The sequence below is a fragment of the Marinobacter salsuginis genome, assembly GCF_009617755.1.
Taxonomy (GTDB): Bacteria; Pseudomonadota; Gammaproteobacteria; order Pseudomonadales; family Oleiphilaceae; genus Marinobacter; species Marinobacter salsuginis.
This window is the reverse complement of the sequence record NZ_BGZH01000006.1, coordinates 57,672-112,360: the sequence shown is the minus strand read 5'-3', so window position 1 is coordinate 112,360 and position 54,689 is coordinate 57,672. Positions and strand designations below refer to the sequence as shown.

The 54,689-nt window shown below is 52.0% G+C and carries 52 protein-coding genes and 1 pseudogene (1 of these 53 only partly in view); 22 read left to right on the top strand and 31 right to left on the bottom strand.

Annotated features, from left to right (window positions below):
* The first annotated feature begins 150 nt into the window (after window positions 1-150).
* On the top strand, window positions 151-1,017 hold the full coding sequence (locus GJU83_RS18845; protein ID WP_099619974.1) for an ArdC family protein: 867 nt from the start codon (window positions 151-153) through the stop codon (window positions 1,015-1,017).
* Between the two features lie 87 nt (window positions 1,018-1,104).
* On the opposite strand, the gene GJU83_RS18840 is transcribed toward GJU83_RS18845, so the two are convergent.
* Window positions 1,105-1,386: a hypothetical protein gene (locus GJU83_RS18840; protein WP_099619975.1), complete on the bottom strand. Its 282-nt coding sequence runs from the start codon at window positions 1,384-1,386 to the stop codon at window positions 1,105-1,107.
* A 303-nt stretch (window positions 1,387-1,689) separates the two neighbouring features.
* Here GJU83_RS18840 and GJU83_RS18835 point away from each other — a divergent pair, with 303 nt between their 5' ends.
* Genes GJU83_RS18835 through GJU83_RS18815 form a run of 5 tightly spaced genes read left to right on the top strand, consistent with a single transcriptional unit; the run spans window position 1,690 to window position 7,431 of the window.
* On the top strand, window positions 1,690-1,971 hold the full coding sequence (locus GJU83_RS18835; protein ID WP_091643682.1) for a hypothetical protein: 282 nt from the start codon (window positions 1,690-1,692) through the stop codon (window positions 1,969-1,971).
* Window positions 1,972-3,807, top strand: coding sequence for a type IV conjugative transfer system coupling protein TraD (traD, locus tag GJU83_RS18830; protein WP_153634987.1), 1,836 nt, complete (start codon window positions 1,972-1,974; stop codon window positions 3,805-3,807).
* Window positions 3,807-6,596, top strand: coding sequence for a MobF family relaxase (mobF, locus tag GJU83_RS18825; RefSeq protein ID WP_153634986.1), 2,790 nt, complete (start codon window positions 3,807-3,809; stop codon window positions 6,594-6,596). Before traD ends, mobF begins: the two co-directional genes overlap by 1 nt.
* A gap of 14 nt (window positions 6,597-6,610) precedes the next feature.
* Window positions 6,611-7,072 carry a hypothetical protein gene (locus GJU83_RS18820; RefSeq protein ID WP_099619978.1) on the top strand — a complete coding sequence of 154 codons (462 nt, stop codon included), beginning with the start codon at window positions 6,611-6,613 and terminating at the stop codon, window positions 7,070-7,072.
* Window positions 7,069-7,431: a hypothetical protein gene (locus tag GJU83_RS18815; protein WP_099619979.1), complete on the top strand. Its 363-nt coding sequence runs from the start codon at window positions 7,069-7,071 to the stop codon at window positions 7,429-7,431. The genes GJU83_RS18820 and GJU83_RS18815 overlap by 4 nt, the downstream gene beginning before the upstream one ends.
* Here the strand turns inward: GJU83_RS18815 and GJU83_RS18810 are convergent, their stop codons facing one another.
* From GJU83_RS18810 to GJU83_RS18715, 20 genes are all read right to left on the bottom strand, one after another.
* Entirely contained in the window at window positions 7,432-8,415 is a 984-nt protein-coding gene (locus GJU83_RS18810) for a S49 family peptidase (RefSeq protein WP_099619980.1), read from the bottom strand.
* Between the two features lie 4 nt (window positions 8,416-8,419).
* On the bottom strand, window positions 8,420-8,848 hold the full coding sequence (locus GJU83_RS18805) for a lytic transglycosylase domain-containing protein (protein ID WP_167516418.1): 429 nt from the start codon (window positions 8,846-8,848) through the stop codon (window positions 8,420-8,422).
* On the bottom strand, window positions 8,835-12,125 hold the full coding sequence (locus tag GJU83_RS18800; RefSeq protein WP_153634984.1) for a conjugal transfer protein TraG N-terminal domain-containing protein: 3,291 nt from the start codon (window positions 12,123-12,125) through the stop codon (window positions 8,835-8,837). The genes GJU83_RS18805 and GJU83_RS18800 overlap by 14 nt, the downstream gene beginning before the upstream one ends.
* Window positions 12,122-13,501, bottom strand: coding sequence for a conjugal transfer protein TraH (locus tag GJU83_RS18795; protein ID WP_091643661.1), 1,380 nt, complete (start codon window positions 13,499-13,501; stop codon window positions 12,122-12,124). Before GJU83_RS18795 ends, GJU83_RS18800 begins: the two co-directional genes overlap by 4 nt.
* Complete coding sequence (locus tag GJU83_RS18790; RefSeq protein ID WP_091643658.1) at window positions 13,501-14,331, bottom strand: conjugal transfer protein TraF; 831 nt, start codon at window positions 14,329-14,331, stop codon at window positions 13,501-13,503. Before GJU83_RS18790 ends, GJU83_RS18795 begins: the two co-directional genes overlap by 1 nt.
* Window positions 14,332-14,342: 11 nt before the next feature.
* Entirely contained in the window at window positions 14,343-14,810 is a 468-nt protein-coding gene (locus tag GJU83_RS18785) for a S26 family signal peptidase (protein WP_091643655.1), read from the bottom strand.
* The gene (locus GJU83_RS18780) at window positions 14,800-15,567 is read right to left on the bottom strand and encodes a type-F conjugative transfer system pilin assembly protein TrbC (RefSeq protein ID WP_153634983.1); all 768 of its coding nucleotides are present in this window, start codon (window positions 15,565-15,567) and stop codon (window positions 14,800-14,802) included. The genes GJU83_RS18785 and GJU83_RS18780 overlap by 11 nt, the downstream gene beginning before the upstream one ends.
* Window positions 15,554-16,540, bottom strand: coding sequence for a TraU family protein (locus GJU83_RS18775; protein ID WP_198412809.1), 987 nt, complete (start codon window positions 16,538-16,540; stop codon window positions 15,554-15,556). The genes GJU83_RS18780 and GJU83_RS18775 overlap by 14 nt, the downstream gene beginning before the upstream one ends.
* Before the next feature lie 72 nt (window positions 16,541-16,612).
* Window positions 16,613-17,191, bottom strand: a complete 579-nt coding sequence (locus GJU83_RS18770) for a conjugal transfer protein TraW (protein ID WP_104272305.1) — start codon at window positions 17,189-17,191, stop codon at window positions 16,613-16,615.
* Complete coding sequence (traN, locus tag GJU83_RS18765) at window positions 17,157-18,629, bottom strand: conjugal transfer protein TraN (RefSeq protein WP_104272307.1); 1,473 nt, start codon at window positions 18,627-18,629, stop codon at window positions 17,157-17,159. The genes GJU83_RS18770 and traN overlap by 35 nt, the downstream gene beginning before the upstream one ends.
* Complete coding sequence (locus tag GJU83_RS18760; RefSeq protein ID WP_153634982.1) at window positions 18,599-20,533, bottom strand: conjugal transfer protein TraN; 1,935 nt, start codon at window positions 20,531-20,533, stop codon at window positions 18,599-18,601. Before GJU83_RS18760 ends, traN begins: the two co-directional genes overlap by 31 nt.
* Window positions 20,533-23,034 (bottom strand): TraC family protein, encoded by a 2,502-nt coding sequence (locus tag GJU83_RS18755; protein WP_153634981.1) that lies wholly within the window; start codon window positions 23,032-23,034, stop codon window positions 20,533-20,535. The genes GJU83_RS18760 and GJU83_RS18755 overlap by 1 nt, the downstream gene beginning before the upstream one ends.
* Window positions 23,031-23,621 (bottom strand): TraV family lipoprotein, encoded by a 591-nt coding sequence (locus tag GJU83_RS18750; RefSeq protein WP_091643639.1) that lies wholly within the window; start codon window positions 23,619-23,621, stop codon window positions 23,031-23,033. The genes GJU83_RS18755 and GJU83_RS18750 overlap by 4 nt, the downstream gene beginning before the upstream one ends.
* Complete coding sequence (locus GJU83_RS18745; RefSeq protein ID WP_153634980.1) at window positions 23,621-24,796, bottom strand: TraB/VirB10 family protein; 1,176 nt, start codon at window positions 24,794-24,796, stop codon at window positions 23,621-23,623. Before GJU83_RS18745 ends, GJU83_RS18750 begins: the two co-directional genes overlap by 1 nt.
* On the bottom strand, window positions 24,796-25,548 hold the full coding sequence (locus tag GJU83_RS18740; RefSeq protein WP_153634979.1) for a TraK domain-containing protein: 753 nt from the start codon (window positions 25,546-25,548) through the stop codon (window positions 24,796-24,798). The genes GJU83_RS18745 and GJU83_RS18740 overlap by 1 nt, the downstream gene beginning before the upstream one ends.
* Window positions 25,541-26,122: a TraE/TraK family type IV conjugative transfer system protein gene (locus GJU83_RS18735; protein WP_153634978.1), complete on the bottom strand. Its 582-nt coding sequence runs from the start codon at window positions 26,120-26,122 to the stop codon at window positions 25,541-25,543. The genes GJU83_RS18740 and GJU83_RS18735 overlap by 8 nt, the downstream gene beginning before the upstream one ends.
* 3 nt (window positions 26,123-26,125) lie before the next feature.
* Complete coding sequence (locus GJU83_RS18730) at window positions 26,126-26,395, bottom strand: type IV conjugative transfer system protein TraL (protein ID WP_091643629.1); 270 nt, start codon at window positions 26,393-26,395, stop codon at window positions 26,126-26,128.
* Between the two features lie 24 nt (window positions 26,396-26,419).
* A complete protein-coding gene (locus GJU83_RS18725) occupies window positions 26,420-26,785 on the bottom strand; it encodes a hypothetical protein (RefSeq protein WP_211285864.1) in 366 nt (121 codons plus the stop codon).
* A gap of 2 nt (window positions 26,786-26,787) precedes the next feature.
* Window positions 26,788-27,504, bottom strand: a complete 717-nt coding sequence (locus GJU83_RS18720; RefSeq protein ID WP_153634977.1) for a DsbC family protein — start codon at window positions 27,502-27,504, stop codon at window positions 26,788-26,790.
* 304 nt (window positions 27,505-27,808) lie between these two features.
* Window positions 27,809-28,120, bottom strand: coding sequence for a hypothetical protein (locus tag GJU83_RS18715; RefSeq protein ID WP_153634976.1), 312 nt, complete (start codon window positions 28,118-28,120; stop codon window positions 27,809-27,811).
* 420 nt (window positions 28,121-28,540) lie between these two features.
* Between GJU83_RS18715 and GJU83_RS18710 the strand changes: the two genes are divergently transcribed.
* Window positions 28,541-32,398, top strand: a complete 3,858-nt coding sequence (locus tag GJU83_RS18710) for a CHAT domain-containing protein (protein ID WP_153634975.1) — start codon at window positions 28,541-28,543, stop codon at window positions 32,396-32,398.
* Between the two features lie 371 nt (window positions 32,399-32,769).
* Here the strand turns inward: GJU83_RS18710 and GJU83_RS18705 are convergent, their stop codons facing one another.
* Window positions 32,770-33,312 (bottom strand): cysteine hydrolase family protein, encoded by a 543-nt coding sequence (locus GJU83_RS18705; RefSeq protein ID WP_153634974.1) that lies wholly within the window; start codon window positions 33,310-33,312, stop codon window positions 32,770-32,772.
* A 43-nt stretch (window positions 33,313-33,355) separates the two neighbouring features.
* Window positions 33,356-34,234 (bottom strand): MBL fold metallo-hydrolase, encoded by an 879-nt coding sequence (locus GJU83_RS18700; RefSeq protein ID WP_153634973.1) that lies wholly within the window; start codon window positions 34,232-34,234, stop codon window positions 33,356-33,358.
* Between the two features lie 145 nt (window positions 34,235-34,379).
* Here GJU83_RS18700 and GJU83_RS18695 point away from each other — a divergent pair, with 145 nt between their 5' ends.
* Window positions 34,380-35,333: a GlxA family transcriptional regulator gene (locus GJU83_RS18695; protein ID WP_153634972.1), complete on the top strand. Its 954-nt coding sequence runs from the start codon at window positions 34,380-34,382 to the stop codon at window positions 35,331-35,333.
* 81 nt (window positions 35,334-35,414) lie between these two features.
* Here the strand turns inward: GJU83_RS18695 and GJU83_RS18690 are convergent, their stop codons facing one another.
* Entirely contained in the window at window positions 35,415-36,290 is an 876-nt protein-coding gene (locus GJU83_RS18690) for a DMT family transporter (RefSeq protein WP_153634971.1), read from the bottom strand.
* 179 nt (window positions 36,291-36,469) lie between these two features.
* Between GJU83_RS18690 and GJU83_RS18685 the strand changes: the two genes are divergently transcribed.
* Window positions 36,470-37,602, top strand: a protein-coding gene (locus GJU83_RS18685; protein ID WP_228715213.1) for an IS3 family transposase whose coding sequence is annotated in 2 segments (ribosomal slippage) — window positions 36,470-36,752 and window positions 36,752-37,602 — 1,134 coding nt in all. Because the reading frame shifts where the segments join, the coding sequence is not laid out codon by codon here.
* Between the two features lie 136 nt (window positions 37,603-37,738).
* Here the strand turns inward: GJU83_RS18685 and GJU83_RS18680 are convergent.
* Window positions 37,739-38,365, bottom strand: coding sequence for a LysE family translocator (locus GJU83_RS18680; RefSeq protein WP_153634969.1), 627 nt, complete (start codon window positions 38,363-38,365; stop codon window positions 37,739-37,741).
* A gap of 131 nt (window positions 38,366-38,496) precedes the next feature.
* On the opposite strand from GJU83_RS18680, the gene GJU83_RS18675 reads away from it, so the two are divergent.
* Window positions 38,497-38,979: an Lrp/AsnC family transcriptional regulator gene (locus tag GJU83_RS18675; RefSeq protein ID WP_153634968.1), complete on the top strand. Its 483-nt coding sequence runs from the start codon at window positions 38,497-38,499 to the stop codon at window positions 38,977-38,979.
* Window positions 38,980-39,112: 133 nt separating this feature from the next.
* Here the strand turns inward: GJU83_RS18675 and GJU83_RS18670 are convergent, their stop codons facing one another.
* The 5 genes and pseudogenes from GJU83_RS18670 to GJU83_RS18650 form a co-directional block, all read right to left on the bottom strand.
* Complete coding sequence (locus tag GJU83_RS18670) at window positions 39,113-39,793, bottom strand: LysE family translocator (protein ID WP_174805067.1); 681 nt, start codon at window positions 39,791-39,793, stop codon at window positions 39,113-39,115.
* A 34-nt stretch (window positions 39,794-39,827) separates the two neighbouring features.
* A pseudogene (locus tag GJU83_RS19120) lies at window positions 39,828-40,186 on the bottom strand (DUF4442 domain-containing protein).
* A 115-nt stretch (window positions 40,187-40,301) separates the two neighbouring features.
* Window positions 40,302-40,613, bottom strand: a complete 312-nt coding sequence (locus GJU83_RS18660) for a hypothetical protein (protein WP_153634967.1) — start codon at window positions 40,611-40,613, stop codon at window positions 40,302-40,304.
* Between the two features lie 178 nt (window positions 40,614-40,791).
* Window positions 40,792-43,812 carry an ATP-binding protein gene (locus GJU83_RS18655; RefSeq protein ID WP_167516417.1) on the bottom strand — a complete coding sequence of 1,007 codons (3,021 nt, stop codon included), beginning with the start codon at window positions 43,810-43,812 and terminating at the stop codon, window positions 40,792-40,794.
* The gene (locus GJU83_RS18650) at window positions 43,790-44,692 is read right to left on the bottom strand and encodes an alpha/beta fold hydrolase (RefSeq protein ID WP_153634965.1); all 903 of its coding nucleotides are present in this window, start codon (window positions 44,690-44,692) and stop codon (window positions 43,790-43,792) included. The genes GJU83_RS18655 and GJU83_RS18650 overlap by 23 nt, the downstream gene beginning before the upstream one ends.
* A 179-nt stretch (window positions 44,693-44,871) precedes the next feature.
* On the opposite strand from GJU83_RS18650, the gene GJU83_RS18645 reads away from it, so the two are divergent.
* From GJU83_RS18645 to GJU83_RS18610, 8 genes are all read left to right on the top strand, one after another.
* Window positions 44,872-45,222, top strand: a complete 351-nt coding sequence (locus GJU83_RS18645) for a hypothetical protein (RefSeq protein WP_104272532.1) — start codon at window positions 44,872-44,874, stop codon at window positions 45,220-45,222.
* Window positions 45,219-46,199 (top strand): response regulator, encoded by a 981-nt coding sequence (locus tag GJU83_RS18640; protein WP_153634964.1) that lies wholly within the window; start codon window positions 45,219-45,221, stop codon window positions 46,197-46,199. The genes GJU83_RS18645 and GJU83_RS18640 overlap by 4 nt, the downstream gene beginning before the upstream one ends.
* Window positions 46,187-46,789, top strand: coding sequence for a helix-turn-helix transcriptional regulator (locus GJU83_RS18635; RefSeq protein WP_153634963.1), 603 nt, complete (start codon window positions 46,187-46,189; stop codon window positions 46,787-46,789). The genes GJU83_RS18640 and GJU83_RS18635 overlap by 13 nt, the downstream gene beginning before the upstream one ends.
* Before the next feature lie 103 nt (window positions 46,790-46,892).
* Window positions 46,893-47,276 carry a hypothetical protein gene (locus GJU83_RS18630; RefSeq protein ID WP_153634962.1) on the top strand — a complete coding sequence of 128 codons (384 nt, stop codon included), beginning with the start codon at window positions 46,893-46,895 and terminating at the stop codon, window positions 47,274-47,276.
* Window positions 47,277-47,453: 177 nt separating this feature from the next.
* Entirely contained in the window at window positions 47,454-47,777 is a 324-nt protein-coding gene (locus GJU83_RS18625; RefSeq protein WP_167516416.1) for a HigA family addiction module antitoxin, read from the top strand.
* Window positions 47,778-48,001: 224 nt separating this feature from the next.
* Window positions 48,002-49,252 carry a replication initiation protein gene (locus GJU83_RS18620; protein WP_153634960.1) on the top strand — a complete coding sequence of 417 codons (1,251 nt, stop codon included), beginning with the start codon at window positions 48,002-48,004 and terminating at the stop codon, window positions 49,250-49,252.
* A 118-nt stretch (window positions 49,253-49,370) separates the two neighbouring features.
* Window positions 49,371-49,877, top strand: a complete 507-nt coding sequence (gene parS / locus GJU83_RS18615; RefSeq protein ID WP_167516415.1) for an Xre family toxin-antitoxin system antitoxin — start codon at window positions 49,371-49,373, stop codon at window positions 49,875-49,877.
* Window positions 49,874-50,341, top strand: a complete 468-nt coding sequence (locus GJU83_RS18610; protein ID WP_153634958.1) for an RES family NAD+ phosphorylase — start codon at window positions 49,874-49,876, stop codon at window positions 50,339-50,341. The genes parS and GJU83_RS18610 overlap by 4 nt, the downstream gene beginning before the upstream one ends.
* 615 nt (window positions 50,342-50,956) lie before the next feature.
* On the opposite strand, the gene GJU83_RS18605 is transcribed toward GJU83_RS18610, so the two are convergent.
* The gene (locus GJU83_RS18605) at window positions 50,957-51,361 is read right to left on the bottom strand and encodes an EAL domain-containing protein (RefSeq protein WP_153634957.1); all 405 of its coding nucleotides are present in this window, start codon (window positions 51,359-51,361) and stop codon (window positions 50,957-50,959) included.
* Between the two features lie 61 nt (window positions 51,362-51,422).
* Between GJU83_RS18605 and tnpA the strand changes: the two genes are divergently transcribed.
* The 4 genes from tnpA to GJU83_RS18585 form a co-directional block, all read left to right on the top strand.
* On the top strand, window positions 51,423-51,788 hold the full coding sequence (tnpA, locus tag GJU83_RS18600) for an IS66-like element accessory protein TnpA (protein ID WP_008173615.1): 366 nt from the start codon (window positions 51,423-51,425) through the stop codon (window positions 51,786-51,788).
* Window positions 51,785-52,120 (top strand): IS66 family insertion sequence element accessory protein TnpB, encoded by a 336-nt coding sequence (gene tnpB, locus GJU83_RS18595; RefSeq protein WP_008173617.1) that lies wholly within the window; start codon window positions 51,785-51,787, stop codon window positions 52,118-52,120. The genes tnpA and tnpB overlap by 4 nt, the downstream gene beginning before the upstream one ends.
* Window positions 52,121-52,195: 75 nt before the next feature.
* Window positions 52,196-53,752, top strand: a complete 1,557-nt coding sequence (gene tnpC, locus GJU83_RS18590; protein ID WP_008173619.1) for an IS66 family transposase — start codon at window positions 52,196-52,198, stop codon at window positions 53,750-53,752.
* Between the two features lie 411 nt (window positions 53,753-54,163).
* Window positions 54,164-54,689, top strand: partial view of an HDOD domain-containing protein gene (locus GJU83_RS18585; protein ID WP_092033962.1) — the 5' portion only. 515 nt of this gene lie beyond the right edge of the window; the window shows 526 of its 1,041 coding nt (coding positions 1-526); it begins with the start codon at window positions 54,164-54,166; its stop codon lies off the right edge, out of view.

Here is a 54,689-nt window from a genome sequence, read left to right as displayed (position 1 = left end):
AAGGCTGATTTATATGGGTTTTTATTCTTTGAAGGGTATACAAAGAGATTGACAGACAGGGAAGGAAAACCGATAATAATCACATGGTCAGCGGGGTGCTGGCCTCCGGGTTCGCCGCCGGTTATCGAGGCGAGTTAGGAGATTCCCACCATGGCAAAGCGCGACCTCTATCAAGAAATCACTTCAGAATTTTTGGCAGCCCTGAAAGAAGGTGTTAAGCCCTGGGTTTGTCCATGGACATCAAACGGATCTTTTGCCATGCCGGTAAACGGTACGACTGGCAAGCCGTACAACGGTATGAACGTTCTTCTGTTAGCCATGCGCGCACGCGCTGAAGGCTACCGATCAAACCAGTGGATGACCTTCCAGCAGGGCAAGCAGCAAGGCGCTTTTGTCCGTAAAGGTGAGAAGGGCACAACCTGTATTTTCTTTAAGCCGATGGAGAAAGAGAACAGCGACACCGGCGAGAAAGAATCCTATGCCGTGATGAAGGCTTTCACGGTATTCAATCGCGAACAGTTTGAAGGCTTTGAAACACCTGAGGTTGAGCCGACCTGGGCTCCCATCGAAGATGCAGAAGCGATCTGTGAGGCGTTTCCGATCGAGACTCGCCATGGTGGCGATCAGGCCTGCTATATCCCAAGCCTCGACATCATCAGAATGCCAACCCGTGAACAGTTCGCTAAGGGCGAGGATTACTATTGCACACGCCTGCATGAAATGGTTCACGCGACTGGTCACAAAAGCCGCCTGAATCGGGAATTGGTCGGTAAGTTTGGCTCTGACGCGTACGCCTTTGAGGAGCTGGTCGCCGAGTTGGGTAGCTGGATGATGTGCAGCCGGATTGGTCTACAGGGTGATTTGCAGCACAAGAGCTATCTGGCGCACTGGATCCGAATCCTGGACTTTGACAAGAAAGCCCTTTTCAAAGCGGCCACGTTGGCACAGAAGGCACACGATTTGTGTTTTGAGTACCTGGCAGCCCATGAAAGCGAAAGGGAGGACCAAGCCGCCTGAGAGGGCAAACAATGAAGGGCCGCGAGGCCCTTTTTTTGTGTCTGGATTTTGAGCTGGGCGTGGCCACCTGGATGGCGGCCACGCCGATCAAAGCGTTTCCGTCGATTGCTCAGTGTTAGAGGATCCGAACGCGTTGTTCGACTCTTTCTCCACCGTCTTCTTTAACCTGGTTAATTCCTTCTCACCTTTGTCGACAGCTTCCTCAATGGCGTCTCTGATCAAAACAGAAAGATCAAACGATAGTTCGTCGTCAATTTCCTGGATCTGATCGCGTAGCTTATCGGCTCGGAGTTTGAGCGAGCGTGGAACCTTGGCTGAGACGGTTACCGTATCCTCGCGTGACTTAATAAATACTGACTGTTTTGCCATTTCGAACTCTCCTGGTCTACCTGTGGTTTACCGTTGGTTTACTGATAAAGATCCCGGTGCCTAAAACACCAGGATGGAGCAGGGGATTGGACCTCAGCGACGCGGTCGCCTTGGTTTCGTCACACCCTACGCAGCTGACGCTGCTTTACTCTATCCCTTGTGGCACAAGGGATAGAGCGCATACGCCCTGTGGGCGATGCGGTATGCGCCTCCGAGTACGGGCCCTGATTTCAGTAGTGCTGGCGCGCATACGCTCTTTATACTAGTATATGAATAAATATAAAGCTATAAGGAGCCATAGCCGTGAGAGCTGTTTCAATTCGGGTGTCGGAAGAAACGATCGCATTCGTTAAACAGGAAACGAAAAAACGAGGGATCGCCACTGAGGCGGAAATGTGGCGCATCTTGATTGAGCGGGGTGTCGCTGCCAGCGAGGGTACCCAGGCGCAGATCGACGCGCTTATAAAGATTGGGGTCCAATCCCTATGTCTTACACAGAGGTTCGCGGGTGCTCAAAACGAAAGCTTGATTGCTGAGGCGCGAGAGGATGCTCGCTCAATGCTTGATCGGATGGGGATGATCTAGATGAGTATTTTCAGGGGCTCCAACATCGGTAACTTTACGCGCGGTGGTCAGACAACCATCCATTACTTGCGCATGATCTGGCAGGTTGTCGTCCAATTCTCCAGGCTCTGTTTGATCTTATTTGTACTGGCGATTGCGACGACCTATTGGGTTAAAACGACGCCCCTTGAGCGCTCATTGGCAGTCGGTTACATCGAAGCCTATGTGAAATATGAAGGGCTGAAGATTGACGATGCGACCGTATCTGTTACCTACCCCGACGGTCGTAGCCGGACTATTCCGGCGGTGGGTTTCCTGCGGAACCAGGAAATTCATCGAGTGCTAGATCGAAGCACACATGCTCTGGCCTTTGGCGTGGTGTTTGGGTTTCTGGCATTGGCGGTTTTTGGTTTTGTGGCCTGGCGATTCCTCAATAGCACTGGTGAGGACTTTGCCAACGAGGAATTTGTTCGTGGCGGGAAGCTAGTCGATTCAAAGGAGCTGACAAAAGCGATAAAGCGCACGACGAAAACAGGCGGAATGACCGTCGCGAATATACCGATCCCCAAGGATTCAGAGCCGGCTCACTTTTTGATTGTGGGTGCGCCAGGGACAGGCAAATCTGTCACCTATAAAGAAATGGCGGAGGTTATTCGGAAACGGGGTGAGCGTGCGATTTTCTACGACCCATCCGGCGAAATGGTCGAGAACTTCTATCGCGAAGGGCATGACGTGATCTTGAGTCCGTTTGACGCCAGGGGGCGTGCTTGGGACATCTGGACCGAGTGTAAAGAGGATTATGAGTTTGATCAGCTGGCGACCTCGTTCATTCCTGATCAGAAGTCTAACGATCCTTTCTGGGCTACCGCCGCGCGGATTGTTTTTGCAGCTATGGCTCGAAAGCTGGCAACCCATCCCCAGCGATCAAATAAGTTGCTAGTGGACAAAATTCTGAATGCCGATATGGAGGAAATTATCGGCTTTTTGAAAGGCACAGAAGGCGCGTCAATTCTGTCTGAAGGTGCTGAGAAAATGGCGTCATCCGTTCGAGCGGTTATGGCCACTTACATCAGACCGCTGAAGTACCTCCAGGATAATGGGCCGACGTTTTCTATCAAGGAATGGGTGCGCAACGACGATGGTGATCAGTGGGTCTTTATCACTCGAAAAGACGACCAAAAGGACGTTGTTAAGCCGCTAATAACCGCGTGGTTGGATACTGCATCATCTGCGATTTTGAGTATGGAACCATGCAGGGACCGGAGGATCTGGTTGCTGATCGATGAGCTGCCAAGCTTGAACAGGCTTCCCACGATTACGGACACACTGGCGCAGTCCAGGAAGTTCGGTGGATGCGGGGTATTGGGAGTCCAGAGCTACCCCCAATTGGTGTCGATCTATGGTCGCGACGAAGCCGACACACTGGCCGGCATGTGTTCGACCTGGGCTGTATTTCGGTTCAACGAAGAGCGATCGGCCAAGTGGGCCAGTCTTGGTTTAGGAAGCATCGAACAATTGGAGACTAATGAAGGCATTTCTTACGGCGTAAATGACATTCGTGATGGTGTTTCGTTGAATCGTCAGCGTCATGTTCGTCCCATTGTTCTGCCCACGGAGATCCAGTTTTTGCCAGATCTGGTGGGCTATTTAAAGCTTGGGCGTTCGTTCCCGGTGGCACAGTTCAAACTTAAGCGAAAGCCGCTGAAGAAAATTGCCGAGGGCTTCATCCACCGCGATTTGAAGGGTGATCTGCTTGAAGCGGTCGAAGCCGCTCCGGAGGCGAAGGATGGGAATTTAGAGGCGACTGCACCTGTTGAGTCGAAGAAAAATGATTACGTCGACGGAGCGCTGTTCTGATGTTGTCGATTAAGGCGCTCGGGAGCGCGAAACAGGCTGGTTCCTATTACAAGGATGCGGATTACTACGGCAAAAATGAAAACGGCGAGAAAGAGGTAATTCCCAGCGAATGGGTAGGTAAGGGTGCCGCCTTAATGGGCCTGGAAGGGCCGGTGGACATTAAGGTATTTCAGCAAGCATTGGAGGGCCGGTTGCCAACTGGAGACACGCTGGGGCGGTCGGACGGGAAAGGTGGCTTGGAACATAAACCAGGTTGGGATTTTACGTTTTCAGCTCCTAAATCCGTTTCGATTATGGCGCTGATGGGAGGTGATGAGCGCCTGATGGCCGCTCATAAAGAAGCGGTCAAATCGGCTGTCGGTTACATAGAAGATAGGCTGGTTGGAGCCCGGAATACCTCAGAAGGGGTTTCGCAGTTTGTACGCACTGAAAACCTCGCTGCGGCGACATTTACGCACACGACCAGTAGGGCGCTGGATCCTCAATTGCATACGCATAGCGTGATACTGAACGCTACGCTGAGGAATGATGGTCAGTGGCGATCCATCGAAAGCAGGAAAATGTACGATCCGAATGTGGCTGCAGGACAGGTGTACCGATCTGAACTTGCCATGAAAGCCCAGGAGCTCGGTTACACAATTGAGCGCGGCAAGAACGGCACATTTGAGCTTCAAGAGGTGTCTCAGGAGCTTCGAGATCTTTATTCCAAGCGGCGAAAGGATATTGAGGCTGCCGCAAAGGAAAGGGGTCTGGAGGGTGCCAAAGCCATGGATAGGGCATCATTAATGACGCGCGATTCGAAGCAGTCGACGACAGAAGATGTATTGCAGGAACGGTGGCGGAGCGAGCTTCAAGAAGCTCGTTTGACGGTTCCTACCATCCCCGAGGCGCGGCCAAGTGCTGAAAGGGACAGTCCTGACCGCGCTAAAGACGACGCGATTTTTGCTTATAAGAAATTGGCGGAACGTGAGGCCGTTTTCTCAGAAGGTGAACTGGTCAAGATGACCCTTGCGTGGGGCGTAGGCAACCACAGTATTAAGGACGTAGAACAGGCAATACGCAGCCTCAAGCAGGAAAAAGTCCTGCTTCACGCCACTGGGGTTTCGCGAGATGAGGCGTATCTCACCACCCCCCAAGCTCTAAAGAAAGAGCGGTATATCGTAGATCTGGTGAAGACTGGCCAAAATGAATTAAAGCCGATATCCGGCAAAGGAGCGGTCAAGGAATACGGACAATCTTTGGGTTTCACCAGGGGTCAGATGGAGGGTGCAACAACCATCTTGAATGGGAAAGATAGGGTCGTTGGCGTTCAAGGTTATGCCGGTACTGGTAAGACCTACATGCTATCTGCGGTGCGCGAGGTCGCAGAGGGGAAGGGATACTCGGTTCGTGGTTTTGCCCCAACAGGATCTGCAAGCGATTCGCTAATGGAAGGCTCTGGGATTCGGAGTCAAACGCTTGCCAGCCACCTCTACGCATTGGCGCGGGAAGAGGAAGGGAAGGGCGGAAAGGGACTGGATCAGAAGAAGCTCTGGATTGTCGATGAAGGCTCTCTAGTAAACGCTAATCAAATGGCTGATCTGCTCACCTACGCTCGAAAGGAAGGTGCCCGAGTTGCGTTGGTTGGTGACCACGCGCAGATCGGTTCAGTTGAGTGGGGTAAACCGTTCGCGCAGCTCGTAAGAGGCGGCATGAAGACGGCTCAGATGACTGAAATCCAGCGGCAGAAGAACAATCCGATTCTTCTGCAAGCAGTGAAAGATGCGATGGTTGGTCAAGTTGCTAAAGCAATGAAGAACGTCGCGGGGCGGATTCACGAAGACCCGAATCGTGAAACTTTGGTGACACGAGTGATTGATGACTATGCCGGTATGACCGCCAGGGACCGCTCAGACACACTTTTGATGGTTCCGGATAATGAAACGCGGGCTGTTGTGAATCAGGGCATCCGAGAGAAGCTGCAACAATCTGGCGACCTGGGGAAAGATAAAGCCGAATTAAAGGCGTTGGTGAGTCTGGGGCTTACAAGGGTAGAAAAAGGAAGTTCACGGGGCTACCAGAAAGGTGATTTGGTTCAGTTTGCGAGGGATTTTAAAACCATTGGGGTTGAACGAAATGAATTGGTCAAAGTCCTTCGTGTTGACGGCGAAAAGGTAATATTTGCTAACAAGGACGGTCAGGAAGTTGAGTGGCGACCTGATAAAGTTGCTGGTCGTGCCAAGCATGGGGTCGAGGTTTATCGTGAAGAAGATAAGCGCCTGGCAGAGGGTGATCGCATAAGGTGGACCAAGACTGACAAGGACCGGGATCTTAAGAACGGTGCAAAGGGGGAAATTGAGCGGATCGATGGGTCAACGGCCATAATAAAATTTCAGGATGGGCGTCGAATCTCGCTGGACCTGAAAGAGGATAAACATTGGGACCATGCTTATGCCTCAACAATTGTTTCTGCCCAGGGACAGACCTACAGATCCGCAATGGCATTGGCAGAAAGTTGGCGGCGCAACCTCGTTAATCAGAAATCATTCTATGTTGGATTGTCCAGGGCTAAAGAAGATGCTCGGATTTATACCGACGATAGAGCCAAGCTTACAAAAGGTATTGAAGAGCGTACCGGCGAGAAAACGAGTGCCTTGGAAGGTCGCAACGTGAGCGTCGAGAAAATGTTTGCTGCTGATGGCCTGGTGAAAGAAACCAGGATGGAGAAGGTTACTCAAAAGGTTAAGGAAATCGTGGACAAGGCGTTGGGGCGCGAAAAAGGTGGACCGGCGAAAGACTTGTCCTTATAAAAAAGGAGCTTGTCATGCTTTACACATTAGGTTTTATGAAATGCGTTATCGCGCCGACCTTTGGTATGGCGCTGTGGGCTTGGTTCGTTTACGACGGAACTATTATGCCGGAGCTTTACATGGAAGATGCTGCCATATTGGGAGTTTTTCTTGCTGTTCCGGCGGCACTCGCATTTGCCGTCTTTTGTCATTATACGAGGGGTGTAATTAGGGCCGCAGGCGTAATAGCCGTAGCGATTTTGACCTTTTGGCTAACGCCAAGTGGTCTCGAAGCTCAAACCCCCGAGTGGGAAGTTATGGGGCGCCAGATTATTCTGCCCTTACCTTTTATGGTGGTTGGTACTCTTTTTATCGGGGTTTGCCTCTGGCCTGTGATTTATGCCCGAGAAATCTATGAGATTAAAGGCGATGTTCTAAGGGGAGTTGTTCAGGTTGCGCTCGAAGATTCTAACAAGAAGGACCTCAGAAATAGGTGATTGAAATGTTGAAAGGAATTGTAGGTTTCGGCTGCGGGCTTGCTTTGATTTTGAGCTCCCCCATCGTTTGGAGTGAGCAAAACGTTTACGACATACAGACAATAAAAGAGGTGACTAGCGTTTCTAAGATAAACGCAGTCTGTCTGGAAGATCTAACGAAGGGCAATCTGGATTCGGTTAGCATTGAACAACAAGGCCTGTGTTCCTGTGTAAGCTTCCAGCTTGTTCAAACGTTATCGTTCAAAGAATACCGTCAGATTGAGAGAAATATTTTTAGTGGTAATAAACACTGGACCGACACCGAAGCGATCAGCCGCGTCAGGCCTCGCCTACGCGAAGCCTGTAACTGGACAGGTTAGCTAGAGGCGCGGACCATTGATATTGCTCAGTTCGCTACTGATCCGAGAGACGATTGAGTCGGCGATAGATTCGGAAACACTCGGAAGCCTACCGAATAGCCCTGGTTTCAAGCTGTAATCGAGGGCATGTTCTGAGCCAAACTCTTCTTTCAACACTCGATGGTAAGTGGATATTCCGTCAACTAAACCAAGAGATAATGCTTCGGTTCCTGTCCAGTAGTCTCCGCTGAAAAGATCATCAGCCTCTGACAGCTTATCTTTTCTGGATGATCGCACAACGGCAATGAACTGCTGGTGTATTTCATCGAGCACCGATTGAACTTTAAGAAGGTCCTCAGGTTTTGCATCCGTGAAAGGGTCAAGCCTCCTTTTGTTGTCGCCAGCTACGATAGTTCTAGCTGTTACACCAGCCTTCTCCGCAAGATTTTTAAGGCCAAAGGATTGCTGGAAGACGCCGATCGAACCAGTGAGCGTAGCCGGATTCACTAGTATCTTATCGGCAGCAACTGCGACCATATAAGCCCCGCTCGTGAGCATGTCGTCACCTAACACCACCAAGCGCTTGCCAGTTTCCTCTTTAAGTTGCATTAGGTACTGGTGAAGCTTGTGTGACTGAACGGGCGTGCCACCCGGCGAGTTGATCACTAGAAGAACACCCTTAGAATCTTCGTCGTGGAAGGCTTGGTAAAGGTTGTTTTCTAATTCACTAAGTGCTGTAGGTTTTCCTGCCTCTATAGGGCCATTAATTCTTACTAGGGAAACATAGGATTCGCCTTTTGGGATCGTTATGCCTCCGAGAATTCCTCGCGAGTAAAGAATGTTAATTGTGAAAATAGTGACAATGACCAGAATGAATCCAATCGTCCTGAAATTCGCATTGCGTCGAGCTTTCCGGGTCTCTGACATTATGGCGTCGGCAAAGGCCGTCTGCTGACGAGTAAATGCTTCGATAAGCGTTTGTTCGGTGTTTTTTTCCTGGTCCATAGCATCACTCTCCTACATGGTTTAGGGCATCACGGACCTTCGACACATAGTGCCGGCGGGCGCGCTGTACTTTTGGTTTGGTTGAGAATCCTGCGTTATAGGCTCCCACAGCGGCCCAAAGGTCGCCTTTTGTGGTAACGAGGTTTTCGGCAAGGATCCAGGCGCCTACATGGATATTGGTGCAAGGATCGCGAACCAGAACAGGAGCTGTTATTCGGTAGGGCTGCAACCGCTCTAAATGCTGGGAGTTGATCTGCATTAACCCATAATCTCTGGAACCATCGCTGTTGTTGCCGTTTATCGCATCGGTTTTGTTATTACTTTCAACAAGGGCAATTGCTTTCAATAACTTTGCCGGGATCTGGTAGCGACCTGCGGCCTCAGAAAAACATTGATTTATGTCCGCCAATACCGAAGAACTAACGACCAGCATTGCTGCGAGACCTACGATTCGGGGTCTTCTCTTCCTCGCCATCGTTAAGTAGCTCCTTGCCTTCATGTTCAGAAAGTGTTGTGTAGCGGGCATCCGCATCCTCTCCAGCCGCCGAGTAAAGTTTTTGGAAGCCGTCTTGGAAGTGCAGCGCAGCGGCTGTCGCGGCGTCCCTTTCTGGTGTGAGAGAGCCGGGTTGTGTTTCGTAGCTCTCCATGACGTTCCACGTAGATTCCGCAAGCTTCTCCAAGGCCTGGCGATTCATATTTGCGTCTTCGTGATCAGCGTATGTAATGCCAGCGTTCACCATCGCTGAGGCATGGACAGGAGAAAGATCTTGCAACGGTGTTTGAAGCCCGGCCTGGAAAGCGCCGCCCACACTCACGTTTTCTGAGAGGTTTGAGCTGTTCACTGCATCGATCACGCTAGTAAGCTGATGCAGGAACATTGCTTTGTTGCCTTGTTCGCCATCGCCGGCAAACTTCTGGAATTGGTCGGCAAGGCGGGCTGTATCAGCAGGATCCTTGCTAAGAGCCCAATGCGCCGCGTTGGGGAGCTCGACCCTCCCACCGGTTTCAATTCTGGTGGTGTCAGTTTCGGTGTAACTCCTATCTTTGCGAATGTGGTTGTCAGAGGCGGCGTTGTTACCGGACAGAGCGCTGCTGTGAACGATGTTCCCCTCATTGTCGAGAGCAAGTGTTACCCGAGCCCCATCATCAACCGCGTCGATTTGACGCTGTGTGAACCAGCCGTTTTCGTCATGTGCGCTCTGCATTTCTTCTTTGGACATAGAAAACGAGCCAGCCGAAGCCAGGCGATCGCGAAGAACAAGTTCTTGCATCGACATTCCGGTTCCATCGGACATTAATTCCATTGTGGTGAGGTTTGAAGCGACGGCAGACTGATGGAGTCTTCCAGTGTCCAAGAGGTATTCATACATACCTCCTGGTCTCATCATTCCCTGTTCATAAGTTGCTTGGCCATCTGCTGATCGCTTCATAGTTTCGATTGCTTGAGAAACAGCAAGCTGCTGTGGCGTAACTTCATCCAATGCCAGCGCAGTTCCGTGATCAGAAGCAGCGCGCACGGAACCTACTGCCTCATAAATCTGGGATGGAGACTGGCCCGTTTCTGCCATGTAACTCATCATTCCGCGAAGCTCTGACTGATTCATGTTTGCTGAAAATTCTGAGAACTTGACCATCTCGCCGGGATGCCAGTTAGTAGCGCTCAACTTGCCCCACAGGTCAGCATTAGTGGCTGTCGCATAAGCCTCAAAAATTTGTCCTCTCGATAGATCAGGGTGCTGCTCTGCGATACGGTCAAGCATGGTGCCTACACGCTGAGTGTTGCCTGTGTTGATTGAAACTGACTGTGCAGTATTAATGGCTTCCTGCTCATTCACAGACATACCAAAGGTCGCGGCAGACTGATTGCGGCCGGAGGCAGCCCCGTGCCTCACCTGGCTTTCTACATTCGAGGTGTTTAGCCCCTGCTTGAATAGAGCTTCAGGGGAGCTATCTCCACCGTTGGATTGGACGGCGCCAGCAACGCCACCCACAACTCCACCGGCTCCATATGCGCCCAATGCTTTACCTGAGGTGATCGGACTGGTGTGGCCAAGATCTGCCATGCCAGACATCGTTTCGAGGCCTCGGTAGTGGCTTTCTGCTTGATTGTGCTCAGAAACAGAGGCGATATTGTTCCACCCGGTCTCGGCCATGAGGTTTGCGGATCCGCGAGCACTCGCAAGCGAATTCAAATGGTTCATGCTTTCTACAGGGGACTGAGCTTTGTTCGCTGCGTCAGAGCCTGCGCCGTCAGCATGCCCCGACCAATTTCCAGCCAGAGACGTCAGGCCATAGGGCGACATCTTGAAGAGCATGGCGGCGATGAAAGCCGAAATGGTGATACCCATGCCGCGGGCTTTTCCAAAAAGAGAAAGCGCCTGGGTTGCACTTTCGGGGGCAAGGAACATTGCGGATAGCCCCATGTTGTGACGCTGAATTTCGTCAACGGCATCGTAGGCCTGGTCGACCGCAATTTGTGCCAAGATCACATCCATGACCCCCCACAGCATTATCCAGCCGAGAAGAGCCACGATAAGCTTCAGGGCCATGGGGAATAGTGGCGTCACAATGAAAAGTGCCAGAATCGGGATCAGTCCCAACACTATGGCGGTAACTGAAGCCCTAATCTTTGGCATCCACTCGTTCGCGCTAACAGCAATTCCAAGTCCGTTGTTGACCATGGACCGGTTGGTTAAGGCGCGGATCCCCGCATCTGGGTTTTCATCAAGCATAACGCTGGCGATTGCATTACTAATGACCACGTTTCTAAGCAATTGCGCAGGTGGGGCGGCTGCGGCTCCAAACACGTTAAGATTCATGTTTTGAATCTTTGTTTCGCACGCTGTTTTTTGTGCGGGTACGGCTATATCAAAGCCGGTTTTGGTACAAACGGAATTCAGGTGCTCATCGTATGTTGGCGCGGCGTTTAGAGCCGGCGCCAGGACATTGTCATAAGCGTCTGAGCAACTCATCACTGTGCCGGCCTTGCCCGCGCCAGAGGAATACATGGTCGTAAACATCGCAGGCGATTTCATATCGGCTAACTGGTTCAGCAAGTCGTCCGTGCCGCTTTTAATCTCGGCAAGATCCACTGCGTAGCTGGGAAGGACAAGAGCAAGTTTTGAGCAGTCTTTGAAATACTGTCGGATAGACTTCTGGAGGTAATAATCGGAGGAAAAGGTTTTATCCGACGTTGCGTTGAGCAGGAGCTCGAAGCCAACACCCATTCCCTCTGTCCCGTAGGGATGAGCGGCCGAGGCATCCACAATCTCTTGAACTGCCCGCTCCGCTTTGTTGGTCATACCAGCGACCAAAACAATCAAATCAGGAACGTCTGGCACAGCTTCATAGGCATTTCGGACCGGGTCATATACATGCACAGTGCCGGTTGGAGTGATCAATGCTTTAAAGACAGCCACGCCAATTAAGGTCGTCATTAACCAGGACAGGCTGAGGCCAGTGGCCGACTGTTGGAAATTAATGATGCCTTTACCGACTGTGAACAAACCACCGAGTAACAGGCCGAGTACCACGGCCACGGCGAATAATGTGGTGTACTGATTATTCGCAAATACCAGTGAAATGCGTTTAAAGGCGTTTACCGTTTCCGTGAAGCCGTCATAGGTATAGAAATCCATATCCAGGGCAAACGCTGTGCTTGGTAGCGCTGCCACGAGGATCAGAGCGATTATCGGAAGTGTGCGCTTCATTGAGTGATGTCCTCTGCATTGCGCCGAAGAACTTCTTCTTGTCGCTTAGCCTGGGCAGCGGTAAATGCGATGTGTGCCATCTGCTCTTGGGTTTTTTTGAGGTAGCTGGTTCGCGCGGCCATTCGGAATTGGTAAGCGTCTTTTTTTATTCCGGTTAGATGGTCGGCAACCTCGGCGTAAACTGTTCTGTCGCATTGTGGGCCGGCGGCGCCTGTGCTGTTCATAACCGCGTCGATTTCGCGGATCATGTTGTCGATGGTGTTGTAGAGATCATCGACCATATAAAACGCATAGGCATAGGCGACGACTTCTTCCGTGAGAGCGATCGCCATTGCTTTGTCTCCCAGTGCAATGGAATCGACAATAATTGGCAGGATTGGGATCGGAGAAGAGGTCAGGAACGCCTCATCTGCTGCACTTAAAGCGGTTTTGTTCTCGATTTTGGTGGCGATCGCATTCATCTGATTGCTCACTAGCGCCAGAAGACCGCCTGGAGTCGCTGAATCCGTTTGGCAAACAGGTCCACCCGCACCGTTGACTTTCTTTTCGGCATTGCCGACAACGAAATCATCGATGCTGGATTCGTCGTTATTGGGGCATGAGCTAATCGGTTCGATGACGGGGGCTTTTACGGCTGCCGTTGCGTTGATCATCACATCACCCACGAATCCACGCATGGTATCGACGTACTGGAAACCGAATTCGTCAGCGGCATTCTGTAGTAGGGAGCCAGTCTTGAAGATGTTGTTGAATTGGGTCGGACAATCGGCAGTAAGCTGCTTGACGTCGACGGATGGCTCCTGGTTGGCTGCTACTTGATTTTCAGTCGTTTCATACCAGCTTGTAACTGACCCAAGTGCGGTGGCCGCCTTGCTATCCAGGGCTTTGAGACGGTTGCTAGCTGCGGTCCCGATAAAATCACCAACGGGCTCGCCAAGCTTTTTGGCAAATTGGCAATCGTTGATCTGAATTCCGTTCAAGTCGTTGATTATTTTTTCGAAACTTTTCATCGTCTCAGAGAGTTCTTTGCTCATCACTTTCATTGCTGTGTCGAAAGCGACGGCAGGAGCTGCCTGAATCATGTTCTGAAGCTTATCGACCAGGTAATCCGGGTCGAGCATCGACATCCCGCCAAGAAAAAGATCAACACCACCACACCCTGCCGATACCCTGGGGGGCGAAATAGTGAGAAGCGGGTCGTTGGACACGTTGAAGCGGGCTGAATAGGAGCCTGCAGAGTAGAAACCGCGTTGCTGGTTCTTGTAGCTTGATGCGCCACTGGACGTGGATGAAGCAAACCAGTCATCCGTCCAGTTTGCGGAGGCCACTGGCGCGGAAAGCGAAAGGATTAGGGTTGGGAGGATAAGCCTTTTCATCAGAACGATTCTCCCTTTGGCGCGCCCGGATCAAAGAATCCACCCTGGCGATATTCGGGTGTGAGGAATTGCTCAGGGGATGTCTCGCCTCTCAAATAGCGGATGGCGCGATATGCGTTTGAGGTGATTTTGGTGGCTGATTCCACCCCAACTGCAATTGGCATCCAGCGTTCGCTATTACGCTCGATGAGAATAACCATCGGGGTCACTTGGACATCGAATCGCGCTTGAGCGGATGGGTTTTTGTTTATATTGACTTCAGTAGTTTCAAGCCCGGTGCGATCTGACACTAACTTGAGAATGTTTCTTTGAGGCGAGCAGTACGGGCACTCTTCAGTCGAGAAAAGTGCTAGGGCATATTTGCCCCTGAAGTTTTCTAGGTATTGAGCCTGGTTATTGGCGCGCTGCTGAAGTTCCGCTTTTCGGCCTGGGGAAGTAATCGGGTACTGTGATGCACCGCTGAGAGTTGGATTTTGCAGCATGACCATGTTGGACACGGCCGTAAATCCGGCAGCCTTGCGGCGCACGACATCCTGAATTCGATAATAGGCAAGTACACTCTCCGGAGTTCTAAGCCAAACAGCTTCCTTCAGGTAGTTTTCGAGCATGGCTTTTAAGTCATCCGGGTGCATATCCATCATCTCCGCTGCCGGTGGCGGTGGAGGAAGTGGTTGCCTCTCCTTCTTATCGGGATCTTCTTCGCTAGAAGGCTTAACCGGTTCTTCATACCAGTGATACCCCTTGATCTGAGTATCCTGGTTCGGCTGCTGGATGGCGTTTGCCTGTGAGGCAGCAAGAGCGAGCAAGAGCAGTGTCAGTACAAATTTCATGGGTTGGCTCCTTAAAAGATCGCTTTGAGGCGCTTGGTTTTGGAGACGTCCACAAAACCCCAATACCGTGAGTCGAAAGAATCGGGATGCGATCCATAGGCCCAAGCTTTGCCGGCAGGTACTACTCCCGAATAGGAAAATAGGGGTAAAGGATCGCCTTTGAGCGTTTCAGTCTTGGCGCGCCCCAGAGACTCTCCATCGCAAAAAAACTCAAGATCCTTTTGGGTTATTGTTTGACCCTCCCAGCACATGAGCCTTTTGCTGATTAACACAGGTTCATGGCCCGCCAATTCATGAGAAAGCTCGAATGTCGCATAGTCGCCTGGCCCGGCAATGGCGTCGGTTTCCCAAAAAATTCTGTGATCGACAGACTCAGAGACCGTGATATTGAGGTGGTCTGAAACGAAGGAAATTGCAAAGGCAAGAGGTGCCCCTACAAGCAAAGTGAGAAGGACATTTTTCACTTTATTATTGAGCATTTGGGTTCTCCAGCTTGGCAAGAATGGATTCGGCCGGTGCGCCGCCGGTCATAGTGGTTAAGCGTTTCAGGAGACTTTGTAGGCTTGAATCCCCGTAAACCACGGGCAGTTGCATTCCGGGGGTCGCAGCGCCTTTCTCGCAATAACTTTGAAAATCAAAGTTCTGCTCAACGACCAGGGCGGGGACTTTGGTGATGTTGTGATTCCTGAATTGGATGGGATCGATGACGACATCAAGCCCTCGCATTGCGCACTTTGGCCCCTCACACGTCGGGTTCTTGCGAAGAACCTTGGCCATGAATTCCATGGTGGGCTGTGTTTTCTTGAGACCACCGATCATGCCGCGCATCACCATCACACCACCGACCTTTTCAAGATCCCTGGCGTAATTCCGCAAGGTGATTTCCGGAATGGAGCTTGAGACGAATAGCAGGGCGCGGGAGCCAGTTGCTTTAGGGTCTGGGTTTTCAGGATCGCCAGCATCGAGGCCAGCATCGGCCCGAAGCAGACTGAGAAATTCATTCTTTCGGGCTTGCCACTGGTCGCTGTTCACCTCCTGCATGACTTCGGAGACGCGGGCCTTCATCGCCGGTGAATCCATCACCCGTTCTTTGGCCTGTTTCGCGATCGCCAGATATTCCTCCGGCACGTTGATCTGATCGGGAAGTGTGGGAATGGCATCCGATTCCGCAGAGGCTAATGGGCTCATTAGACAGAGGGTTAGGGCAAACCCCAGGTTACTTTTAATAAGAAACACAGCAGTTGAGCCTCCTAAACACCATCCATGAAAAATTGTCACCGCCTGCGGGGGGGTGCTTGTAATGGCTCCACAACAAACCGGTTTGACCGATCGGCCGGCAGCTATCGTCCCGAACAGGCTTCATCAGTTGCAGCTTGTATTTGTCCTTGGACCAAATGGGAACTGGCGCGGTATAGCAGCCATCTGAGGAGGATTCTTTTAGTAGTCCCATCCGAGCCATGAAGTAGATTCCGCGGGCTGCGATCCCGGCATTCGCCGTCACGTAATCCGTGCCGGTTATTGACCCGGCCAGGGGATAGGCTCCTGACCACGATCCCATGCACCAGAAGAGGGAATTAACGGGCCTTCCAACCAAGGCGCCAGAGGAATCCGCAGCGCACGCCAGTTGAGCGACCGGGTTGGCGAACAGCAACGACTCGGGGTGAATCATCAGCGAGAGAATTTCGTTGTTCCAGGTAGGGATGAGTTCAGTCATCATCGCTACGTCGAATTCTCGCTCTGCTATGCAGGGGATGTCATAGAACAGCCCCAAGATGCTAAATGCGGGAAAGAAGTAGTAATGCATCTGCTGGAAGGTTTTGGACTGACCATCTTCCTGCATGTGCGATCCGCCCAGTTTCCCGCCGGTGTTCATCAACTTGAATCCGAGAGGCATCATGCAGTAGGGATCTGAAACGGTATCAATCAGCCGTGCGGGCTCCCACATAGAAATACCAATGCCGTATCGATTGATCGCTCCTGAATTACAGCTGCAGAGCACGGAAGGGGAGTCAGCACCAGGATCGGGCATTCCTGAATCGCCTTTACCGATGCTCAGCCCGCCAATGCGAATCGGGAAGATGCACTGCCAGGAGACGTCCGTAACAGGATTCAAGACGCCAGAGGGGCATTTGGACGCGAGGGCTGATTGAGGGGCCGTGTAAGCCCCTATAAGTGTTAAAAGAAGCAAGATTGCTCGAATACTCATCATGGCTAGAAACGTCCGGGAATTTCCCTAAGTTTAGCCTAACAATATATGTGAGTATATAGCACTATATGAATTTTAGAGATTGATCGAGTGTTCTTCGATTCGGAGGGTGCTGCCCTCTTGTGTCACGATCGATGGAACAAACTGCAGTGAGAGACGGTCGCGAACAGGAGGGGTAAGAATGAAAACAGGGCGCTGCAAAGCCATGGCGATATCCCGGTAATCACCTGAGGTGATCATGACCATATCCGTGGATTTTAGGTGAACCTGTGCCCAGGCAAGGTCATCTTTTGAGATAAACATAAGCCGCTGGGGAAGACGAACATGCTCCAGGGGATTAAATTGGAATCCCTTTGGATAGATGATTTGCCCATTTTGGTCCTTAACATCGAATTCGGCCGTGTAATAAGGAATGTGGTACCGAATGCGGTCTTCCCGCGCGCGAGGCAGAGACACGGCTTGCGCGGCAGCATTGCGCGCAACACCGTCACTCATCACTGTTTCCCAATCAACTTGAGCCACCTTGCTCTGGATCTCAGTCAGTGCATCCGGTTCAACAATCTCATAGGTGCGCCCAAGAACTTGGGATTCGGCGGCAATCAGGGATCCGGCAAGACAGCTACTGATTACTGTTATAAAAATCCGTAACACCATTAGAAATCTTCCCTTCAATTTGAGTCATGGTGTCTGGTACCAGGTCACCGTAATATTCGCTGAAATCGATCTTAGAAAAGTCGATTGATTGGAACTCCTCGGGTGTCAGCCCGCGACAGTTCGGAGCTTCCGGGGTACCGAAGCCGGCCACAGAGTTGAGCTGCGCTCGGCCTTGTTGATGGATGATGCGACCCATTTTCGAATTGAAACAGCAATACGATTTTGCTTTTTGGACGCACCCAACAAATTCCCATTCTTCCCGGCAGTATTCTCCAATCTCGTAGCAAAACCCTGAGCCATTAAGAACACCCGTTTCCGTAGATGTTTGATCGCAGGACTGTGTGAAGTAGTCGATTACAGCGCCGACCATGGCCGTTGGATCTACGACTACGCCATAGTTTGACATGACATCCCCAGCCACCGTGGCCGCCGCATTCGCCGCCACCATCGTAGGTGCGCCGGCGGCCAACGCAGCTTCATACTCCGATTTGCCCTGCGTAATCGAGTCGTAGACTGAAGTAATCATCTGGGTCGGGGAACCAGAGTCGCCGGTGTCATCCGCAAGCACTTTGCCTGTGTTTTTGCAGCAATTCTGGAACGCGGTAGATACTCCTGCTTTATCACACCTCATTGCTCTACCTGCAAAAATCATCATCTGTCCCAGGCAGGTTCCATCGGCTGCGGTCGTGCCATCGTCCTGATACATTCCAGTATCGATGTCGTCGACCACCGGCACTTGGGTTGCCAGATCAACACAGGCATTGGGGCTGCACTGTTGTTGTCCGGCGGCGTTTTCCATGCAGGAATAGCTGTTACCTAAAGGGCAGGCGTGTTGGGTTTCTAGGGCGCAGGTTTCAGATGTGGTAGAGAAAGAAACTTGTCCGCCTGCTTGTGAGGGGAGGCCCCCAGTGTAATTGTCAGTGATCTGGATTGTGCCGACTAAACCGTTTGCACAGCTTGGGGTGGTCACTAGGTTCACAAGCGTTGTGCCCAGGAAGTTGGTACCGGATAGGCTCGGGGCGTCCCAAGTTGTGGAACCAGTAGCACTGATCGGATTGTTGTTTGTGCAAATGCTGTCGAAATCGAGCGTTGGGATCTGTGCGACCAAGCCAGTGGGGCCTGATGTTACGGCACCAGTCTTGAGATCGAATCCGACCGTGAAGGACCCGAATTGCCGAGCGACTTTTACATCAAAATTCAAAGCAACCGGGTTCGTGCAGACCATTTGTTGACTTGAGCTACAGTCAACGGCGGAAATTGGACATAGCGCTCCCCCGCTTGGCGATTCAAAACATGAAGCCGTCTCACCTGGTTGGCCAAGATCACCATTCATATTGAGATCTTGGCCACAGGACCAGTTGGCCGCATAAACTGAGCCGAGAGGGAGAAAGAGGCTTAAAAGTCCAATTAAAGCGGGTTGGCTGTGCCTGAACTGCATATCGTATCCCTTGATGCTTGGCGAACGGCCTGCAATGTTGCTGCGGCTTCTGCGAATTCATTAAGACATCCACACGACTGAACGACTGTCTCTCCGGGTCCAGCCGGACAAACGCCAGCGGAACACTCGTGGAAGAAGTAATCGAAGGTATTGGGGTCTGTGCGGTTCTCCTGCACGACGCCGTTCTGAACCGCGTCAGTTGCTAAGCGCGGCTTTCTGGTCTTGCATGCCTGTGTGCAGGCAGGCACTGAAACCTCTTCCAGAACAGAAAGGCTTTCTGTCGGCGTCAGAACACTACCGTTAGACTGCTTCAAATAGTCTTGATAGCCAGTGTTCGTGGTGCTGGCTTGAACGTTGTCAGCCCGTTCGAGCGCGTCATCGAAATCGTATGTACCGGTGACCTGACAGCGATATTTGCGCGTTTTTTGCCACCACGGGCGTGAAGGTGTAAACGAGCAGGTTGAACCATTGATCACTTGGGTGGACGGCAACGGAGTAAGACCGGTATTGACGAAATTCTGATATGTCCAAACCCCGTCCACTTGTTCTTCCATGAGTGTGCATTCAGGGTCACTTTGGTATGCACTACAGCTGTTTGAAATGGTGTCAGGTTTGAGTTTACAGTCGGTATCGACCTTTATTTTTGCGAGCGCGTAGCCTTCGCCATTCCCCGTAACTTCCACTCTAATTTTGAAGTCGACGGGTCCACCCGTCAGATAACTCTTAAAGTCGACATTTGGCGAGCGGACCCAGTTGGTTGAGAGCTCGCAAGCGCCCGGTGGTCGTCCGGTACCTGTCCAGTTTCCGTAGGGGCCATTCCAAAGCAGGTCGGCATCGGCGTAGATCTGCATCCAGTCATCGAATTTTGCGTAGTTGATTTTTGCTTCCAAAATCCGGCTTGGGTCCAAGACATTGAATTGAACCTGGTGCTCATACATTTTGCAGCTACCGGCCCAATAGTTGTCGCCAACTTGCCCTAATGAAAGCTGAAGGCAATCTGGGCCGCATGGAAAAATGTTTCCAGAACCGCCGGCATATTCAATGATGTCGTTCAGTGTGACTTCTTCCACTGGCACGTTCCGGGTTATTTGGCAGCTTTTGATTTGGACAGGGTCCGCTGTAGCGGCCGGAGATGTCGTAATCATATTAAATTCCGGATCAGCGGCAGAGGCGGAGAAAGCATCGCTGGCGAGGTTACCCGGCGCGCTGTTGTAGGCTTTCAGCATTGGCGAGCCCGCAGCGCAGTCACCGGCCTTCTGTGCGTAAAACTTAATCATCGGTCCGGTCACACCCACTTCGGAAACCGTGAGATAGTCCATTTGCGATGTCAGCGCACCGGTTGCGCCTCCCCCCAAATCATTAAGGACTTTGTCCAAGTTGCTCATAACTAGGCCAGTCCCGCATGAGTTATTCACGCAATAGCACCCGCCCAGCTTGTTTAGGGGAATCGGGGTCATGCCGATTTCGCCTGAGCCATTCACCACCCAAGACAGTCCCGAGCAGTTGTCCCAGGTCCCTGCGTTACACGAAACAGCTCCGTTTGCACATACACCGGACACCGGAACCCCTGGTGTAAATACCCGATCAATCGTGCCGTCCAGGTCGCTATCTTGAGAGACCGTCAAGGTGCCAATGTCACCGCTGGCCGAGGGTGCAACGAATATTTCCAAAAACTTCTGCGAGCCGCTGCAGCCCAAATTGGCATCGAAGCTCTGGCCATCGAACGTCTTCATGGCGTCGGCAGACATCAGAGGTGTAGTGAAGTTCTGTTGGATGGCTTCGGCGCTTCCGTAGCTGCTTCTAGCATTGCCCACAGTGGTCTCGGCCTCAGTGACGGATGCCGGATCTGCCGATACAAATCCCGGTAAAAGTCCTATGAGGACGAGCAGAATCCAGCGATCCATTAAAGTGGCACTCCGGATAGTTTGGACACCGCCTGAGCTGGCGTCATACCCTGAGCAATCAGTGCGTTATATTTGGCAACCTCCTTGCCGTCGGACGTTGCGATCCAGTGATTCCAGGGATCCACAGACAGCCTGCCGATACCCCGGCCAAACGGCGTATCAAAGAAGATCTCAGAGTATTTGGGTTTGTTGGCTTTTACGGAGGTCAGGAGATCGACAGCCAGGCCCTCGTAGTCGAGAACCCCTTCATCTACAGCCTTCGCGTAGTCCTCGCATTCAAGGTAAAACTTGAATGCAGCGTTATTCTTGATGACCTGTCCGACAGGGCCGAATTTCCGGAGATCCAGCGGGCTCTGCGTAACAATGCCAAAGGCCCCGGAGTACTTGCGGGCGCGGCGATAGCCCTCTTCAATCAGGTTGCCGAGTCGGTTGTTCTCCTCCCCCCGGGAATCTGAAAAGTATCGCCAGGCCTCTTCGAACAGCACGAAGCGTTGTTCGGAGCGATCGGAAAGGTAAAGATCCTGGGTGACCGAGTTCATCACCTGCATAATCACCACGTTGAACAGCTCGGCTTGACCTGAAAGCTTTTCAAGTTCCAGGACTACGAAACCATCGTTCGAAATATCGAATCCGCCGGCGCCATTGAAAAAACGCCCGTACACGCCTTTCGTCGTGAAATCGTGCAGGTTGAAGGCGAGTTCGTGAGCCTTGGAGACCGCACTAGGCAGCGGTTCGCCCTGGTCTGAGGCGAGTTTTGGATAGGACTTCAGGTAGTGTTGAACAGCATCGATTCCGTTGACGATGTCGCCGCGGTCTGCAGTCCAACGAACGGCTTCCTTGATCAACGTCCATTCCGTTTCGTGCAGCGGTTGGCGAGAAGCGGAATATGCCATTTCAGCGAGGATGTTGGCGGTGGTCATGAGGTCCGCGTTTCGGTCATCCTCATCCTTGGAGTTGGTGTTGAACGGATTGATCGTGATCCGCTCTTTGCCGAAATCCATAAACCGGCCGCCGACCATATCGCATTGCTTCTGAAGGCTGTAACCAATGTCGGTTACTCGAACCAATGAGCCTGCAGCGTAATAGTTTTTGCAGAGATCGTTGAGCGTGTAGGACTTGCCCGCACCCGAACCGGCGGCAATGAGGAAGTTATGGTTGGGTGCTCGCTTGTCGAACACGTCCATGCCGACCAGCTGCCCTTTGCGCCCGACGTAGAGTAGGGCGGGGTCGCTGGATCCTCGAAAATCGCCTTGAATGGGCATGAAACGAGCCACGGCGCTCAGTGGCGCGTAGAAATGTCGGTCGAGCAAGCCGATGTTTTTATCAATGTCATAGAGACCGAACGGCAAAGAGGCAATCAGCATCGGTTTCTCAAGCACCGATTCTTCCTGCATCACGAAATCTTTGGATTCCCAGAGTCGACGGGCGCGCGACACCGAATCAATGCATTCAGCTTCGGTATCTCCGAGGATGACCAAGGATGGAATGATTGTCATAAACCGTTCCGATTCGAGCTTGTCCAGAGCCCAGCTAAACTCCTCAGTTCTTTTCTGAATGGCCTTTGCAAAAGAGCCTGTGCCTTTTTGCGCCATGGTGGCGCTGGCCTTTTGGTGCAGAGAGGTTTTTATGTCTTCGAAAACAATGTTCAGGCTGAAAATAAAAGGCGTGGTTATCTGATCGGGATCATCCGGTGCGCCCATTACGCCACCGGTCAGGGTGTTGGTGGTGAAGGTATCGATGGATTTTGCGTTAACCTTTGGCGTAATCACTCGACCAAAGCGCTTGCCCAAGCGAAACGGTTTTTCGCCACCTGAGAACTCAATTTTGGTTTCAGCATTGATGATCTGCTTTCGCAGCGGAAGCCGGGAATCAACATTGCCGTTCGGATCGGCGTCGGCATCGTTGAAAAACTGCCGTGCCCAGGCAACTAGATGATTTGCCCCCATCCGCGCGGGCGCAAGATGGGCGGCTTGCAAGGTTTCTTCAGCGATCGACAGCACTTCACTTGATAGAGGTTTCACAGTCTTGATGCAGACAAACGCTCGCCAATTTCGAACGGGAATGCCGTGATAGCACCTCATTCCCTTAGTGCCGGCTTTTAGGAAGCTGGTGTATTGCTCGATGGATTTCTGGAGCAGAGGTGTTCGGCGCTGTTTGTTGCGCGAATAGGCCTGAAGGATGCCGTTCACATTGTGATCAGGCGCCAGCATGATTTGGATCTGGGTTCTTTTCGGGTAGGTGACCGATAAAAACGTTTCTAATTGTTTAAGGTCACGCCCGCCCAAAAAGGTGAGAGGGCAGATCTCGAAAAGGTAGCCGTAGCGGTTATCCAGGGTCTGGAAGGCGCCCAGCTCTTCATCAAAACTGACCCATGGTAAAAAGTCAGAAAATTTGTTTCGGCGAAGCTCTTGCTCAAGGTCTCTGTGCGTGATGCCGCCATTGTCGCCAACGATCAACGACCAGATTCTTGAGAGGGGGCCTACTTTCTCTTCAGCGGTCATTGGTTGCTCCCTTGCACCTGGTCAATCAGAGAGTCAGTAAGCTCCGGCTTCTTATAAAGGTATTGGCCCATAACGAAACGCGGTTCCTCGACAATGCTGTAGACGAATCGGGGCATGTATAGCCGGTTGCGTTTCAGTTCACTGGAGTAGGGAAGAATCATGGTGCGGACTGAGCGCGGAGGTTTGATCATAGGCGTCCGAGGCGCCTGAATCATGGTTCCAAGCTGATCATAAACCTGGTCGCGGTAGCCGCTGTATGCTGACTGAGGGGGCGCAAAAGAAGGATCTTCTGTGTGAGAGGGCGTCGGCGCGTCATAGGATGTCGACACAGCGATTGGTTGCTCCTTTACACGCTGGGATCCAGCCAACTTGTTTTTTCGCTCCGCTCTGGCTTGCCGCGCTTGCTCGGACGCCCTGGTCATGTGCGGATACTTTTCTACCCCTGTCACCGCCTCCTCATAAGCATCTTCGACAGAGATACATTTTCCAAAGTTGTCCTGTAGGTTGCAGGAGAACTCGTTTTCATAAGGCACCAGAGAACAGCCGCCCAAGAGGCTAACCGCTAACAGCAGAGTAAATTTTTTCATTAGCCTTTCTCCATAATGCTGAGATCCGTTCCTTTCTGGATGACCACGGTCAGCCTTTTGGCTGCGCCGACCTCAATGATCGGAACGGTTTGTTTTGCGAGATCCAAAAACAGTTTTTGGACGGCTTCAGAGCCAGACTTGAGAGCTTGACCGCCGGCGGATTGAACGATTGAGTCTGTGTCGACGATTTGTGTTGTTCCAAGCGCCGAAGTCGAGGTTGTAGCAGCCGCACCCGCAATGCCGTTTCCTGCTCCCTCGAAGAGGCCTGCGACGATCATCCGCATTACATGAGCGCCCATCTTTGAAACAACTGGACCGGTAAGCCCGCGCACGCCGTCACTGTCAGCGACGAACCCCTGAACTGGCTGATCAATGACCGCTGTTCCATCCAGGCTCATGCAGGAAAGACTGACCAGCTGAAGGTTTACACGCTCCTGAGCGAGATTTGCCGTCGCATTGGCGATGACAAAGCAGCCTTTCAGGTTGGCTTTGACACTGTTTGGAAGCACCGCCGGCGCCTGAACCCGAAGCATTACAGGCTCAGGGTTTGCGTCACCTAGTTCCGAAGTAAGGGCACGAATACCAGTCAGCAGAATTGCAGGCATGTGGCTGGGTGGCATGTAGATCGAATTCTTTTTTTTTGAAACTGTCTCCGGTTGAAAGTCGGCACCAGGGGCGCGGCCAATACCGCCGACAATTCTCGCTTCAACCGGAATATCGTTGAGGGAGGATTCGGACGCGCTATAACTGGGAACATAGGTTGGAGGCTCCGGATAAGATACTTCGCCTCCGCCTTCCGGGGCTTCGAAGTCGGAAAGGGGATTCACCATTTCCTCTTTTCCGGTTTCTTCACCCTGACCCTGCCGCTTCAAATCGTTCTGAGAGGTCTCAAGCGCCGCAAGCAGAGAGTCATATTGGCGTTGTCGACGCTCCATTTCGGCAAGTGTCTCGCCGACGTGCTTCAAATCCTTGTCTACTTTTGCACGGATGTCGTCTTCCAGGAGATCGGCACCTAGAGATAGGTCTGTCGTTTCAACCTCTTTGACTGGCTCTTTTTCGTCTTGACCGGAGGCATAGTAAACGAACAGCAAGAGAGCGAGGAAACCAGCGGCAATGCTATATTTCCGGTACTTGAGTCTGTCTTCGGCTCCGAGGCCATTCCACCAAGTCTTCATCAGAAGCCCTCCTTAGAGACCACAAACAAACGGCCTACTTGGCCAGGTTCCAAGCTCAGCGGATCCATGGTTACCGCAAAGATCGATTCGCCAATGGCCGAGCTCAGGAAATCCGTCTCGCTGAAGGTGGTCGTGGTGCTGGTTCTGACCAAAAACTCTTTTAAGGAAAGCCCCAACCCATCCACTCGAATAGTCCGGCGCAACGCGAGTTGTGGGTTTGGCTTGCCGGCGGTCATGCGGGACACCCATTCACTGTTCGTGTTTGTGCTGACCGAAAAGCTGTCCGGGATGTCGTCCTCAAGGGCCGCCATAGTCAGATAGACTGCGCGCTCTTCATCGGGAAGGGGAGAGAGCAGTTCCTGGTTGTCTTTGATGCGGTTTTTCGCGCCTGTAGAAAGGCGGATTGTTTGCCCGGGAATGTCCTTTGGAGACACCATTAAGGTGTAAATCTCGCCGGCGCAAACCAGATAGAACTCGGATCGCGCTGAAACATATTCCTGGTGCAGCCCATCATCCTGAATCAGAAATTTGATGAAGCTATTATTCCCGTTGTTCTCAACCACGATCCCTTTCTCTTGAGAGAAAAAAGCATCGTTAATTGCACCGTCGACACAGGTAACTCTGTTGATGTCTCGATTGGACATTTCCACTGGTGTGACAACATCAGGCTTCACAACCTGGGTGTGAGCAAGCGCCGGCAAGCTTACTAACATCACGGCCAGTGCCGCGTTGAAAAATTGTTTATTAAGCATCGTTCGATACCTCCTTGATGCCGGTAAGCCAAAATCTTCCTTGCTCGAATGAATAAGAGATCTGGTAGGTGACGTTTTCTGTGCTGGTCACCGAGTCACCAACAATCCGCTTTTTCACGCCAGCAACGTGAATGGTGTCGTCGCCTACTTTTTTAATGTCTCGATTACCGCGCCATTGAACGACGTAGGAGACTGTCGGGTAGCGCTCAATACCATCTGCCAGTCGGGTAAATAGATCGCGATAACGGGAGTATTCGTCGGGGTGAATGAGTGGCAACAACTCATTCAGCTGCCTTCTGGCAGTGGCGGCTGAAAGGTCGCCCGCCATATGAACGATGTAACGACTCATCGAGCGCAAGTAATCATCAGATGCCGTGGATCCTGATATAACGAAGTCGCCTTGCCCACCAATGGGGATCAGGTGAACGCGTTGTTCATCTAGCTTCGTTGAAATTGTGGCTGTCTGAAGACCAGCAAAAATCACCACAGCCACAAACCCAAATTTGAGCAGCCGGTTTTCGGCAAAGACATTGCTCGAATCCTGGACAAACAGATTGGAGAAGAGACTTTTCATGGGTCACTCGTGAAATTTGGTGGCAGTGGGAACGGGATAGCCTTTGAGTTCAAAGAACCCGTTGGCATAGGCCAGATGGCTGAACCAGCCTCGGGCGCGTTTTCGTTTCATAGGAATAAGGAGGGCCGGACCAATGAACAGCGTTATCCAGGCGAGGCCACCAAAGATGGCGGCGCCAAGATAAAAAATCACGATGATCGCCATTTCATGCGCGTCAAACCAAAGGACTTGAAGCGGCTGATGAAGGTAAATCGGTAGTCGTGATTCGTTCATGGTCGGCCTCCGGTCATTGCTCGCTTAGATGATCATGCCAAGCGAAGTTGTGATGCTGTCAGCCTTGATCATGGCGGTACCGCCCAGAACGCCACCGGCAGCAAGCATCCAGTTCTTGGTGATCTGGACTGCTGAAAGAACAATCGCAGCCAGGCCGCCGACGAACCCAACAGGGCCTTTCAGCATGTCGTTTACAGCCACGTCGTACAGGTCAAATGCGAAGGTACCGGCAGCTGGAGCTGTGATTGCGCTGGCAGTCATCGAACCCAGCACGAGCATGGGTACGGCAGCTACCGGGGCAGCGGAGCGGAATGAGCCAAAACGGGCTTTGGCAATGGCGCTCAGGCGAGACAGTTCTGCGTGAGCAGTTTGAGAAGCAGACACTTTCATTTTTAACTCTCCTTGGTTTTGTTGGCGAGGTAATTGGCGATTACCTCTTTCCTAAAGCCCGTCACAGGGCTCCCATCGAGGATCAGTGTCGGTGTTCCTTGAACTCGCCACTGACTCGATACGTTGGCGTGAACCTGAAGCTGCTCAGCACCGGTGTCACAGGTCGCTGTAGGCTTGATTCGACGCAAATAGATGTCATCAAAGGCAGCGGCTTTGTCTTCCGAACACAGGATGTGTTGGGCTTTGGCCGGTGCGGTTTGAGGATGAATCGCTGTCATGAAGAAAATCACGCGCTTAACTGGTACTGCCGAATCGCGTATGAATTCGTCGTAGCCAAGGCAATAGGGGCAATCCGGGTCTGTGAACTCGATAATGGGAACGCCGTTCTCGGGGCCAAGAACGAGCGCCTGGTCATAAGGGAGGTCTTCAAGCCGGAGGCGGTTTGCTCGCGCAATGGCTTCTGCAGTTAGCGACTGACCTTCAAGGTCATAAATCTCCCCGAACACCAGAGCATTGTTTTTCGCCGAGAAGTAAATCACCTGGGCTCCGCTCAACGTCACCTCGTAAAGGCCATCGATAGGGCCAGGCCTGACATCGTGGATCTTAGAATTGGTGAACTTTGCAGCCAGGGTGTTCTTAACCTCTTCGATGGTCGTTGCATGGGCTGTGATTGAGAGTGCAATCAGAAGGATTGCCGAGATCATTCGAGAGCATTTCATTTGGAAGACGTCCGTGATTGAGGTTTGGTCAGCTCCTGCAAGAGCCGAGGATCGATATGAACACCGCGCGCGATTTTTTCTAACTTGGGCTTGGGGAGGCGAGCGTGGTCCAGAATGACCCAAGTGCCTTCATCGAAAACCACTTCGCTTTTGGGCTTGCTGGCCAGAGCGGGGGTGGTAATCCCGCTCAGGAGTGCGGTCGCTATTAATATAGAGTTAGTCGTTTTCATATAATCTGTGCAACCTACAGGCGGTGACTTACACAGATGGAGTATAGAGCAGGTTTATACGCTTGTATATAATTTTATATGATTTTTTTCGACTTCTTTGCGAGGTACTTCACCAGGGAGGTGTAAATGACGCGGTTTTGCGGCTGACTGTCTTCTTCGGCTCGGGTTTTCACTTCCATGACGATAGGGTCCGGCAACCAAATGCTGATATAGACGCCGTCGCGGGGAGAGGCAAGGTATTCAGGGTCGTTTGATGCGAGAAACCAACTCACGGCATCGCGGTAGAGTTGCTTTAAAAAAATCCCTTCTTGAGCAGCATAGGATTTCAACGCAGATCGAGTGTCTTCACCCAACTTTAGTTGCTTGAGAGTCTCATGCGTGTCCAATGGTGTCGCTTCCTGGTGAGTTGATGGGCACCGTCCATGGCGTGCCGCGACGGATCATTAATGATTATATAGCATTATATGAAAATGTCTAAATAAATTGGCGTGCCAGCTCGGCCATAGGGGAGGGCTTGCGCTGTCACTGCAGTCCATCTTGCCCACTGCAAAGTCGGTTTCCACCTGTCTGGTTGGAGGCGCTTGGGTCGCAAAGCGAACATTCAGATTGACCATAAAGCGGCCCTTTTACAGGGCGCTGATGTCGGCATCATGATCAGAAGAATTTAGAGAGTCGGCCTAGCAATTTACTATTGGTGAAAAGTACTCTGAGAGAACATCTGAGTTTCGGAGCAGCAAATGGGGCATTTTGTGGAGCAACCCTCCTTAGCCGTAGGAAGTTCACAGCTAAAGTAAAAGGAGAAATGCATGGATGAACAAAAACCGGCGTTCCACGGCATTCAAGGCTTTAACCCTGCTGAATACTTCGCCAATGGCTTCAACCGTGGTTCTGCCGACATAATCCAAGGCGGTTCTCTTCGGGAGGTGGTGGGGAGAACCGTGACAGGTCTGCTTAACGCTGCAATTGACGAGGACGGCAGGTATCTCTTTACGGGCGCAACGATAATCCTCCCTCCAATAACCGCTACCGAGATCTCAAAGGAGTCAGCATTCGAGTCGCTGATCTTGGCAACACAAGAACTGCAAGGCAATGAGCTAACGAAACCAGAAGAGTCCAACCTTCGTCAGCTTGTCCGCATTGTTAATACCTCCTCGCTCAACATCAGTGACCTGTTACAGGTTGTGCGTAAAGAGGGGAACCGACGGTTAATCGCGATCGCAAGCGCTAGCCAATATCGAGACCCCAAACTCGATCTACCACCACCCTTCGGTGTTACGGCAGTTCGGTCAAACGAAGACCGGTGGACCCCTCACGTGACTTCGATGGGCCAGCAACTCGTTCCTGTTTTGCAGGAGCTGGACGGTTATGGCTTGGTGCACGTCATGGAAACCCCCGCTCAAAGCCCAGCGAATGTCGAGCTTTTGTGCTCCATAGAAAGCGTCTACGTAGTTGGCTTGCATACCCAAAATAGCCCCGAAGAAGCGCTCATTGCGCACGCGCAAAAATGGAAGTCCATGGTTCTTCAGGGCCGCATCTCTGAGGTAATCACTGAGCTAGAAGATTCCGTATTGCCAATTGAGGCCCAACTGCATGCCCTCATTCAGCTGCTCAGGGGGACGGGACACAACAAAGAAACCCTAGAACTCATTCGTCGTCTACGGCCTCATCTCGACGGACGTGAAACTTGGGCGCTCATTCAAGTGGCAAGCCTGGCTTACCAAGCAGGCGACGCAGAGCTAGCCAACGAGATTCTGCCAAAAGGAACTCATGGTGTTGGCGACCAAGAGTGGCTTGAAAAAGGTCTCGAACTTGCTCTCCAACTTGAAGATAACGACAGAATAGCCAGATTCGATGAGCGAGTAGCAGAGCTGTTCTCCTTTTCGCCGCGACTGCGTGAAAACCGCGATCGTCGTTTGCTTATGAATATCGGTAGGTTAGCCGAAAGCAACTCCGTCCTGTTCACAACTGCGGGTTTCACTAACCACCATAAGACCCTGCAGGCACGGTTAGCTTCTTACGAAACGAATTTTGAAGTGGTTATTCAAGAAGCAACGGAATGGGGTATTGATTGGAAGGAGCTTGCCACCGTTTGTTGCGCATTGCGTGCACAAAGCCTGGGCTATTCGAGAGAGGCCGCCGAAATCGCGAGCACCCTTACGGCGTCCGAGCTCTATGGCCGACAGGCTACCCAAACTCTTATATCGTCGATCAAATCGATGATGCTAAAGGAACTCATCCCGGAAGATAAGCATGACGATTACCGTTACTTTTTTCTAACTGCCTTTCAGTTCCTTGCCAATCATCCCGAGGACGGTGCGGTACGGTCACGGCTCACTGAACTTCTCTCAGTTGAGTCATGTGGCGACTTGGGCATTCCCATCCTTGCGCTCACGATGTTAGATCTTGTCCAAAAAGGCGTGACGTTGGCACGTCCAACCGACGCCAGCGCTGACGCTCACGATATGGCGTCTGATGAGAAAATCGAAACTTCCATTAAGAAGGTATTGCTCTGGTTCAACGAACAAGGTGGAGCCGAGCCTGGCGTAACGATTTCGCCTCGCGAACTATTACTCGCAAGCCCTGATGAAATCGTTCGCTCCGTCAGCCTGCTGGTTAATCGAATCATGGGCCAGAAGGGAGAGGACGTTGACTTAGTGTTCATGCAGCAGATGGTAGCTGTTGCATGTGCGATTTGTCCTCATGCCCAAGAAGAGCGTAACGAAGACATTCGACTAATGCGGTTGATGGGAAGCCAACTTACTGTAGAAAGAAAATTCCAGCAAGCGCGAAATCTCGCCGAGCAAATTCTCTTAATGGGCCAAACAAATGCATATCGGCGTCGCTTGGCTTGGCAGGCATTCGGGGATATTTATCACCGTTGCCACAACAATGTTGTTGCACTTGTCGGTCTTGCTTCTGCCTTAGCCGTCGACGTTCCGGTCGAGAAAGCCGACCTTTGGAGCGAAGTCTATGTTATTCATCGTATCCTGCGGGATTTAGGTCTTTTCAGACTGTCTCGGGCGACTCTGCCAACCCTGAAAGGAATTCTTACTGAGCATGGATTCAATTCGGATCGAGACCCCCGCTACATCCACGCGGACCTTTCGCTTCGGCTCATGGAAACTGATGACGACGCAAGCGAGCCACTGAAGGCCCTCCTTACCGACGTCGTGAAAGCCTGTAGACAAGAACTTGAAGACCGTAATCACCTACTCCCTCTTGCAGTGCTTTTGGGGCAGACGGTGCGGAAAGCGGAAGGTGCAGGCGTGAAGATTCCATCAGAGGTGCAAACAACGCTACACAGTGCGTTAAAGCAACTCGGAGCTAATATAGCTGACATGGTAAAAGCTATATCTGTAGACAAGCCGATCGCCAAAGATGTTTTGGCTTTGTTCCAAAAAGTAGAGCGCGCTGCATATGCCTCAGACGTTGCACAAGATTATGCTGTGCTGGGGTTAGCAGCCAGGCGTCTTTTGTGCTCTGAAGTAACGAGCAGCCCCACCCCACTAGACGATGCATTTGCAACCGAGATTCTCGCCGATCATACCGTCCATCTGTTCAGTGACGCACCCGCGATGACGGTGGAATGGCCGAGTCAGTATGCTGTTGAGCTAAACTACGAGGGCCTCGGTGTCGCCTTTCTCGCCTTAAACTCCTCAGATGAACTCAGTGTCGTCTGTATCACTGACGGGAAAGCCTATGCTATCGAACAGCCCAAGCACGAGCGCAACTTCCGAGATCGATTCCAAGAATGGCTGCAGAACTACCCGAGAGACTATGGCCGCGTCGATCGGGAGGAAGGCAACAATATTTTCTATCTGACAATGGAAAATCTTGATCTCCGACTGCCTGAGACCAAAAGGCTAATATTAGTGGCGGAACCGTTTCTACAGCAATTGACTGCTAACCTCGTAGTTGTTCTCCCTGTGGGCTCTTCGTTTGGTCACTTCGCTGGGACAGAGTGCGCAATCGGTAACATTCCGTCTTTGACTTGGTTATCGACAGCGCGCAGTGCTCAGCGAAGTCCTCGTACCAACTATAAAGCGTGGATCTCAGCTGACCCGGAATGCGGATTCGGAGATATGCAGAAACCAAGATTCGGTGCTCAGGAGGGGGGCGATCGAGAGCCTACCCTCAACATTGCACTAGACCGCCTAGGAAATTGTTTCGAGGAGTTCGGTTTTACAGTCAATAACGAACGCCAACTTCCTAAAACTATGCAAGACGCGAGCTTAGCCGTGGTTACTGCGCATGGAGGCCTCAACCGCGGCGGACATTACTTACACAGTATTCGTGATGATGAGGAGCTCATTGTTTCTCCCCCGGCACTCGCCGCCTCCTTAGCCGGAGTCGAACTTGTAATCTTATTCGTCTGCAGCGGCGGACGCATTGACAAGAACCCGTGGGACAATTCGACGAGCAGCCTCCCTAAACAATTACTGAATAACGGAACCCGGGCAGTCATTGCCTCGCCGTGGCCGTTAAATGTGATTGTTACATATAACTGGCTTGAACCCTTCTTGCGAGCTTGGGAGGCAGGCTCCACCGTTCTTGATGCGACGAAAAAGGCTAATGACGCGGTTGCATCTAAGTTAGGCGAAGTTCCGCAGTACTCTCTTGCAATGCGAGTCTATGGTGACGCACTTCTCACCAAGCTTTTGTAACAATGCCCTAGAATCGGTACATGCGTATTTAGAATCTGGATTTACCCGGTCCAGATTCTCTTCAATAGACCATCTCGTCGCGGCAAAAAGGTCCGCTTTTGTTTAATGTGCTGACAGAAATGCGGGATGCATTGAGATTTTGGCACATCTACACCACGATGGTCGTCACTATGGAGGGCCGGCCAAGAGCGGAGTTGGCCAAGAGCCAGTGGATCAGCGCGTAGGAAGAAGGCTTTCTGTCTCCGTTCTCAATGGGTGTGCGATGTACCCTGGTCGAGCGACACCCTTGAAACGACCGGCTTAAATGCTTCTAGCCGGTCGGCATTCAGTTTACTGGAGCAACCACTCGACAGATACTAAGAGCAGGATCCTCACAGGTATTCCCGAGTCGACAGTACACTCGCATAGGCAAACCCAAGCGCCGCCATAGCCGTGGCATGAACGTGTGCCGCCGGCACCTTCACACCGTTGAACTCCAGGTCCATCGTGGCGCAGGCATCTTCCAGCACGGTGACCTTGTAACCAAAGTCCGAGGCCGCACGGCTGGTAGCCTCAATGCACATGTGGCTCATGGCACCGATCACCACCACTTCCTCAATGTCGTTGGCATCCAGCAGCTCTTTCAGGTTGGTTTTTAAGAAGGAGTTGGGATAATTCTTCAGAATAACCGGCTCATCACCTTCCGGTGCCACGGATTCGTGGATGTTGATGCCGTCTGAACCCGGAGTGAATACAGGCGCATTCGGGTCCGGAAATTCATGGTGAACATGCACCAGCAGGTCTTTGTTCTGACGCGCTGCATCTATCACCTGTGCCGCCTTGGCGGCTGCCTGTTCAATGTTCACCAGCGGCAGTTTGCCGGAGGCAAAGTACTCATTCTGGATATCGACAACAATAACGGCTCGCTTGCTCATTAGACTGTTCCTCATTTGGTCATATGTTTCAGATGTGCTTTGGTCAGAAAGAAAGAATCTCACCATCCGCCGGGATCAAAACCTGATGGGCAATTCCCTCGTTCTCTACGAACTCTGCCAGCTCCTCGCGGCTCAGCGTCATATGGTTCACCGCGTCCATGTGTACGGCGACGATGGCCGCGTCCGGCAAAGCGCGGTGCATCCGCCGGGTATCTTCTTTGCCCATGATGATCGGGTCGCCCTCAAAGCCTATTAGTTCCGCCGCCCCGGTATTCAGCACAACCACATTCGGCTGGAAGCGCTCCAGTGTTTGCACCACTTCATCGCGCCATACGGTGTCGCCTACCACATAAGTGGTTTTCTGCCCTTCGGCCTCGAAAACCACGCCCATGATTTCACCCAGCGCCTCGGCCAGCTCGGGAATGGCATAGAGGGTATCGGAGCCATGCTGCCCCCCGGTTTTGTGGAGGGCCACGCCGCCAAATTCCGTCTCATCATCCAGAATGCGCACATCCGTGAAGCCTTGTGAACGAACCATCCCGGCATCCGCCGCGTTCTGCACAAACAGGGGAATGTTCTTTGGCAACAGCTTCCGGGCGGCATCGTCCCAGTGGTCCAGGTGGGTATGGGTCAAGATCACCGCATCGGTACCCTCGATCACAACCTCAGCGGCCATGGGCAAGCCCACCAAAGGGTTACGCAGCTCACTGCGGTATGTGTCTGGAAAGCCCGGGTAAGCCCCCTGGTCGGCCAGCATGGGGTCGATCAGAAAGGTGGTCTCTCCGTATGTAACCTTGATGGTGGCATTACGGATTTGCTGTATCTGATGGCTGGATTCCCGGGAATCCGATTCAGCGAAAGCAGCGCCAGTAAAAACAATCGAAGCCAGCATCAGGGCGCCAGCGAAGGTATTGGTCAACATGGTGTTTGTCCTCCAACAGAATGTTTGTTGATGGAATAAAGTCTACGGAGATCTGATCACCCCCAATATTGACCTGAGAGACAATGATCGAAAGAATCGGGCCAAGCAGTTATTATCAGGTTAAATAAACCGCAGGAGTGACACCGTGGCGCTACCGAAAGTCGGGCTTGTTCTTCACCCGCAATTCAGCCCTTTCCATTTCTCCGTACCCTACATGGTGTTCAGCATTGCCCTGCCCGAAGGCCCCTTGTTCGAGTTGCTGATAATCACCCCGGACGGGAAGCCCCTGGCATCCGAGCGGGCCATGACCGTGCAGCCGGACGGAGGCCTGGATCTATTGGATGCGGTTGATATTGCTGTAGTACCCGGTTGGCACGATCTAACTGAAGCGCCACCCCCCGAACTGTCGGAAGCCCTCACCCGTTGCCATAAGCGCGGTGCCCATGTGGTGGGCCTTTGTTACGGCACCTATGCACTGGCCTATGCGGGTTTGCTGGATAACAAACGGGCCTCAACCCACTGGTTAGCAGAGCAGGACTTTCTCAAGCGGTTTCCGCGGGTGAACCTGGATACCAACGCCCTCTATGTGGAGGATGAGCGGCTGGTCACCTCCGCTGGTACAGCTGCAGGGCTGGATTGCTGCCTGTTTCTGGTGCGGGAGTATTACGGTGCGAAGACCGCCAATACCCTTGCCCGCCTTATGGTGGTTCCGCCGCACCGGGAAGGCGGCCAGGCCCAGTTCATCGAACAGCCGGTCGCGATTTCCACCCAGGATGCCCACATCAACCGGCTACTGGATTACTTGCGGGAACATCTGGCCGACACCCACAGCATCGATGAGTTGGCTGCCCGCACCGCTATGAGCCGGCGCACTTTCACACGCCATTTTCAGAAGGCAACCGGCATGACGGTGATGGAGTGGCTGGTCGGTGAGCGGCTGCGGCAAGGACGTGAGCTGCTGGAAAGCACATCACTTTCGGTGGAAGCTATCGCGGAAAGAATCGGCTTCCATACCGCAACGTCCTTCCGGCAACACTTCAAGCAGCGTCACCATGTAAGTCCTCGGGTTTGGCGCAAAACGTTTGGTGAGAATGCCTGACATTCCGAGTGTTCGGGAATGCCGCTGCGGTGATGACGTTGACCCAGTCTGCCAAACTCAAGAGGCATGATCCCTGATCCGTTAAGCATCTCGCGGTTGCCGGCGCTTGAAATCAAGTTCTGCTACTACTAGCGCGATCAAGATTAACCCCCCACCAGCCATGGTCCGAAGACTGAGAGGCTCCCCGAGCATGATCATGCCGGCGATGGCTGCGAAAATAGGCTCGCAAAGATAGGTTAATGCTACTTTCTCTTCTTCAAGATACCTTTGAGCGGAGCTTTGTATACCATACATGTAAGCGGTACCAAGCAGGCCCGCAAACAAAATCCCCTCCCAAAAGTGCGTATCTGAAGGCATCCATACTGCTTGCTTATCGAACAGTGCCGCGAGACCACTGCCGAGACTGCATACCGTCATCGCAATTGTCACTGTCAGCATTGCGTCACATCGATGTGAGAAATACCCTACAGTCATTACATAGCAAGCAAAGAACACTGCACAGGCCATCGTCCATAGATCGCCAACATTCAGGTGTAAACCGTATTGCGCGACTATCAAATAAAGCCCGAAAAGTGCAATTGAGCAGGAAATCCATATGCGGTTTTGCACTGACTTTCGGAATAGGCCCCACTTGAATAGCGGAATCAGAAGAACATCCAGGCCGGTGATAAATGCGGTGTTGGTGACACTGGTGTGTTGTAGCCCAATAGTCTGAAACACGTTCCCTAAGAGCAACGGAAGTCCAATCAACGCGCCGGCGACAATGGTTTTCCGGTTCAGGCGGTTGAGTCTTTTCGCGAACAGTACTGAGAGGACTATTGCTGCCAGGGCAAATTTATAGGCTAGGAAGACATAAGGTGAGCCGTCTGCCACACCGACTTTGACGAAAGAGAACGACACTCCCCAGAAGGCCGTTCCAAGTATGAGTAACAGGAGGAATACGTGAGACTTTTGCATGTTTCTAACCATTTGTTGGGATTACAAAATGGTTAGAGTATGCGGAGTCCGCAAAAAGGCCCGGTGTCGCTCCCAATTTCTTCTCTAACGTTAGAGCGGACCAGTGCAGAGTGAAGTGGACCCCGAAATTTGGACAGGTGCCTAAGCTCTGATTCATCATCTCCACAAGGAGGAGAATCATGAGCAAGAAACGCAAGCAATACAGCCCATCGTTCAAGTCCAAAGTTGCCCTAGCCGCCCTCAAGGGTGACCAGACCACATCTGAAATTGCCGCCCGGTTCCAGATTCATCCGACCATGGTTAGCACCTGGAAACGCGAGTTGTTGGAGAATGCTCCGGACCTCTTCGAAGGCAAAAAAAGGTCCGGCAAACAGTCCAACGAGCCCAGTTCTGACGAACTCTACCGCGAGATCGGCCGACTGACGGTGGAACGCGATTTTTTGTCGCGCAAGCTCGATCAGTAAGCCGTCAACGCCGGTTGGCGATGATCGAGCATGGTCATCCCCAAGTCAGCATTGTGCGCCAGTGCGAGTTGCTCAAACTGAGCCGCTCGTCGGTGTACTACGTCCCTCGTGAACAGTGTCAGGAGGATCTGGATCTGATGTACCTGATTGACCAGCAGCATCTGGAAACGCCGTACTATGGCTCTCGTAAGATGCGAGCCCATCTGGAGCGCAAAGGCCACCTGATAAACCGCAAGCGGGTTCAGCGCCTAATGCGCACCATGGGCATTCAGGCGGTGTATCCACGCCCCAGAACCAGCATTCCGGGCGACGGGCACAAAGTTTATCCGTACCTGCTCAAAGGGCTGAAAATCGACCGCCCCAACCAGGTGTGGGCAACGGATATTTCGTACGTGCCGCTGGCCCGAGGCTTCATGTATTTGGTCGCCATTATCGACTGGTACAGCCGTAAGGTGCTGTCCTGGCGGGTCTCCAATACCATGGACACAGACTTCTGCATCGATGCCCTGGAGGAAGCCCTACAGCGCCATGGAACGCCGGAAATCTTCAATACTGATCAAGGTGCCCAGTTCACCAGTGAGGCCTTCACAGGCGCTCTCAAGGAGCATGGCATTCGGATCAGCATGGACGGCAAGGGCTGCTATCATGACAACATCTTCGTGGAACGGCTCTGGCGCAGCGTCAAGCACGAGTGCGTCTACCTCACAGCCTTCGAGGATGGACGCCACTTGAAGCAGGCGCTCCACCGGTACTTCCGGCATTACAATCAGACCCGGTACCACCAAACCCTTGATTACCAAACACCGGATGAGGTGTACTACCAACAACCCATGACCCTGGCAGCTTGAGCCGGGAATACAGCCGGATCAGAGCTTAACTGCACCTTCAGGCTGTCCAACTGATGGGGTCCACCTCAGATGCCTTAAACTTGCACAAGTATACACGTCCCCATGCAGGGTGTGATAGCCAGACGCTTACGCTGCATCAACTCAACGCAACCTTCAGCCCGATGCCTGTCAGCAGACAGCCAAAGAGGTTGTTCTGGACTCTGTGGTATCGGGCGTTTCCGCTGGTAGCTGCCGAGAGTGCCCGCCCCAGAACTGCGTAGGTAAAATCAAAGACCAGCCCGGTCAGCACCAGAATCAGTGCCAGTATGGCGAACTGTCCGGCAATGCCTGAGAGTTCCGGGTGGATGAACTGCGGAAGCAGTACAGAGCAGAAGATCAGGGATTTGGGGTTGAGCAGGTTGGTTGCCAGCCCTCTTTGGAAATCAGCCAGATATCCCACGGATGGCAGAGTACCTGCCGCTGACTGGGGTTGATCAGGGAGAGAATGACCTGTCCGGAAGAATTGCCAACCCAGGTAGAGCAGATAGGCCGCGCCCAGTAATCGTACCGTGTGGTAGGTCCAGGGATGAGTCGCAAACAGAGTTGCAAGCCCCACCGCTGCCAGCAGGACATGGCAGCCCCGGGCAATGGCAAGGCCCACAGCGACGGCCATGGCGTTTCTGGGGCCACTGCTCACGGAGGTACCGAGCACCAGGAACATGTCCGGTCCTGGCGTAAGGTAAATCGCAACGAGCGCAGTCAGGAACAGTAGAAGGTCAGCCACGGGTCATGTCTCTTGTCGGTATTAAAGCCTTGATTATACCGTCCGTTGTTTAGCGTATGGTTGCGTTGTCAGCCACAAAAGAATATAAAATTGGTGCTATTCGCTAATTTTATCCTTATATGGAGATTCTAATGCCAACCCATAAGTTAGACCGATTTGATCGAAAACTTCTGGAGGCACTGCAGACGGATGGCCGCGCGCCCAACACGGATCTGGCCGAGGGAATAGACCTGTCCCCGTCGCCTTGCTCACGAAGGGTGCGGCTGCTTGAAGAATCCGGAGTGATCAAGGGCTACAGCGCCATCCTGGATCAGGAAAAAGTGGGTTTGGGGCTAACCGTATTCGTTGGCATCAAAGTGGAACGTCATCAGGAAAAGGAAGCCGAGGCTTTTTGCGAGGCGGTGAGTGTTATGCCAGAAGTGGTGATGGCTCACCTAGTGTCCGGGGAGTCGGATTTCCTGTTGCAGGTTGCGGTGCCCGATCTTCGCGCCTACAAGGAGTTTTTGAGCAATACGCTGCTCAAGTTACCTGGGGTTCGGGACATTCGAAGCAACTTTGCGATCCAGACCGTCAAACCCCAATCGCCACTTCCGCTGATTCATTTGCCGGGGTAAACCGGCCACCAGACATCGATTATCTTCAGATACGGAATACCCGTGATCACTACCGGAGGGAAAAACAGCGGCCCGGTTCTGTTCCACGGCACACTCAGTTTTTAAAAAATAGAGAAAGCTTCCCCCAGTTCGGTCACGCCCACGGTGCCGGCCACCTGTTGATTGACAAAAAACCAGAAACAGCTTCGCGTGCCAACATAAGGGCCATCAGAATAATTAAGCCTCCTCCGATACGGTTTACTATTCTCACACTGTCTGCGTTGGAAAAAAGGCGGGAGCTTAAGCTGTGAGCAACGACAACCCACACGCTATCGATCGCAATACCCAATAGGATAGGTATCATCGAGTACATGATCAGGACGTTCGTGGGGCTCGCAAGATTGCCGCTGAGGAAGCTTGGAACTATGGTTCCGAACATGATCAATGCCTTGGGGTTGGTGATACCCACTATCACTCCCGCAGTGAGCGGTGACTTTCTCTTTGCTGGCCGGTCAGTTGCAGCCGGACTCGCCGCTTTTGAGGCTACAAGATACCCTATGCCGATAAGCAGCAAGGCGACCGCACCCAGCATTCGGATAGCAGGCAAAGCAAAATCGGATTTCAATATAAGAGGGCCAAGTCCAAAAGAAAGAAGTATCGCAATGCTTAACATGCCAATTGCATTACCGATCACGCCACGCAATGCATGACTTCTGCCCTTCATAATAACTTGCCCGATAAAAAGCATGATGCTTGGGCCAGGTACAGCAATGAGTATCGAGCTGGTAATAATTAGCCCCACCAGCCCACTGACGGATACCCCAATATCTTGCATGTAAATATTACCTTCGATATGCGTGTTGCGGGCATTAATACCATATTCTCAGCGACTTATTGATAATATTTCTTATACATTCTGGCCCGTGGCCATCAGGCTTGAGCTTATGAATAAAGACACCGCGCACATTCATCGTGATCTGGGCAGTAAATACTGTCTGCCCATCCTCATCGATCATTGAAACCGGTACCACTTTTTCACCGGCTGCTTCCCAATCAATACCGTCTCCGTCTGCAATCGCACGCAGGTCTGTTTTGGCCTTGGCCAGATAATTCACCGTCATCACCTGCGGAATCTACTGAAAGGTACTTTGGCTTCCGCGTACCCCGGCTTCAGATCGGTAAGTGTTGGCTCGATGGTGCTGAAGTACTGGGCCTGCTGGCACACCATGTTTGAAAAGCTTTCTCCCCCAGAGGCGTTGAATGCTAATGCTGCACGTGAAGAGGCGCTACGAATGTTCGCTTTTGTTTAAGAGCGGGCTTTCTCCATGAAAGCCCATTGAATTTTATTCGAAAAAACGAACCAGGGCAGTGTATTCGACCCGGTTTACAGGCACGTCGTCTTGCTCTGCCGCCGATTGTACTTCGGCAAGTATAGAGTCCCGTAGCCAAAAGGATCTGGATTTGCCCTCGCGCGGGGAGGCAAGGTACTGGATCTTCTTGGTTTTTCTGTCCGCGATTAGTTTCTCCATTGCTTCATCGAACACTTCTTGCATTAAAACGTCATCTTGCACGGCCTTCATTTTGATTGCTCTGTGAAGGTCATCTGGCATTTTTACTTGTTGAAGGGTTCTCTCAGCTTTTTTCGCGGTCGTCATCTACTGCCTCACTGTTTGCACACCGGCGTGGCAATCATGGCGGCGTCCGGTGCTGCAACTGGTTAGAGAATTCAATCCAATTAATTACGATTGAATTTATAGTTGTGTACGAAACCAATTAATTTTATATGAATTAATCCGTTTGCGATATACAACCCAGCGCCAAAGGACATGCAGGCTAGATGGTCTCAGGTAATGCAGTAAGTAGCGGGGATGGCTGGCTCTGATGTGCGAGAGGCAGCGTTATTTTAAAGGTGGCCCCATGGTCAGTGGGTTCCAGAACGATAAGCCCACCCATTTTATCGATTAGCGTCTTGCAAATAGATAGGCCGAGGCCGAGGCCGCTTGATTTGTTGGAGTGGATGAAGGGCTCAAAGATTTGTGAGCCAAGATGTGCAGGGACACCTGGGCCATTGTCGGAAACTGAGAGGGTTACAAATCGTCCTTCTTCATCAATTGCTCCCTGGATATCGATGCGGGGGTCAGCCACTGGTTTCTCCAAAATGGCGTAAAGGGCATTATCGATCAGATTCCCGAGAACATGCATAAGCGCGGAGTCAGACGCCACAACCTCTACTTCGACGTCCCTCACAGAGAGCGTCACCTGGCTCATGCGATCTGCGTTCAGTTTTGCTGCCCGCGCAATTACCTCCACCAATGATATCGGTCTCAGCTCTAAAGATGGCGTTGCGGTAGGGGCAAGGAAATCTCTCAGCTCGCGCACCATTAGCTGAATGCGTTGAAGCCCCTCTGTGGCGTCGGCCAAAGCTTCAACCCGCACGGCATCGTCACTGTGGTTAGCGGCTACACGCGCAGCAGACAGGGCGTAATTCAGAGGGTTCCCAATTTCATGGATGAGTGCGCCGGCAAAGTGGTTGAGTGTTCTCCAGCGCTCTGAGTGGATTAGTTGAGCCTCACTGGCTTTGAGTTCGCAGATTGCCTTTTCGAGTTCGCTGTTTTTGCTTTCCAGCAGCCTTTCGAGGCGAGTGCGTTGCACCAAATTGAAAACGCGCGTGGTGAGTTCTGGGCCAGAAAACGGCTTTGATAAAAAGTCATCAACGCCAAGCTTTAGAGCCTGCTCTTTAACATTGCTCTTTGTGTTCGCTGTGAGAAGTATTACGGGGATTGATCGCAGCTCGTTGCTTGCTTTCAACTCTGTAAGTATGTCGATGCCATCTTTGTCTGGCAGCATGTGGTCGAGAAGCACAGCCGAGGGTTGGCATTCACGTATGGTTTCAACCGCGGATCCCCCGTCGGCAACACGAATAATGTCGTAGCTGCTTTGGAAGAGGTCTACTAGGACTGCAGCGATATCGTCCTCATCATCAACGATCACGAGTTTCGGGCGGGCGATGACGCCTCTATCCGAACTTTTCATGAGGTCGGCAAGCGATTTACGGAGAGCGATTGCATCAAACGGCTTTCCTAGAAATGCATCGGATCCCGCATCGATCGCCGCCTGTTTTGTCAGTGGATCGTTTTTAGCGGTCAGCATAATGATCGGGACTGTTTGGCCATTCGGCTGGCGCCTGCACCAGGCGACAAACTCCGCACCACTCATTCCAGGAAGCATCTGATCACTGATCACGCAGCTTGGCCTGGTCTGCTCAAACAGCTTCTGGCCCTCGTAGGCGTCAACGGCGATCTGTACCTCGAATTCCGACGCCAACACTGTTCTGATATAGGCGGCCATATCTGGCTCATCATCAACAACGAGACACAATGGCTTATTGCCGGCGCTCACGGCAGATCGTTGTTCGAAGCTGTTGAGACAGTCAACTTCTGCACTTCGGAAGAGGTCAACTCTTTCATCCTCTGTCGAGAAGGTTTCATCGATTACCTGGTTTGTAATAGGGAAGGAGACAGTAAACGTCGCTCCAAAATTGGGTTTGCTGGAAACATCGATGCTTCCGCCATGGGCTGAGACGATCTCTCTAACGAGGGCCAATCCTATGCCTGTTCCGTGGTACCGGCGGGTCTGCGATCCGTCGGCTTGACGGTATCTCTCGAAAATTACTTTGTGGTCTTTCGGGTCAATGCCAATGCCATTATCTTTCACGGTAAGCACCGCCTTGTTGCCTTGCCTGACCAGGGACACGATGACTTCTCCGTTTTTGGCTGGCGAAAACTTGTAGGCGTTCTGTATGAGGTTAAAGCAGACACGCTCCAGCTGCATTTCACTGCCCCTCACGGGAATGACCTCATCACCAATGTTTACTTGGAGTTTCCGCCCACTTTGAGAGTGGAATAGAGCCGAGAGTTGGTCCGCCGTGGATTTAACGACGCGATCAAAGGCTAGTGGTGAGAGTTTCGCGTGCTTTTTGCCGGACTCAAAGCTCATCACTTCAAGAACATCATTCACCAGCTTAATCAATCGGGAGCCATTTCTGACGATTCGCTCGATAACCTCGCGGGAATGCTCGGACAGTTGGTTGCCCTCGTTTTCCAGCAGGTGTTTAGCAGGACCAACGATGACTGTAAGGGGCGTGCGGAGCTCGTGGGAGACGTTAGCAAGGAATTCTGATTTCAGGCGATCCATTTCCTTCAGCTCGGAATTCTTCCGCTGAATTTCCTGCTCTTGGCAAAACGTATAAAAACGCTCTCGCTCTGAAAAGTAAGCAGCAATGTTGGCAACTACACCGGTAAGAAATATGAAGTAAGAGTTATTAATCACGATGCGCCAAGCACCGTCAGGGATTCCGGAGGCAGCGCTTACAGCCAAATAACTTGCAAGGGTTAAACAGGTGTAGAACAGCGCTTCTTTGAATGAGAGCCCCAACATAAATCCGATGCCGAGCAACACAAGATTGATGCCGGCATAGTAGGTCGAAGTCGCTCCATCAGTCTGATAGATAATGATCACTACCGTTAAAATAACCGATGAAGTGAAGGCTGTTGTGACCAGGAATAGATAGGGCTTCACGGATGGCAAGGTGGTAATGCAGTACATCGCCATAAGAAACGCGACTTCTGCGACACGCAGGAACGCAAACTGCACAAACTGCTCAGGGTAAACAACGTAATCCAGAGGGATGCCGAGAGTTACGATCACAATCGAGATCAGGCAGCCAATTCGATTGAGGTAAGCTCGATCAGCCAGGTTTTTCTGTTTATAAGCGGGGCGATAATGCTCTAAGTGAGATACATCACCGAAAGCAGGGCTGAACTGCGTGAGGCTACGCGTGAGCGACTTGAGCATTACTTTGGCCCACCCTGGCCATAAAGGATTCAATAGCGGACTGGTATTGAGGCCAGTTTTCAAACATCGGCATGTGCCCACTCCCATCAATGAGCGCCAGACTACTGTTGGGGAATAGATCTGAAAGCTCTTTAGTTCGTTCTAGGGACACATACGGGTCGCGGTTGCCACACATTACCAACACTGGACATTGAATGCTCGGAATGATGTGGCTGAGGTCCATGTTGGCCAAGTCTCTAAAATAGACGCCCATGGATACGCCGCTGATTTTCTGAAGAGCGGGGAAATAGTAGGGCAAGTAGGCTTGGAAGTCGGGTCGATTGATGACGCTTTTGGGCTCTGCCAGTACATCACCAATGAACAGTTTGTGAACGCCCAAAGTTAGGGAGCTGACCCGCAACGCTGGTGAAATCAAAGCCCGGCCTAAACCGCCCAGCTTGTTTGCCATCCATTGAAAAGCAGCGTAGATGCCGCCTTCTTCCTTTCCGGTTACTGCTCCACCTATTGATACGAGACCTCGAACTCGATCGGGCACCACGGCTGCGGCCGCTATCGCAGCATGCGCGCCTGTTGAGTGTCCTACCAGGATAAACGATGTCGTGGCTCCAAGTAGCTGGTTAATTTGTTCAAGTACCGAACTGGCAAGACTATCAGCAGACAGTTTTGATGAAGGGCCAAGTGAGGCCGATGGATAGTGACCAGGCAAACCAATGACGAAGATTGGGCGGTCGCCGAATACAGATAGGTGGGAAGGCCACCAAAAATAAATGGAACAAAGAAGACCATGGATTAGTACAACGGGCGTGCCTGGCGCGTTCTCATTGAATGCAAGGCATCTGAAACCATTGATCGCTATTTCCCTTGGGGGCAGAGGCGCCATATCCAAATCTTCCTTTGAAATCCTTTGCGTGTAAAATACTAGATAGCGATTGGTATTTCCGGGCACGGAGCCACAATTCGGGACAACATATCGCTGAAATGGGCACTAGTCAGCAGATTTAACTTTGCTGATGCAGAAAAATGGAAGCCCTAAACCGTCCAACACCACAAGGACTGTGCGTGATTCACTGTATTTCAGGGCAACCTGATGTGATCGGTCGTCACCTCCCTGGCGACGACGTCATTTTTCACTCCTATGACCAACCGCTACCGTCATTTCCGGTCGGCGCGATCCTTATACTGCATGAGCCGCCTTTAGCCTGGCTCAAGAACCCTGCTCAGATCCAAACTTCGACACATCGAATACTGCTCGCGGAAAACCCGTCTGCCGGTGCGATCAAGCTCGCGGTTAATCAGATCGGTGTGGTTCGAATTTCTGATTTGGCCAGCCTCTCAAAAGCCATTAAAGAGTTATTCCGAGACTCCGCGCTTATGGCGGCTCAACGTATGGTGGAGGGGCCTGCCGTATGAGCACCCCTCAGATTAGAGTGGCCTTTGTTGATGACGAACCAAGAACTTTGCGAGCTTTCCAATGGGAGTTTGGTGAGCACTTTCACATTAAGACCTTTCTTGAAGGGAGTGAGTTGCTGACCGCGCTGGACGCCGGTGAACAGTTTGACGTATTGATCAGTGATCAACGCATGCCTGGGATGACTGGCGATGAAGTTTTAAAAGAGGTTAGCAAGCGATATCCGCCAATACGCAGGCTGGTTATGACGGCCTATGCGGATGTGGGCCCACTTCAAATTTGTGTGAATGAGGCGGGTATTGACGGATACCTTGAAAAGCCTTGGGATCCGGACGAGGTCCGAGATTTTATAGTAAGGGCACACGGTAGACTTCTGCAGGCGCGAAGCCGAGAGCTACGGCGTATTGCGGCGGGGAACGATCGCTGGTCATCTATTCAAAAGTCCAGGATCTCAGGCGTTGCACAAATGTGCGAGGCCTTGGGTTTCAATTCCACGGTACAAACTTCTTTTTATCAGGCCTTGGAGCTTTCTGCCTTCTTCAGGCCATTCGATTGGTCTGATTTGCTGCTGATAGATTCGTCATCTGAACAGGAGCTGATCCTCGACTTTCTTTCATCCATCGAATCTTTGATGTTGCTCGGGTCAGAGTTTAATGATACCTGCCGACGCGCACTTTTTTACTGGTGGATGCTACTCAAAGCATGCCCAGAAGGGCAGGGAAGTAGTTTTTTCAAACAGTGCCACGCGAACGGGACGATATCTCTGTCTTTTGATGCTGGCGCCCCTTTTGGGGACAGCATTTTTGATCCGTGTGGTGATCGGGATCCTAAAACCATACGGCGAAACGCTCTTCTTCTTTTGGTTATCCAGGAGCTCCAACCGCTAGGTGGCAGCCTACTCCTGGTGCCAGACAACGCAAGGTTCAAAGGGGATCTCCTGATGGGGCCCGAATCAGGGAGGGCGACATGGGCTATGTAAGCGTCACTATCGTCTATCCCTTTCGCATACTTGCAGATGCGTTTAGCTCCAGCATCAACAAGCTACCGGACTTTTACGTTTCGAACCAAGTTGAATCGCTGGTGGAACTCTGGGAAAGCGTGGAAGAGACCGATTTAGTCCTGGTTGATGCCGATCTTCTCAAACAATCTTGTTTCAGAGACATCCGGAAAATCATGGCTAGCTTTCCGGGCGTACAAATAATTGTGATTGGCATAGTGTCGGCGCCTGAAGTGCTGATTACGAAAGGTTGTGCTGGTTACATTGACCTTCATCGAGGATTTGACGAGGCTCTCCACCTGATAACCAGAGTTGGCAGAGGCGCGACCGGGGGTATTTTGTCGAGCTCCAAGTCGTCCAGTGAAAGCACGTTGGATGCCCTTTCACAGCGCGAAAGCCAAACCCTAAAACTGATATGGGATGGCATGACAAATAAGGAAATATGTGACTTTTTGGGAGTGAAACAGCAAACCGTTAGTTCCTATGTGAATCGCCTCTGTGAAAAGCTCGGTGTGGAGTCGCGTAACGGGATTTTTCTACTGAGCCACCGGCTGAGAGATAAAACCCTGTAGGTTTTATAAGGCAGGATTTGCCTGTTTCTTACTACAGACACTTTACAATCCGTAACATAGACTTCTCCAGTATATACGGACATATATTGAAGGAAGCATGAAGATGATTTCACTGACGAAAGGACGCTCAGTATCAACCTCGCTGTTTGTCTGTCTTCGGGACGCGAAGACGGGCGGATTCACCACCAATTTTTATCAAGCGGTCTCGGTGGATCCTTCGGTATCGTTTAGCACACCTAACCGACGTAACGACGTTCTGAATTCGATCGCACTGAATATTCTGGCAATTGCCTTTCCTGGAGAAGAGATAGAGCTCCCAGTTGGACGCTGCTCAACAATTGCTGTGAGCCTTCATCAGTTATTCGCTGATCAAGTGCTTTCAACCATGCCAGAGGAGGGCGGAAATCTGCCCTGCGAAGTTGTCAAAGATTGGGCCCGCGAAATTAGTTTAAACACGGTGATGGAGCCAACAAAACTAAGCGCTTAGGGCCGTCATCTGGTTGCTTATCACCGTTGTTGGGTTGCTCTTCACCGTTTTTGGGTTGCTCCGGGCCGTCATCTGGTTGTGACAAACCTTCCTTGGGTTGTTTCTCATGTGACGCGATTGCGCGACGTATCGCTTATGGTACACTCCAGGATAGGTTGTCATCGGAGGAACCGCACCATGTCCAGCGCCGCCCCGATCCACCCCGGCATTCACCTGGGGCACGAAGTTGAGCGCCACGAATTGAGTAAGCGCCAGACGGCAGAATCACTTCAGATTGGAAGGATGACGCTCTATCGTCTGATTAAAGGCGAAGCTGACATCACTGTTGATTTGGCTCTGCGCCTGGAAGCAGGCTTCGGCATCCCTGCGGTCAAATGGCTCGAAATGCAGGCCGATTATGATCGGTGGCAAAACCAAGTGAAGGGGTCGTATTTGTCCCGGATTCCTCGGCTCGTGGAGCCAGAAGCGAAGTCACAACAGGAATTGAATATGCTTTTCTAACTGACAAAAGAAAAGGCCCGATCTGGTAAATCGGGCCTTTACAAGAAAATGGGCACCAAGCTGCAACTTGAGTGCCTGATGTGCGAGCTCCGCGCTAAACGAAGGACCACACTCACAGCCTTCATATTAGCGCGTCATGGCTCCCTTTTGCAATAAATAAGGGTAGAGAATGGCGACGAAACCGCTCTACACGCTTTATTCACCCACGGACAGGGGAATTTTGCGTGGCGACATCACCTGACGTACGGCCGGAAAACGAGGCGTTCTCGAAGCCTGGGTCGTCCTTGCGCCGGGTTTTTGATGAAGCGCCGTATTTGTGTCGCTGTTCCGACAACAAGACCGCGGCTTACATCAAACCCAGGGCTAATGCGGTAAATTGGCCTTACATGCAGGTCAATCGCAAGAACGTCGTGTCTTGGCTGGTTTTCGATCTTGACCATGCTAATCCGATGATTTGGGAGGACGCAGCATTGCCGCCCCCTAATCTGATCGTGCGCAACCCAAAAACCAGCAGTGCCCACCTCTACTACGCGATCACCCCGGTTCTTTCTGGCCCAGGAGCTCGACAGAAGCCGGTTGATTTCATGAAAGCGGTGTATCGCTCGTTGGCACATAAATTACGGGCGGATCTCGCTTATAGCGGTCCTGTGGCAAAGACGCCAGGCCACCCCTGGTGGGAGACTACTGAGCTTCATAATTTCGAATATTCGCTCGGCGAGCTGCAGCCAGCGAGCGAGCTTGAATATGCGCCGCCCTGGCGCGGTGTTCCAGACCTGGAAACCGTCAGCCATTCTCGACATTGCACGTTGTTCGAACAGGTTCGATTTTTTGCCTACGCGATCGTGCGGCAGGAACGTGAACAGGGCTCTGAACGCTCTTTTATAAGGAGGGTAGAGCAGTACGCACGGAGCAAGAATCGATTTTCCGGGCGTCACTACAAATCGAGCAAGCTTCGTCAGAGCCAGGTTCGTGCGACGGTAAAGTCAATCACCCGCTGGACCTGGTCAAAGTATTACGGCGCCGCCGATTGCGCGCGTGGCACCATGCTGTTAGACCGCGCAATGCCACTTCCAGAAAAGCAACGATTAGCAGCCAAGTACACGCACAAAGAGCGCGTTAAGAAAACCGAGAAGAAGATTCGTACAGCGGTCACCAATCTCGAGTCTCAGGGAATTCCACTGACACAGAAGGCAGTTGCAGAAGCTTCAGGACTTTCCCGCCAAACCGTTGCAAAACACAAACACTTACTCGCGCCGACCGGCCGCAATGTTGTCGATTTTCCCACGGCAAAGCAGCGGCTCAACGCCGGCAAATCAAATGTTAAAAATGCTACCTATCAGATAGCTGCTTCGCTTTTGGTTCCTTTGTTGTTTGATCGTGGTTGCTCTCTAGTGCCGGCGCGGACGATTAGAATGCTGTCCGATTCAGGTAGTGTGTCTGGGAATTGTGAGAGTGTGAGACTGGATACCAGCTAAGTCGTGTTTACGTGTTTTCTTGATTCTTCGCTGTTGGCTTAAAAAGGGTAGGATCGATTTAAAAGAAATGCCGGCGCCATTGTGGTATACTATTTTTGCCAAATGGCGGGAGGTTCATATGTCAGCGATTACTGAGAAAAAACAGAGCTCTAAAGGGCATTTTGGGCCTGAGAAGGCGAATGTTAGCGGTGTATATGGGGGGCGTGGTGCTGTGAAAGCCCATCGCTCAACTATCACCGGAAAGTACGTATTCTCGGGCGTTCAGGGCGTAAAAAAAATCCGACGCGGCGGTAAGGCTAAGGAGCTGGATGCCCTGAAGGCCCTTTACGACATCGACGACACTGTTTTATGCACATTGTTGGATATTTCCCCGCGCACCTTGCTGCGCAGACGTGAAGACGGCACCGTGAACAAGGCAGAACTGGATCGGGTAGCGACTTTGCACCTGGTGATGCGTGATGCCGTGGAATTGTTTGAAGGTGATAGAGATAAGGCACAACGTTGGCTGAAGCGTCCGGTGCGAGCCCTTGAGCACCAGTGCCCAATAGATCTTCTGGATACCGAGGCTGGTATTCGCATGGTACGGGATCTGATTGGTCAGCTTGAGCACGGCGTGTACGCATGAAGGCGTACCGTATTACAAAACGAAAACACAAGGATACCGCGTTTTCCGGGTTTGGTGCGCGCCAATATGGGGGGCGCTGGAATCTGCCCAATCACTCGGCGGTATATCTGTCGGAGAGCATTGCACTTGCTCAACTAGAAATCCTGGTTAATTTGGGTGAAGAGGACAGTCTTCAGAACTATCTACTGTTTCAAATCGAAGTACCAGACAGCCAAATTATGGTCCTGGCCGATGACGTTTACCCAAAAGACTGGAACGGAACAAGAGTGTCGGCAGGCACACAAGAGATCGGGACTGATTTCCTTATCGAAGGCGAAGCGCTGGCATTGGCGGTCCGTTCGTGTGTCGTTCCACAAGAATATAACCTCCTATTGAATCCGGAACACCCGGACGCAGAAGCAGTTATCGAAGCGGCCGTTGAAATAACATTCCTATTTGATGATCGGCTGCGCTCTGATTTCTGAAGTGTTGTATGGCGGCTCATTGAAAAAGGGGGGTTGAATTTTCTCGATGGTGGGGCACCGTCGCATATCGCTGCCCGATCATTACCAACACTTTTAAATAGACGTTTGGTGGAACGCCACCCGATGTGTACTGAATCGGGAGTTCGCCATTGGATGACTGCAAAGGTCTGTAAAATTATCCGGTTTACTTAGCGGTTTTTCGATGTGTAAAAAATACCTATAAAATGTGGTAGCAAATACTTTCAAGAGTTTTAGATCTTACTTCGTATGGAATCTATTTTTTTAGGATAGTTTGGGTTATGATTATTGCCTGCAGCAATGCCCGTGGAAGCCTTAGCGGCATACGGGTTGCGTCACCTGCTCAGTGGTGAGCCTGGCCGGGGGCACCTGGCACCATTCTTTTTCAACACATATGTGTTAGCACGTGACTGTTGGTGGAATGGCGAGGTAAAATCTTCCGATTATTTTTGCGCCCCGCAGCTATCCTCCCTAACTTGAAAAACCCTCCAAAGATGTGTACTTGAAAAATCTATCTTGTGATAAGGAGTCGAATTTTACGATCCCGATTTATAAGCGTGTGAGTAGTTCTTGTTAAAAATGGGAGCGATTGCTACATTATGATACGGACGGCCAAGGTTCAGGTTTGCCAATTAGGTAGCCTTGCACTTTATCAATTTTGAGGTCCTTTAGCACGCTAAATTCTTCTTGGGACTCCACTCCCTCTGCGACAACTTGAGCTTTAACTCGATGTGCGTAAGAGACTAGAGCTGCCGCAAGTGCTTGTTTCTTATAATCACAATGAATGTTACGAATCAAATTCAGATCTAACTTGATAATATCGGCGTCAAGCTCTATCACGTGCTGCAGAGACGCGTATCCGGAGCCTGCATCATCAATCGCAAGCCGCGCCCCCATTTTTCGAATCACCTGTACTGCATTTCGAAATTCAGGGTAGTCAAGAATTCTTGAATGCTCGGTAACTTCCAAAATAATTTTAGTGTAACCGTCTGGTGATCCCATCTTGATCCTGGCGCTGCTGCCGTCAGGATAGTGTCCACTTATTTTCTAGTGGACACTTAACATGAACAACGTAAGCGCAACCAAGCCCTATCAGAAGCGTCGCCGCTTTTCTCCTGAGTTTAAAGCCGACATCGTTGCTGAGTGCCTAGAACCCGGAGCTTCTGTTTCCCGGATTTCTTTGGAGAATGGGCTCAACACCAACATGGTTCGGCGCTGGATTAATGAAGCGCGACGAGCGCCGAAAAGATCGGGATTTGTGTCGGTCGCTCTCCCAGCGGCAACCTCTGCACCGAGCAACCAATCAGTTCCAGACAAGCGTAGCACCATCCGCATCAAGATTCCCCGCGCCGGTGGCTCGGTCGTGGTGGAGTGGCCTGCGGAGCAGGCGCACCAGTGTGCTGCGCTGTTACGGGACCTGCTGGGATGATCCGCATTGACGAGATCTGGCTGGCTACCGAACCGCTGGATATGCGGGCCGGGCCCGACAAGGCCCTGGCCCGGGTTATTCAGGTGTTCGGTTCTGCCAGGCCCCATTGCGCCTACCTGTTCGCCAACAAACGGGGCAACCGGATGAAGGTTCTGATCCACGATGGCCTGGGCATCTGGCTGTGTGCCCGCCGGCTGAACCGCGGCAAGTTCCATTGGGGCGAAGCCTGGCGCGGTGACCAACTGCGCCTGACCGAGGAACAGTTATTCGCCCTGGTTGAGGGCCTGCCCTGGCAGCGCCTAGGGGCCGGCGGCGTCATCTCCATCCTGTAACCACAAGTGCAGTAATTTCGCCATAGCCAGAACTGCGAATCGCTTGCAGCACAAGGGCTTGGCATACTATGGGACATGACTCAGCGCCCCGATATCAACCATCTCTCTGCCGATCAGCTCCGTGCCCTGGCGACGGAACTGATGGACTCTCTGGATGCCAAGGATCAAACCTTGGGCCGGAAGGAGCGGGAGCTGGTACGCAGCAATGCCATCATCGAGAAGCTGACCCACGAAGTAGCCATCCTCAAGCGTCACAAGTACGCCCGTCGTAGTGAACAACTCGATGCGGTTCAGGGGAAACTGCTGGACGAACTGATCGACAGCGACCTGGCCGCCATCGAAGCCGAGCTGGACCAGGCGATGACCGAGGAGCAGAAAGCCGCTCGGCCAAAGCAGCAGCCCAAGCGCACCCCGCTGCCACCGGAACTGCCCCGCACCCTGATCCACCACGAGCCTGAAAATACCCAGTGCCGTTGTGGCTGCCAGCTCAAGCGCATCGGTGAAGACATCAGTGAAAAGCTGGATTATGTCCCGGGTGAGTTTACGGTGGAGCGCCACATCCGGGGAAAGTGGGCCTGCAAAGAATGCGAGACCTTGATCCAGGCACCGGTTCCAGCGCAGGTGATCGACAAGGGCATCCCCACCGCCGGTCTGCTGGCCCAGGTGCTGGTGGCCAAGTACGCCGACCATCTGCCGCTGTACCGCCAGGAACGCATCTTCGGCCGTGCCGGATTAGAAATCCCGCGCTCCACCCTGGCCGAATGGGTGGGTGCCTGCGGTGTGCAGTTGCAGCCCCTGGTGGATGCACTGAGAAATGCCCTGTTGGAGCACAGCGTTCTGCATGCCGATGAAACGCCGGTCAGCATGCTGGCTCCGGGCAAGAAAAAGACTCACAAAGCCTACGTCTGGGCCTACTGCACCACGCCGTTCTCGGATCTCAAAGCCACTGTTTATGACTTCGCGCCCAGCCGTGCGGGCGAATACGCCCGGAACTTCCTGGGTGACTGGCAGGGCAAGCTGGTCTGTGACGACTACGCTGGCTACAAAGCCGGGTTCGGTAATGGCATCACCGAAATCGGTTGTATGGCCCACGCCCGGCGCAAGTTCTACGACCTGCACGAAGCCAACAAGAGCGAGTTGGCAGCCAAGGCCCTGGAATACATCGGCGGGCTTTACGAGATCGAGCGAGAATCCAAAGACCTGCCGCCGGATAAGCGACGGGAAATCCGGCAAACCAGAGCCAAACCACTGGCTGACGCACTGCATCAGTGGATGCTGGCGCATCGCCAGAAGGTGCCAGATGGCTCCGGCACGGCCAAAGCGTTGGATTACAGCCTCAAACGTTGGGCAGCGCTGACGCGCTACCTGGACGATGGCGCTGTGCCCATCGACAACAACTGGGTGGAAAACCAGATCCGACCCTGGGCGCTGGGTCGTTCCAACTGGCTGTTCGCGGGATCACTGCGCAGTGGTCAACGGGCAGCTGCGGTCATGACGCTGATCCAGTCCGCGAAGCTGAACGGGCACGATCCCTATGCCTATCTAAAGGATGTTCTGACTCGGCTGCCGACGCAGAAAAACAACGCCATCAACGAGCTATTGCCCCACAACTGGAAGCCTTGCATACCCTGATAAGTCGCAATGGCCGGCCCCTTATGTTGGATTGTTTGATTCCTCTCTAAAGGCTCTATCATGCGGAATTGGCCGTTTTTGATTGAGCGTAATTTCGGATAATCCCACAAGACAAACCACGGTCTAACTCACCCTCCAGATCAAGTAGAAGACAATAAAGAGTGAACGCTGTCTCATATTCTTGACAAAACATTAAACTGTTTATAAAACTCTCTCTTAGATTAATTGTAACTAACTGTTAAGTGTTAGTTTTTCAGCAGTGCCATTGCACTTCGTTGATGCTCATAACAGCGAAGCGAGAGGGCGTCTCGAGAGTGTTAAAAACTGTCAGGGACACTCCAGCGTCAGGATCTGTCCGATCGTCATGCTTCCTGAAGACAGTCTTTTTTATCGTAGTAAAAGGGGAAATGGGTGCGACGCACTCTTCAATGGGTTAGGGAATTCTTCGGAACCTCGACGACAAAATCGCAGCTCGCGACTACCTCCCAACCGGGCCATGCCGATAAGGAGACGAGCGATCCAGTTTTCTTGGCCGTAGACGAGGTCTCGGGAAGTCTGCAAGAAGGCTTGCTCTCCTGGCTCTTGAACGTGGAGCCACACCAACTGGAGAAAACCGACGAGCGCACAAGCGCCATTGTCGCCCAACTGGAAAGCAGAATAAGCTCTGGCAAACTGGAAGAGTTGCCACGTCAGCCGCTGATTCTCCCCAAGCTGTTGCACGCCCTGTCCAAGGAGAACTCGGACAGACGGGAGCTGGTTAGCATTATCTTGAAGGACCCTGCACTGACCAACCGGGTTCTTCAGGTCGCGAACAGCCCCTTCTTCCGATCCGGAGATCAACATATTGAGTCGGTAGACCAGGCGGTCTTTCTGTTAGGGCACAGAGGCATTCGGAATGTCGTGTCGGCTTCCATCATGCAACCCATGCTGGCCGCGC

Excerpts from the sequence above, each read along its gene's own strand:
- GJU83_RS18845 (WP_099619974.1), top strand. The coding sequence starts at position 151 with ATGGCAAAGCGCGACCTCTATCAAGAAATCACTTCAGAATTTTTGGCA.
- GJU83_RS18840 (WP_099619975.1), bottom strand. The coding sequence starts at position 1,386 with ATGGCAAAACAGTCAGTATTTATTAAGTCACGCGAGGATACGGTAACC.
- traD (WP_153634987.1), top strand. The coding sequence starts at position 1,972 with ATGAGTATTTTCAGGGGCTCCAACATCGGTAACTTTACGCGCGGTGGT.
- mobF (WP_153634986.1), top strand. The coding sequence starts at position 3,807 with ATGTTGTCGATTAAGGCGCTCGGGAGCGCGAAACAGGCTGGTTCCTAT.
- GJU83_RS18820 (WP_099619978.1), top strand. The coding sequence starts at position 6,611 with ATGCTTTACACATTAGGTTTTATGAAATGCGTTATCGCGCCGACCTTT.
- GJU83_RS18810 (WP_099619980.1), bottom strand. The coding sequence starts at position 8,415 with ATGGACCAGGAAAAAAACACCGAACAAACGCTTATCGAAGCATTTACT.
- GJU83_RS18805 (WP_167516418.1), bottom strand. The coding sequence starts at position 8,848 with ATGCTGGTCGTTAGTTCTTCGGTATTGGCGGACATAAATCAATGTTTT.
- GJU83_RS18800 (WP_153634984.1), bottom strand. The coding sequence starts at position 12,125 with ATGAAGCGCACACTTCCGATAATCGCTCTGATCCTCGTGGCAGCGCTA.
- GJU83_RS18795 (WP_091643661.1), bottom strand. The coding sequence starts at position 13,501 with ATGAAAAGGCTTATCCTCCCAACCCTAATCCTTTCGCTTTCCGCGCCA.
- GJU83_RS18790 (WP_091643658.1), bottom strand. The coding sequence starts at position 14,331 with ATGAAATTTGTACTGACACTGCTCTTGCTCGCTCTTGCTGCCTCACAG.
- GJU83_RS18785 (WP_091643655.1), bottom strand. The coding sequence starts at position 14,810 with ATGCTCAATAATAAAGTGAAAAATGTCCTTCTCACTTTGCTTGTAGGG.
- GJU83_RS18775 (WP_198412809.1), bottom strand. The coding sequence starts at position 16,540 with ATGATGAGTATTCGAGCAATCTTGCTTCTTTTAACACTTATAGGGGCT.
- GJU83_RS18770 (WP_104272305.1), bottom strand. The coding sequence starts at position 17,191 with ATGGTGTTACGGATTTTTATAACAGTAATCAGTAGCTGTCTTGCCGGA.
- traN (WP_104272307.1), bottom strand. The coding sequence starts at position 18,629 with ATGCAGTTCAGGCACAGCCAACCCGCTTTAATTGGACTTTTAAGCCTC.
- GJU83_RS18760 (WP_153634982.1), bottom strand. The coding sequence starts at position 20,533 with ATGGATCGCTGGATTCTGCTCGTCCTCATAGGACTTTTACCGGGATTT.
- GJU83_RS18755 (WP_153634981.1), bottom strand. The coding sequence starts at position 23,034 with ATGACCGCTGAAGAGAAAGTAGGCCCCCTCTCAAGAATCTGGTCGTTG.
- GJU83_RS18750 (WP_091643639.1), bottom strand. The coding sequence starts at position 23,621 with ATGAAAAAATTTACTCTGCTGTTAGCGGTTAGCCTCTTGGGCGGCTGT.
- GJU83_RS18745 (WP_153634980.1), bottom strand. The coding sequence starts at position 24,796 with ATGAAGACTTGGTGGAATGGCCTCGGAGCCGAAGACAGACTCAAGTAC.
- GJU83_RS18740 (WP_153634979.1), bottom strand. The coding sequence starts at position 25,548 with ATGCTTAATAAACAATTTTTCAACGCGGCACTGGCCGTGATGTTAGTA.
- GJU83_RS18735 (WP_153634978.1), bottom strand. The coding sequence starts at position 26,122 with ATGAAAAGTCTCTTCTCCAATCTGTTTGTCCAGGATTCGAGCAATGTC.
- GJU83_RS18730 (WP_091643629.1), bottom strand. The coding sequence starts at position 26,395 with ATGAACGAATCACGACTACCGATTTACCTTCATCAGCCGCTTCAAGTC.
- GJU83_RS18725 (WP_211285864.1), bottom strand. The coding sequence starts at position 26,785 with ATGAAAGTGTCTGCTTCTCAAACTGCTCACGCAGAACTGTCTCGCCTG.
- GJU83_RS18720 (WP_153634977.1), bottom strand. The coding sequence starts at position 27,504 with ATGAAATGCTCTCGAATGATCTCGGCAATCCTTCTGATTGCACTCTCA.
- GJU83_RS18710 (WP_153634975.1), top strand. The coding sequence starts at position 28,541 with ATGGATGAACAAAAACCGGCGTTCCACGGCATTCAAGGCTTTAACCCT.
- GJU83_RS18705 (WP_153634974.1), bottom strand. The coding sequence starts at position 33,312 with ATGAGCAAGCGAGCCGTTATTGTTGTCGATATCCAGAATGAGTACTTT.
- GJU83_RS18700 (WP_153634973.1), bottom strand. The coding sequence starts at position 34,234 with ATGTTGACCAATACCTTCGCTGGCGCCCTGATGCTGGCTTCGATTGTT.
- GJU83_RS18690 (WP_153634971.1), bottom strand. The coding sequence starts at position 36,290 with ATGCAAAAGTCTCACGTATTCCTCCTGTTACTCATACTTGGAACGGCC.
- GJU83_RS18675 (WP_153634968.1), top strand. The coding sequence starts at position 38,497 with ATGCCAACCCATAAGTTAGACCGATTTGATCGAAAACTTCTGGAGGCA.
- GJU83_RS18670 (WP_174805067.1), bottom strand. The coding sequence starts at position 39,793 with ATGCAAGATATTGGGGTATCCGTCAGTGGGCTGGTGGGGCTAATTATT.
- GJU83_RS18660 (WP_153634967.1), bottom strand. The coding sequence starts at position 40,613 with ATGACGACCGCGAAAAAAGCTGAGAGAACCCTTCAACAAGTAAAAATG.
- GJU83_RS18655 (WP_167516417.1), bottom strand. The coding sequence starts at position 43,812 with ATGCTCAAGTCGCTCACGCGTAGCCTCACGCAGTTCAGCCCTGCTTTC.
- GJU83_RS18650 (WP_153634965.1), bottom strand. The coding sequence starts at position 44,692 with ATGGCGCCTCTGCCCCCAAGGGAAATAGCGATCAATGGTTTCAGATGC.
- GJU83_RS18640 (WP_153634964.1), top strand. The coding sequence starts at position 45,219 with ATGAGCACCCCTCAGATTAGAGTGGCCTTTGTTGATGACGAACCAAGA.
- GJU83_RS18635 (WP_153634963.1), top strand. The coding sequence starts at position 46,187 with ATGGGCTATGTAAGCGTCACTATCGTCTATCCCTTTCGCATACTTGCA.
- GJU83_RS18630 (WP_153634962.1), top strand. The coding sequence starts at position 46,893 with ATGATTTCACTGACGAAAGGACGCTCAGTATCAACCTCGCTGTTTGTC.
- GJU83_RS18625 (WP_167516416.1), top strand. The coding sequence starts at position 47,454 with ATGTCCAGCGCCGCCCCGATCCACCCCGGCATTCACCTGGGGCACGAA.
- parS (WP_167516415.1), top strand. The coding sequence starts at position 49,371 with ATGTCAGCGATTACTGAGAAAAAACAGAGCTCTAAAGGGCATTTTGGG.
- GJU83_RS18610 (WP_153634958.1), top strand. The coding sequence starts at position 49,874 with ATGAAGGCGTACCGTATTACAAAACGAAAACACAAGGATACCGCGTTT.
- GJU83_RS18605 (WP_153634957.1), bottom strand. The coding sequence starts at position 51,361 with ATGGGATCACCAGACGGTTACACTAAAATTATTTTGGAAGTTACCGAG.
- tnpA (WP_008173615.1), top strand. The coding sequence starts at position 51,423 with ATGAACAACGTAAGCGCAACCAAGCCCTATCAGAAGCGTCGCCGCTTT.
- tnpB (WP_008173617.1), top strand. The coding sequence starts at position 51,785 with ATGATCCGCATTGACGAGATCTGGCTGGCTACCGAACCGCTGGATATG.
- tnpC (WP_008173619.1), top strand. The coding sequence starts at position 52,196 with ATGACTCAGCGCCCCGATATCAACCATCTCTCTGCCGATCAGCTCCGT.